Source organism: Sphingobium sp. CECT 9361 (genome assembly GCF_918741285.1).
In the GTDB taxonomy this organism is placed as follows: Bacteria; Pseudomonadota; Alphaproteobacteria; order Sphingomonadales; family Sphingomonadaceae; genus Sphingobium.
Map to the genome: position 1 here is coordinate 1 of NZ_CAKKNC010000011.1, position 54,451 is coordinate 54,451.

Genomic DNA, 54,451 nt, shown 5'->3' on the forward strand with positions numbered 1-54,451 from the left:
ATGATCTCAACTTCACGTAGCTTGCCGATGATCTCTTCCGGCTTGTGCTTCTTGCTTGGCATTCAATGTCCCCTTCGTGGTCCAGACTATCATAGTCTCTGGGCCACTCAGCGGGGGGCAGATCAATATCAGAAAGGCTGTTATATCGATTGCCGCAGCCAGCCTGGCTGTGTCAGTTGTTCCAGCCACGGCTGGCGAAACAGTAGCGCGGGAAACGCCGCCAAAGCTTCTCCCTTTGCAACCGATCATAGTGCCGATCATCAATTCCGATCGTATCGAAGGGGCGTTGCACGTGTCGGTGGTGATGTCGGCAGCCAGCGATGTGGCTCTTGCAGGGCTAACTGAACGAGAGCCCAAGCTGCGCGCCGCACTCGTCGCGGAGCTAATCGAGTTCTCCCGTCTCTATGTTTCGACCCAGATGCCCGTAAATGCCGCCCAGCTCCGAACATTGCTGACAAACGCATCGCGCGCGCAGGATAAAGACGTGGCCGACGTCCTGATAGTCGAGATTTCCGCGATGGCATGAAGGCGGTGCCGGGACGTCCGATACAGGATGGCAATACCGTAAGAGGGCCGTCACCAGCCATTCCCTAAGTGCGTTGCGGTCCTCGGGACATAGTCGGCGTATCAGGCTGCGACTTACGGAGACTCGAAGGGAAGAGAAGGCCGAAAACGTCGCGCACGCCTAAACCTTATCCGCGTACACCATCCGCCCCGGCCCCAGAAGGCCCAGCACCTGCGGCAACATATGCGGAGCCAAGGCAAGGCAGCCCTCGCTGCGCCCGACCTTACCCCATTTGGCGATATGTTCCTCGGTCACGTAATCCGCGCCGTGGATCACAATAGCGCGCATCTCGGCGTTATTGTTAAGCGGATCGAGTCCGATCAACCGCATCGCCTGCCCATGGACCCCGTGATAGATTTCGCCGGTCTTGTATGTCCCAGCCGAGGTGGCGAGAGAGTCGGGGACGTTGGAGAAGCTCTGCAGCCAGCCCGAATGTGCAGGATCGGAGCCACGACCATGCGCCACGAGGTAGGAACTGGTCTGACCGCCGATCAGGTCGACGATATGGAAACGCAAATCCTTGGATGCTTCGCTGAAATCGGCGAGCGCAACGCGGTCGCGCAGTTCGAACGCATCCTTATGCGCATCCAAGGCCGCCTTGGCACGATCCAGCAACTGACGGCTGAAGCGCGTACCCAGCCCCGCCGGAAAAACCTTCGACGGCGGCGGGGTTGGCGGCGGGAGAGCGTTCAACACTTCCGTGATGGCCGCACCGGCCATGGACGGCGACAGCGCGGCAAAGCCGACGCCGGCAAAAGCATATCTGGCGAATTCGCGACGATTCATGACTGCCAATATAGGGCCGATGTCTTAACGGTCCAAGAACCCACTCAATCGGTCTGGCGTGTCTGGTTCGTCGGTACACCGACAGAATCGTCGGGCAGGCGCGCCGTCAGGCCCGTCGCGTCCGCATCGTCGAGCGTCTGCTGATCCTGCGAGACAACCGGCGGCGCAACTGCAGGCGCGCTGTTGTTGGGCACTTCGACCGGCGTTTCGGCTTCGTTGGCCGGGATCTCTTCCTCGGGCACTTCCATCATGTTGTTGGTCGTCTGCGGTTCTTCGGGTGGCTTGCTGTTGCAAGCGCTGAGCGCGAACGCACCGGCAAGAACGATGAGAGCAAGTTTACGCATGGGGTCAGTCCTTCGATGCAATGGCTATGGTCGCCGCGCGGCGGCTGGAGGATTCAATCTTTTCGGCCAGCAACTTGTCCCAGCCATAGGGATCGGCGCGGAAATTCATGGTGCCGTTGCTGCTGGCGAAAGCCGTCCAGTACAGCAGATAGACGGCGACCTGCTTGGGCAATTGCACGCGCTGCGTCTTGCCCTTGTCGATCAGGGTCTGCACCTGTCCAGCCAGCGCGGGATCGCTCTGCACCATCAATTCGGCGAGCGGCACCGGCTTCTCCAGCCGGATGCACCCATGGCTGGCCAATCGGTCATAGCTTGCGAACTTCGCGCGCGCGGGAGTGTCGTGCAAATACACTGCGAACGGATTGTCGAAATCGAATTTCAACCGACCCAGCGCACTGTTGGGCCCAGCAGGCTGCACGATGCGCTCGCCGGTTTCGGGGGTGCCGACGATCTTGTAGCCTTCCCGTGCCAGCGCCGCGCGGCCCTTGGGCCACAATTCGCGCTTGGCGATGGAGCTTGGCACGTTCCAGGGCGGATTGACCACGATGGAATGAATGTTCGATGTCAGCATCGGCGTCTGGTTGGTCGGGCTGCCCGTCACAGCGCGCATGGATGTCACCGGCGCATCGCCTTCGAATACCGTCAGCACCGCAGCGGCGATATTCACTTGCACACGATTGACGGGCAACGACCGCGGCAGCCAGCGCCACCGCTCCATATTCGCCATGATCGATCCGATGCGCTCGCGCACCGGCACGTTGAGTTCGCCCAGCGTCCGCCCGCCGATCCGGCCATCGGGATTGAGGCCATAGCGCCGCTGTGCCCGCTGGATCGCGGCGGTCAGCGGCTCGTCCGGCGTGACCGAAGAGTCTTCGATCGACAAGCGCGCACGGATCGCCTGCGGCGTCGATTCCGCGCTCAACACAGGCCATCCGCCTGCGTCGCGAATATCCTCGTATTTTGCGAGGCCGGATTTCAGCGCTTCATACCCCGCATAACGCGGTGTCAGGCTGGCAGTCCACTGTGCCAGCCGATCGGCCTGAGCAGCCTGGGTCAGCCCGGGCAAGGGATCGTAAGCGGCTGGACGCAATGCCCACACCTCAAGAAAATCGGCAGTGTCGACGCGCCCGCGATACAGCGCGCTCGCGCGGTCCAGCACGGCCCGTACCAGAGCATCGCCCTTCGGCGCGGCAGCCTTCTCCTTCGCTTGGGTCAGCCCCTGATCCGCACCACCCGCCAGCCACTCGGTCAGAAACGCCGTCTGTGCCGAAGAGAGCTTGGGCAAGGGCAGCGGTGCCGTCGGTACGACCGGCGGTGGCACGGTCGTCGACATCTGCGGCGGCAGGATCGAAACAGGGGCCTGCGCCAGCGCCGGAACAGCACCGCCACTCAAAGCAAGTGTCAGGCCCGAAAGGACAAAATGAGATATCGAATTGCGCATGACGTCAGCAGATAGCGTATCTGTCGCCGCGATCAAACCGTGATTTAGCGATGCGACACAGTTATTCGTCTTCGAACGGGATGGCGCAACCTCGACCCAACAAAAAACGGGCGCGCCCTATATGCAAGGGAGCGCCCGTTCCTGAGTACGCGGTAAACCCGAAAGGGATTAGCCGTTCAGCTTGTCCTTGACGGCCTTGGCCGGTGCGAAGGACAGCTTCTTGGAAGCGGCGATCTGGATCGTCGCGCCGGTTGCAGGGTTGCGGCCTTCGCGCGCAGGCGTGTCCTTCACCTTGAACTTGCCAAAGCCGTTCAGCGAGACTTCGTCACCCTTCGCAGCGGCATCGGCGATGGCGGCAAACACGCCGTCGACCAGCTTGCGCGCGTCGGTTTTGCTGAGCGCGTGAGCGGCAGCAATGGTGTCTGCAAGATCGCTATTGTTCATGATGTTTGCTCTTTCCTGTAGTAATGGAACAGGCGGCATAGCGCCATGCAAAGGGCAGGTCCACCTTCAGAACGCCCAAAACGCTACACTTCATGCGATTTATTGCTTCGCCGGTCTGATTTTGCAGTCTTGGTGGCCGTTTTTAACACGACATTGCCCGTACCGCGCGCGCATTTGCTTACAATCCGCTTAACCCATTGCGGCTTTTCCCCTAATGTCGTGCAATGATAACGCCCACCCTGCGCCAGCTCGATATTTTCGCGCAGATGATTGCGTCCGGCAGCGTCGCCGATTGCGCGCGGGATCTCGACCTGCTGCCGTCGGACGTAGAGCGGGAAATCGACGCGCTCGAAACGCGGCTGGGTCATCGACTGTTCGATCGCACGGGGGGTATCGCGACGCTGACGGAGGCGGGGCGCAAGACCGTCGAAGCCATGCAGATGCTGTCGGAAACAGCACCGGAGAATTGGCAGGATACGCGCGCCCCGACCCCAGCCCCGGCGCCTACGCCATCCGCAATCATTGCCAACGTACAATCGAGGGACCGGTCAGACGCACCCGTCGTCGAAACGTCCGCGCGCCAGACTATAACGGTAGCCGCCCACCCCGCCATATTCAGCCATTTTCAGGATGCGCTGACTGCGTTCGAGCAGACAAACGCAGATGTGGTCATTTCGCTGGATTTGGACACCCATAACGCTGCCCAGGCTATTCCCCGTTTGATCGCTGGCAGAATCGATATCGCGTATTTCTATGCCTTGGGTGCGCCGGAAGGCTGGCCATCGCGTTATGCGTGGAGCGAGCAGCTTTCTATCTATATCGGCGACGCCCACCCCCTCTCCGCGCTTGAAAGCGTAATGGCGGAGGATCTCCACGGCATCGCGCCTATCATGCTGGTGCCAGACAATAGCCTGCGCCCGTTGATCGACGAAGCGCTATCACTCGCGCATATAGAGCGTATCGATCCCGTTCTGGAAACCGACAATCTGTTCGACATCATGTTGGCCGTCAGGGAAGGACGGGGCTATTTCGCCGCTTTTGGCCCTCTCGCGCGCGATTTTGCTCGGATGGACGGCATCCGTAGACTGCCCCTAGCCTTCCCGCTGCCCGCCATCGACGTCCGACAGGCAGTCCGTACCGCACCGCAAGACGATCATATCGTCTCCGCGCTTTCTGAATATTTGTTCAGGTAGCGATAGTTAGAGGTTTTTTCGCGACCATCCGTTGAACAAAACGCTGCATCGCACAAATGTTACACAGTATCACTTGATATGTTGTATCATTATGCGTTAGGCAACAGCATTATTCCTCCGATAGTCGAGATTGCCCCCAGATGATGCGTTCGCTTCTGTTTGCCAGCTCCGCCCTTTTCGTAATTCCCGCGGCCTATGCCCAGCAACCCGATCAGGCACCGGTCGATGCAAGCGGCCAGGGCAATTATCATGACGCCCGCCCCTCCGATATCGTCGTCACCGCTCTCATCCCCCGCCGTCAGGGCGACATATTGTCCGGCACTTCCGTAGTTACGGGCGAGGAGTTGACCCGCAGCTTGCGAACCACCATCGGCGAAACATTATCCCGGCAACCCGGCGTCTCGGCGACGTCCTTCGGCCCCAACGCTTCGCGCCCCGTATTGCGCGGCTTTCAGGGAGAGCGCGTTCGCATCCTGACTGACGGCATCGGCAGCTTCGACGTGTCCAACACCTCCGTCGACCACGCCGTCGCGATCAATCCGCTGACCGCCGAACGCATCGAAGTGCTGCGTGGCCCCGCCGCGCTGCTCTACGGATCGTCGGCCATCGGTGGCGTCGTCAACGTCATCGACAGCCGCATTCCCCGCCGTATCCCGGACGAACCGATCCACATCGACGGCATAGCCACCTATGGCACCGCCGCCAATGAGCGCACGGTTTCGGGCAAGGTCGAGGTTCCGCTGGGCGACAAGTTCGTCGTCCACTTCGACGGCACGTATAACAAGACCGGCAATCTCGACACCGGCAGCTACATCCTGTCCTCCGACTTGCGCAAACAGGCCGCTGCCAGCAGCGACCCGGAAATCGCGGACCTCGCCAACCTTCGCGGCAAACTCCCCAACAGCGCCGCGGAAAGCTGGGAAGTGGCGGGCGGCGCTGCGCTGATCACTGAGGGCGGCAATCTGGGCTTTTCAGTCAACCATATCGACAATTTCTACGGCGTCCCGGTCCGCTACCCGCTGGATCCCGATGGCGAAGCCGAACAGGTCCGCCTGCACATGAAGCAAACCCGTGCTGACCTCCGCGGCGAAGTGTCCACCGGCGGCGGTTTTCTCGACAGCATCCGCCTACGCGCAGGATTTGCAGATTATCAGCATCAGGAAATCGAGGATACCGGCGCGGTCGGCACCACATTCTACAACCAGTCGCTCGAATCCCGTCTTGAGTTCGTACAGGCCAAGCGCGGCGGTTGGGACGGTGCATTCGGCGCGCAGATGTTCATCCGTGATTTCAATGTCGTGGGCGAGGAGAAATTCCTGCCCAAGAACGAAACGCAGCAATTCGGGGTCTTCACGCTCCAGTCGCTCGATCTGGGGCATACCCGCATCGAGGCCGGCGCGCGGTTCGAACACACGATATTGCGCGCTGTCGCCGATCCCGATCTCGACAACCCCGCCTACGACCGCAGCTTCAACGCGCTGTCAGGGTCGCTCGGCGCGAGCCATGAAATCATTCCCGGCTGGCGTCTCGGCCTCAATCTCTCCCGCAGCCAGCGCGCGCCATCGGCGGAAGAATTGTTCGCACGCGGAAATCACGCCGGCACGCAGGCTTTCGAACTGGGCAATCCGGGCTTCGGCAAGGAAAGCAGTTGGGGGATCGAAGGCACGCTGCGCGGTCAGGGACCGGGCTACACGGTGTCGCTATCGGGCTATCATAACTGGTTCGATGGCTACATTTACGACAGCATCGTTGACGACAGCGTATGTCAGGCCGTCAACGGCGGCGCACCGCTCGACTTCCCCTGCTTCCAGAACAATCAGGCCAAGGCCCGCTATTACGGACTGGAAGCCGAAGCGACCGTCAAGCTGGCGCAAGTCGGCAATTATGCGCTGAACTTCGATGGCGGCGCGGATTATGTCCATGCCACGGTCGTAGGCTCCGGCCCCGCCCCCCGCATACCCCCGTTCCGCTTGCTGGGCGGTCTGGAAATGGCCAGCGACCGCCTGACGGGACGCGCCGAGATCGAGCACAGCTTTGCGCAGAACCGCACGGCGGCCACCGAAACCGACACCAACGGTTTCACACTGATCAACGCTTCGCTCGCGTTCAAGCCGTTCGCCAGCCAGCCGCAAACAAGCATCGTGTTGTCGGCAAACAACATCTTCGATGTCGAAGCCCGCCGCCACGCGAGCTTCCTGAAGGACTACGCGCCGTTGCCCGGACGCGACATCCGCATCACCGCACGCTTTGGGATTTAGATCAATCCTGCCAACGGACTGGACGGATCGGCATACATGCGGCGCCCCATACGGCCCGCCATGTACGCCATCCGTCCGGCTTCGACCGCCGACTTCATCGCGCCTGCCATCAGTATCGGATCGCGCGCCTCGGCAATAGCTGTATTCATCAGCACGCCGGTGCACCCTAGTTCCATCGCGACCGCTGCGTCCGATGCCGTGCCGACGCCTGCATCGACCAGCACCGGCAACGACGTGCCTTCCACGATCAACCGGATCGTCACGCGATTCTGGATGCCCAGCCCCGACCCGATCGGCGCGCCCAGCGGCATGATTGCCACCGCGCCTGCATTTTCCAGGCGCTTGGCGGCAATTGGATCGTCCACGCAATACACCATCGGCTTGAAGCCTTCCTTGGCCAGCACTTCGGTCGCGCGCAGCGTTTCATACATGTCGGGGTACAGCGTCCGCGCTTCGCCCAGCACTTCCAGCTTCACCAGATCCCAACCGCCCGCTTCGCGCGCCAATCGCAATGTCCGCACTGCGTCGTCGCCAGTAAAGCACCCGGCGGTATTGGGCAGATACGTTACTTTCTTGGGATCGATGAAGTCCGTCAGCATCGGCGCCTTGGGGTCCGACACGTTGACGCGCCGCACCGCGACTGTCACGATCTCCGCGCCCGATGCTTCCAGCGCCGCAGCGTTCTGCGCGAAATCCTTATACTTGCCCGTGCCGACGATCAGCCGCGAACGGAAGGTCCGCCCTGCGACAGTCCAGCTATCGTCCTTGACGGTCGCATGGTCGCCACCGCCCACGAAATGCACGATCTCCAGCTCATCGCCATCCTCGACCAGCACGTCCGCCAGCGTGGAGCGCGGCACGACTTCCAGATTGCGCTCGACCGCGACCTTTTCCGGATTGAGGCCCAGTTCGTTGGCCAGATCGGCCAGCGTCATGCCTTGCCGGATGCGGCGATGCTCGCCGTTTACATGGAGGGAAATGGTGCCGTCGACGCTCAATGGCCTGTCCTTGCATATAGTATGAGGCAAAACGTGTCTCGACTTCCCGCGACACGAGGCGCTACACCGTCCGCGGGGAAAGTGCTTCAGGCGGCATATAGGGATCGCCACATGGTCCCCGCAACCGGTAATAGGCCAAGAATAGGGAAAGCGTGGGCATGACGGACAGCAGGAAGATCTTCGTTCTGAACGGCCCGAACCTCAATTTGCTCGGCACCCGCGAGCCGGAAATCTACGGTTACGATACGCTGGACGATATCGCCGAACGGCTGGAGGACGTCGCCAGCCGCGCCCATGTCGAGATCGAATTTCTGCAATCCAATCATGAAGGCCATCTGATCGACTGGCTGCACGAAGCCAATGCGCAGGGCGCCCATGCCGTGATCCTGAACCCCGGCGGCCTGACCCACACCTCGGTCGCGCTGCACGACGCGATAAAGAGCATAACGGTCCCGGTGATCGAGGTGCACTTGTCCAACCCCCACGCCCGCGAACCTTTCCGCCACAAAAGCTATGTCGGCATGGTCGCAAAGGGCACGATTGCGGGCTTTGGTGCGCTGTCTTACAGTCTCGCACTGGAAGCCGCACTCGAACTCTAAGCGCCCAAAAGGTTGCGCTTCGCGGCGAACCGCAATAGGCGCAGGGCCAACAACTGGCTAAAAATCCCAAAGAGGGTCATTCATGAACGACAAAAGCGAAACGGGTATGCAGGTCGATGTCGCACTGGTGCGCGCGCTGGCTGAAATGCTCGACGATACCAATCTGACCGAAATCGAGGTCGAGGACGGCGATCGCAAGATCCGCGTCGCGCGCAAGGCCGCAGCGATCAACGCCGCGCCGCAATATGTGCAGCAGGCACCCGTCGCCGCTGCACCGACTGCCGCCGCCGCACTTGCAGATGCGCCCGCAGCCACCCTTTCCACGGCCAATGCCAATGCCGTCAAATCGCCGATGGTCGGCACCGCCTATCTGGCGGGCAATCCCGAAGCTGCCAACTTCATCAGCGTGGGCGCACAGGTGAAGGCAGGCGACACGCTGCTGATCGTCGAAGCGATGAAGGTCATGAACCCCATCCTCGCGCCCACGGCCGGTACGGTGAAGGCCGTGCTGGTGGAAAATGGCCAGCCGGTCGAATTCGACCAGCCGCTCGTCATTGTCGAATAATCCGCCAGCCATGAGCATCGAGAAGATCCTGATCGCCAATCGCGGCGAAATCGCGTTGCGTATCCATCGCGCCGCGCATGAAATGGGTATCAAGACAGTCGCCGTGCATTCCACCGCCGATGCGGACGCGATGCACGTGCGCCTTGCCGATGAAGCAATCTGCATCGGCCCGCCCGCCGCGCGCGACAGCTATCTCAATATTCCCAACATCATCTCCGCCGCCGAAATTTCCGGCGCGGACGCCATTCATCCGGGCTACGGCTTCCTTTCGGAAAACGCGCAGTTCGCCGAAATCGTCGAAGCACACGGCATCGCCTTCATCGGTCCCAAGCCCGAACATATCCGCACCATGGGTGACAAGGTCGAGGCCAAGCGCACCGCAGGCGCTCTGGGCCTGCCGCTCGTCCCCGGTTCCGACGGCGCGATCAGCGAGATCGTGGATGCCAAGCGGATCGCCGCAGAAATCGGCTATCCCGTCATCATCAAGGCAGCCTCCGGCGGCGGCGGGCGCGGCATGAAGATCGTGGAAAGCCCCAACGAACTCGAAACCCAGATGCAGCAGGCAGGCTCCGAAGCCAAAGCCGCTTTCGGCGACGCGACCGTCTATCTGGAAAAATATCTCGGCAATCCCCGCCATATCGAATTTCAGATATTCGGCGACGGCAAAGGCAACGCCATCCATCTGGGCGAACGCGACTGCTCGCTGCAACGCCGCCACCAAAAGGTGCTCGAAGAAGCCCCCTCGCCTGTTATTTCACCCGCAGAGCGCGACCGCATGGGCGGCATCGTCAGCAAGGCAATGGCCGACATGGGCTATCGCGGCGCAGGCACTATCGAGTTTCTGTACGAAGACGGCGAATTCTATTTCATCGAAATGAACACCCGCCTTCAGGTCGAGCATCCGGTCACGGAAATGATCACCGGCGTCGATCTCGTCCGCGAACAGATCCGCATTGCCGAAGGTCGCCCGCTGTCGGTGGAACAGAAAGACCTCGTCTTTTCCGGCCACGCCATCGAATGCCGCATCAACGCCGAAGATCCTCAGACCTTCGTCCCCTCACCCGGCACCGTCACCCGCTATCATGTTCCCGGCGGCATGCACGTCCGCGTCGATAGCGGCCTGTATCAAGGCTATAAGGTGCCACCCTACTACGATTCCATGATCGGCAAGCTGATCGTCTACGGCCGCACCCGTGAAGGCGCGATCATGCGTCTTAAACGTGCGCTGGAAGAATATGTGATCGAAGGGATGAAGACCACGATCCCTCTCCACCAGGCGCTGCTGCGCGACCCGGAATTTCAGGACGGCGCATATACGATAAAGTGGCTGGAGGAGTGGCTGGCGCGGGAAGGCGCGGAATGAAAGCCACCATCTACCACAACCCCGCCTGCGGCACCTCGCGCAAGACGCTGGCTATTCTTGAGGAAACACCGGGCGTCGACGTGACCGTCGTCGAATATCTCAAGACCCCGCCGTCGGTCGACACCTTGCGCGCGCTATACCGCGATGCCGGGATGACGCCGCAGCAAGGGCTGCGCCTGCGCGGCACCGATGCGGTCGAGCGTGGCTTGCCCGAAGCCGACGCCGAAACGGTGCTCGCTGCGATGGCTGCAGAACCGATCCTTATCGAACGCCCTCTCGTCCGCACCGACAAGGGCGTTGCGCTCTGCCGCCCGCAGGAAAAGGTCCACGACTTGCTCTGAATTGGGACGAATATGCTGCGGCGCAGCAATTCTGTCGCAAAACCGTCGTAAGTGCATGATCTATGCCTTGCCACGGAAGGGTGTGGGGGTTTAGCCTTGCATCATGGTCAGGAACACCGATTTGGCGACGATCGCAATCTACAGCCTGAAAGGTGGCGTGGGAAAGACGACCTTTGCCATCAATCTGGCATGGGCGTCTGCCGCCATCTCCAAACGGCGCACATTGCTCTGGGATCTGGACCCGCAGGCAGCGGCGACATGGCTGATTTCCGGCGATCAGACCGGACGCGACGAAGCCACCGCGATCTTCAGCAAGGACGTCGATATCGAAACCCTGATCCGGCCGTCGACCGTGCCGGGCATCGACCTGATCGCTGCCGACACCTCGCTACGCGGTCTGGATCGCCTGTTTTTCGAACTGGGCAAGAAAAAACGGCTGGCGCGACTAATCGACGGGCTCGGTAAAGCGTATGACCGGATCATCCTCGATTGTCCGCCGGGCCTTACCGAGACCAGCGAACAGGTGCTGCGCGCCGCCGATCTGGTGATCGTCCCCGTCATCCCTTCCCCGCTGTCGCAACGCGCCTTGGGCGAAGTCGCGCGCTATCTGGTGCAGCGTGGTGGCGGTCATCCGCCTATCCTGCCCGTCTATTCCATGGTGGATCGCCGCCGTGCCCTGCATCGCGCAGCGCTGGAAAGTCAGCCCGACTGGCCCGTCATTCCCATGGCAAGCGCCGTCGAGCAGATGACATCGAAGCGCAAGCCTCTGGGCGCGTTCGCCAGCCGCTCTCCGGCCGCGCATGAATTCGCGCAATTGTGGACCGGCGTAGAGCGCCGTCTGACGCGCTCGTAAGGCAGATCAGGCGACGGCGCTGGTCCGCTTGTTACGGAACAGCAGCAAGGCTTCATGCGCGGGCATCGGACGCCCGAAATAATAGCCCTGAATTTTCGTGCAGCCCAGCGCGTTGACCATTTCCAGCTCGGTCTGAGTCTCCACGCCCTCTGCGGTCGTCGCCATGCCCAGGCTGGTCGCCATCGCCACCACAGCCCGGATGATCGCCAGACTTTCGGGCACATGCTTGGCCGCACTGACCACGAAACTGCGGTCGATCTTGATCGTGTTGAACTTCGTACGGCTGAGATAACCGAGCGACGAATAGCCCGTACCGAAATCGTCCAGCGAAAGGCGTACGCCAAGGGCCAGAAGCTGATCGAGGATCCGCGTCGCCATCGTGCCTTCGCGCATGAATACGCTTTCGGTCACTTCCAGCTCAAGACGGCCCGGTGCCAGTCCGCTTTGGTCCAGCGCAGACATCACGCAGGAAACGAATTGCGGATTGTGAAGCTGCTCTGCGGACACGTTCACGGCAATCTTGATATCGTCCGGCCAGCGCATCGCTTCCTGACAGGCGGTGTGCAGCACCCATTCGCCGATTGGCGCGATCAGCCGCGCGTCTTCGGCCACGGGTATAAACTTGACCGGAGAAATCACGCCCATTTCCGGGTGTGTCCAGCGAACCAGAGACTCGAACCCTTCGATCTTGCCCGTCACGGCGTTGACGACAGGCTGATAAACGACGTGCAGCTCTTCCTTGTCGAGCGCCTCGCGCAGCGCAATTTCCAGCGTTCGGCGTTCCTCGGCATCGACATGCAGGCGTGGCTCATAGGGGCAATGCGTACCGCCGCCTTCGTCCTTCGCGCGATATAGCGCCAGATCGGCACTGCGGATGAGCGTTTCGGTTGTCGTGCCATCGCGCGGCGCCATCGCCGATCCCACTGAAGCCCCGATGTACAGCATGTTCGGCCCGACTTCATAGGGCTGCGACAGCGCGTCGATCAGCGCCAGGGAGAATTGCGCTATGCGGAACGGCTCATCGAATTCGCGCATGACGATGGCGAACTCGTCGCCGCCAATCCGTCCGCATACTTCATAGGGGCCGCACATTTCGCGCAGGCGCTCCGCAACCTGTTCCAGCAGCTTGTCGCCGACCTGATGCCCCAGCGTGTCGTTGACCGATTTGAAGCGGTCAAGATCGATCATGAGAAACGCGCACCGGCCGTTCCACCGCTCCACCGAATGGAGCGCTGCGGATAAGGCTTCGCTCAGTTGCAGGCGATTGGGCAGACCGGTCAGTGGATCGAAGCGCGCCAGTTGTGCGATCTTGTCGGATGTTTCCCGCTGTTCGGTGACATCCGATCCCACGCCCCGGAAACCAAGGAATGCGCCATTGTCATCCAGTCGCGGCGAAGCCGACAAGTCCCACCAGCGCAGGGAACCGTCGATTTCCACGGGCAGCACGACATGGCTAAAACTCTCGTGTCGTTTCAGCCGCTCGGCCACGTCGCGCAGGCCCGCGTTGAACTCCCCGCTTTCCCAGTGACTTCCCGCCAGTATCTGGACGAGGGGCTTGCCTTCCAGCGCTGCGGGCGTCGTCCCCAGCAACTCGGCGAGACGCGGCGACACTGCAGAAATGCGGCGCGCTGTGTCAGTCTGCCACAGCCAGTCTGCCCCTAACTCATCATGTTCGCGCAGCAGCAGGCTGACGACTTCGCGCTTCTCGGTAAGCTCCGCCCCCGTCTGTAACTGCTGACCGAACGCGCGCGCATGTTTGAGGCTGGCGATCAGGAGAGCCAAAGCATAGCTTGCAGCCAAAATCGGCAATTGCGGGCCATAGGCTTCAGGGAACAACAGTACGCCGCCCGCCCCGACAATCAGAAGAAAGCCGATGGATGCCAAGGGCAAAGCCGACAGCGCCACCGCAGCACCAACCATCAAACAACTGTTGAGCGTCCAGATCGCGATGATCTGTTCGGGATGGCCCGCTTGCGAGAAAGACAGCGTCGCAACCGTCCACAACACCCCCTGCAGAGTGACGAGGCCGCCCTGCGCCAGAATATCGTTTCGCGTTACTGAAGCATAGTCCTCGCGGATTCGCTGCCGACTGTGACGCAGCGGCAGAAGCGTGACGATGACCGCAAGGGCTGTCCAGCCGACAAACATGGGGAGATGCGCGCTGGCGCCAAACACGCTCCACACGAAGGCCATCGCCAGAATGTTCAGGATGAACTGCACTATATAAAATCGGTCCGCTGACCACAACTGCGCGCGATATAGCAGGTCGGGCGAAACTGCCCGCGGTGGGGCACACCCCATCAGCATCAGAAGCGACAGCTTATCCCGATCCGTTGCGGGCGAAGTGGTAGAGTCCGGGTTCACTCTATTGGAGTGCCACAACAGAGTTATCAATCGGTTAGCAACGTCACGAAATGATCGACAGGATTTGCACCATTTTCGATCAATTTACGCCGCTTGCGGCGACGAATGCCTCAGGCCGCGATATCGTACGGACGGATTTCCCCGGACAGATACAGGTTGCGCGCCTTTGACCGGCTGAGCTTGCCGGAGCTGGTGCGCGGCAAGGTGCGCGGCGGCACCAGTTCCACAACGCAGTTCATGCCGGTGATCGAGCGCACCCGCTCCCGAATTTCGTCGCGGAGGCGCGATCGCTCCGCATTGTCGGACGTTCGGCAGTGCACCAGCACGGCGGGCGCTTCTTCGCCGCCCGGCGTCGTAATCGCGAAGGCAGCGATGTCGCCCTGCTTGAACCCCGGCAACTGCTCCACGGCCCATTCGATATCCTGCGGCCAGTGGTTCTTGCCGTTGATGATGATCATGTCCTTGGCGCGGCCCACGATATAGAGATAACCGTCGCTCAGATAACCCATGTCGCCAGTATCGAGCCAGCCGTCGATCAGGCAAGCGTCGGTCGCTTCCTGATCGCGGAAATAGCCGACCATCAGCGACGGCCCGGTGGTCCACACCTTGCCGATCTGGCGCTCGTTCAGCGGGCTGCCATCCTCGTCGCGGATCTGTACGATCATGTCCTTGGCGGGCTTGCCGCAATTGACGATGGCACGGAAACGCTGCGGACGGCCTTCGGCGGCCGAACCGCCCGACAGGTCGGTTTCCTCGACCAGTTCGACGACGATGCCTTCGCCCGGCGGCATGATCGTCACCGCCAGCGTTGCTTCGGCAAGGCCATAGCTTGGCAGGAACGCCGTCGGTGCAAAGCCTGCATCCGCGAACGCATCTACAAAGCCTTGCATCACGTCGGGGCGAATCATGTCCGCACCGTTGCCCGCCAGCCGCCAGCGCGACAGATCGAAGCGGTCGGCGGCCTTGGTCTGGCTCGACATGCGGCGCGAACAGATATCGTATCCGAAGGTCGGCGAATAGCTGATCGAGGTGCCTTCGTTGCGGCTGATGAGATCGAGCCACGCCAGCGGACGCCGCGCGAAATCCTCAGTCTTCATGTAATCGGTCGATACCTGATTGGCGACGACCGACAGGAAGCAACCGACCAGCCCCATGTCATGATACCAGGGCAGCCAGCTTATGCAGCGGTCGCTGTCCTGCACCTGCATCCCGTGGCTGTGCGCCGACAGGTTGCTGAGCAGCGCATGGTGCGTAACCGCGACGCCATGCGGAAAGCGGGTCGATCCGCTGGAATATTGCAGATAGGCGATGTCGTTTGTGTCTGCGCTCGGCAGCACGCAGGGCGCAGCGTTTCGCGCGATGAACGCATCGAACGCCAAAGGCTCTACGTTGCGCTGCGCCGCCGCTTCGCCTGCCATCTCGGCCAGTTCGGCAGGGTAGAACAGGATCGTCGGATCGCTGCTCGAAAGCTGGACGACCAACTGGTCGATATAGCTTTCCTTGCCGCCAAAGCTGGTCGGCAGCGGCAGCGGCACCGGCCAAGCGCCTGCATAGACGATGCCGAAGAACATCTGCGCGAATTCCGGGCCGGTCTCCGCGATCAAAGCGATCCGGTCCAGCGGCTTCACGCCATGCGCAATAAGTCGATACGCGCAATCCAACGCATCGCTGCGCAGTTCCGAAAAGGGATAGGCCCGCGCCAGATTACCGCGCGGATCGTGAAAGTTCAGGCCGCGCACGCCCTGCGCCGCATAATCAAGCGCTTCGCCCAAAGTGGCGAAATCCGACAGCCGCCGCGGCAGGCTGTCCTGCGTCGGCGTGGCGGTCAATATGGTCTGCGATCCCGTCATATTGGTTTCAACCAATGCTAATATCCTGAAATTATTGGCAAACCCGTGATTTTTCTTTTGGGCGCGCCTCGAAATTCTGTCCAGCCTGCTCTTTTAGCGCACAAGGCGCGTTCAAATTCCGGCCCGACTGTGGCACAAAAGTGGCGCGTGCCGTCATTTTCACCCTCCAATCGCGCCAAAAAGCCGCCCCCGCCGCTCACCGATGCAAAATTGCGCGATCTTGCGCTGCATTATGTGGGACGCTTCGCCACGACAAGAGCAAAGCTGACTGCCTATCTCTCTCGCAAGATCAGGGAGCGCGGATGGGACGATGCACAGCCGCCCGATCTGCAGGCGCTGGCCGAGCAATTCGCAGAGCTGGGCTATATCGACGACGCCAGCTTCGCCGCCATGAAGGGCGCGGCGCTCACCCGCCGCGGCTTCGGCACCCGCCGCGTCGGCGAAGCGCTGCGCGCCGCGGGCGTGGAAGAGGAAGACAGTGCCCCCGCGCTGGACGACGCCGCCGCCGAACGCTGGGCCTCCGCCGACGCCTTCGCCCGCCGCAAGCGCCTCGGCCCCTATGCCGCCGCGCCGGTCGAGCGCGACAAACGCGACAAGCACATTGCCGCCTTCCTGCGCGCAGGCCATGATTACGCGATGGCCCGCCGATGGATCGACGCCGCCCCAGGGAAGATGCCCGAACGTGAAGAATAGTTTTTACGCCATCGCCTCCACACTGTTCCCCGGCGCACGCCGGGGTCCAGAGCAACAAAGCACAGCGCGTGGGGCTCCTAGACCCCGGCGTGCGCCGGGGAACAGGCTACGTCATATTGCACGCATCGGCTTATTGCCCCTGTGCCTCGCGCTCCCCGCCTGCTCGGACAACACCTCCACAGCCGACAACACTACCGTCGCAACCAAAACGACGGCCAGCACCATCCCCCTGACCATCGTCAGCAAAGGCAAGACGCACCGTTTCGACGTGGAACTCGCCCTGACGCCCGAAGAGCAGGAGCAAGGCCTGATGTTCCGCAAGGAGCTCCCCGCGGACGGCGGCATGGTCTTCCCCATGACCCCGCCCCGCACTGCCAGCTTCTGGATGAAGAACACCGTCATCCCCCTCGACATGCTCTTCATCCGCACCGACGGCACCATCGCCCTCATCGCCGCCAACACCAAACCCTACGCCCGCGAACCGGTCTCCGCAGGCGTTCCCGTAGCCGCCGTCCTCGAACTGCGCGGCGGCAGAGCGGCGGAACTGGGCGTAAAGGAAGGGGACAAAGTAAAATGGGGTGCCTGCGCCGTGCCGGACGTGCGGCCCGATGAAAGCTGGGACCGGGCGAGCTTTTGTCCGTAGGCATACCGGTTACGTCACCCCGGGCTTGACCCGGGGTCCCGCTTCTTCCTCCAGTTTCCAAAGTCAGCCAACAAATTTGACAGCGGGACCCCGGATCAAGTCCGGGGTGACGAGATTGCTAACCAGCCCCCACCAAAACCGCCTTGCCAATCCGCCCTGCCAGCGGCTAAGCGAATCCGCATGGGAATCCTCGGCAAGATCTTCACCTGGTGGGACGGCGCGACCATCGGCACCGCACTCTGGAGCGCGCGTAACGGCACGCGCGTGGGGGAGGACCATCAGGGCAATGTCTATTTTCAGGGCGGCAAGGACGTCCACGGCAATCCCCGCCGCTGGGTGATGTATGCTGGCGCCAACGATGCGAGCCGCGTGCCGCCCGAATGGCATGGATGGCTGCACAACACGTTCGAAGACGCGCCGGAAAGCTTCCTGCCCCCCGCTCGCATCTGGGAACGCGATTATACGCCCAACCAGACTGGCACCGTGAACGCTTATCGCCCGAGCGGCGCCATCGAAAAAGGCGGCGTGCGCCAGTCGGCCACCGGTGACTATGAGGCCTGGTCGCCCGACGCGGGCTAATCTGCCTGGGCATTACGGCGCATTATTTAGGATGCGCCCCGCAATAGCCCCAGCACATCCTCTCCCGTCATCCGCACATCCGCGCCGCTAATCGGATCGAACGTCGCGCGCGTCACATCCCCTGCCCCAGCGTCGACCAGCAACCGCCCGCGCCCCAAAGGCGCATCGGCCACCGCTTGCGCCAACAGCTTGAGATAGGCGCTCTGCCGCATCTCCACCGCGCCCAGCGACCGCAGATGGTCGGTCATGAACTGGCAATCGAGCAGCGTGAATCCGCCCGCCTTCAACCGCGCCACCAGCCACGCCAGCGCGACCTTCGACGCATCGGTGCGGCGCGAAAACATGCTCTCGCCAAAGAACGCCCGCCCCAGCGACACGCCATAAAGCCCGCCGACCAGATCCTCGCCGTCCCAGCACTCCACGCAATGCGCAAAGCCCAGCCGGTGGAGTTCGAGATACGCCGCCTCGATACTGCGATTGATCCAGGTCGAGGGCCGGTCCGGCGCCGCCTCCGCGCACATCTGCACAACCCGTGCGAAATCGCCGTTGGCGCGCACCGTGAACCGGTCCCGCCGAATTGTCCGCGCCAGAGATCGCGATACGACGAAGCCTTCCAGCGGCATGACCGCCCGCTTTTTCGGCTCCACCCAATAGATGTCCTGCGCCTCGCGGTCGTCGGACATCGGGAACACACCGATGGCATAGGCCTGAAGCAACAAAACCGGGTCTATCGTCATTCCACCGGACGCTACCCGCCTTTGCGCCTCGCGCCAACCGGCGACCTCGCGAAAACCGCTCTTGCCCTCCCGCGCCACCCAAGCTAAAGCGCGCCTCTTCGCTGCCATAAGTGGTGATACAGGAGCGTAGCTCAGTTGGTAGAGCGTCGGTCTCCAAAACCGAATGCCGTGGGTTCGAGTCCCTCCGCTCCTGCCATTGGCTTGCGCCCAGCTTGAAAAGGCTTGGGCATAAGTCTATGGAACGTGAAGAAAATTGGTCGCGGAGCAGTGGCCGCATCCGGGAAGCCCGATCTGGGCAAGGCCCGGAGGGCGGCGTATTGCTTCGCGGTTTGTGTTGTTTTTGAATGGGTTGATCGACTCTCATGGCCAAGACGTCCCCAGCGGAATTCGTCAATCAGGTACGCGCAGAAGCGAACAAGATTGTGTGGCCGACGAGTCGGGAAACGATGATGACCACGGTTATGGTCGTCATCATGACATCGATCCTGGGCCTGTTTTTCTTCGGCATCGACACCGTATTCGGTGCGCTGGTGAAGTGGTTGCTGGCGCTGGCCGCCGGTTGAGGCGGATCAGGAACGACGCGAACGGTATAGAATTGGAGTTTTGACGGTCAACATGGCGCGCTGGTACATCATCCATGCCTATTCAGGCTTCGAGAATAAGGTCCGCGACTCGATCGTGGCCGATGCCGAACGCCTGGGCCTGACCCAGTTGGTCGAATCCGTCGAGGTGCCGGTGGAAACCGTCACTGAAGTACGCCGCGGCAAGAAGGTGCAGTCGGAACGGAAATTCTTCCCCGGCTACGTCCTTGCCAAGCTGGCGATGAACGACGACGTGTATCACTTGGTGAAGAACACGCCGAAGGTCACAGGCTTCCTGGGATCGATGGGCAAGCCGCAGGCGATCACCGAAGCGGAAGCCGCGCGCATTCTCAACACCAAGGAGGAAGCCGCCGCCAATCCCAAGACGAAGATCACGGTCAATTACGAGATCGGCGACAGCGTCAAGGTTCTGGACGGTCCCTTCGCCAGCTTCAACGGCGTGGTCGAGGAATTGGACTTCGAAAAGAGCCGCGTGAAGGTGTCCGTGTCGATCTTCGGCCGCGCGACCCCCGTGGAACTGGACTTCGAACAGGTAGAACTCGCCAAATAATGGCGCGTTCGTGCCCCGGCGAAAGCCGGGGTCCAGGGTTTCCAGGCGCAGCGCAAGCCGCCCTGGGTTCCTGCTTTCGCAGGAACACACAGCATTTCCGGGCGACCGGGAATACCCGCGGGAGGCGCATCTTCGGATTCGCTGCTTGACCGCTAAACTTGAACGGGGAGGTCGGTCCGCCGCCCTTCCAGCAACAGAGTGAGTAAACATGGCTAAAAAGATTACGGGCTATATCAAGCTCCAGGTGCCTGCTGGCGCCGCCAATCCGTCCCCGCCGATCGGCCCTGCACTGGGTCAGCGCGGCGTGAACATCATGGAATTCTGCAAGGGCTTCAACGCGGCGACCGGCGACGTGGAAAAGGGCACCCCCCTCCCCACCGTCATCACCGTCTATGCCGACCGCAGCTTCTCCTTTGTCACCAAGACGCCCCCTGCCACCTTCCTCATCAAGAAGGCAGCCGGTCTCAAGTCGGGTTCCAAGGAACCGGGCAAGGTCGTCGCTGGTAAGATCAAGCGTTCGCAGCTTTCGGAAATCGCACAGGTCAAGATGAAGGATCTGAACGCGAACGACATCGACGCCGCAACGAAGATCATCGAAGGCAGCGCCCGCGCAATGGGCCTCGAAGTGGTGGAGGGCTAAGACATGGCTAAGCTGACAAAGAAGGCGAAGACCCTCGCTACCGCAATCGACAAGGAAAAGCTGCACAGCGTCGATGACGCACTGGCGCTGATCAAGACCCACGCGACTGCCAAGTTCGACGAATCCGTCGAAGTGGCGATCAACCTGGGCGTCGATCCCCGTCACGCTGACCAGATGGTCCGCGGCGTCGTCACCCTGCCCGCTGGCACCGGCAAGACCGTTCGCGTCGCTGTGTTCGCGCGCGGCGACAAGGCCGAAGCAGCGACTGCCGCTGGCGCCGACATCGTGGGTGCCGAAGACCTGCTCGACAGCATCCAGGCTGGCAACATCGACTTCCAGCGCGTCATCGCAACGCCGGACATGATGGGCCTCGTCGGTCGTCTCGGTAAGGTTCTGGGTCCCAAGGGCCTGATGCCTAACCCGAAGCTCGGCACCGTGACCCCGAACGTCGCAGAAGCCGTGAAGGCAGCCAAGGGCGGCCAGATCGAATTCCGCGTCGAAAAGGCCGGCATCATCCACGCTGGTCTGGGCAAGGCCAGCTTCAGCCAGGACGATCTGCGCAAGAACTTCGACGCATTCGTCGACGCGATCGTAAAGGCCAAGCCGACCGGTTCGAAGGGCAAGTACGTCCGCAAGATCGCTCTGTCGTCCTCGATGGGCCCAGGCGTGAAGGTCGACGTATCGGAAGTCGCTTCGGCCTGATCCGACCTACGGTAAGCTAACAAAAAAGGCCCCGTCCTCAATCAGAGGACGGGGCCTTTTTTGTTACTACTGCCTCAACCCCCACCACCCGTTCGGGCTGAGCCTGTCGAAGCCTTCTACTAATACCACTGTGCATTGATAGGAACCTACAGTCTGGTGTTCCCCGGCGAAGGCCGGGGTCCAGTTCTGAGCGTGGGACTGGACCCCGGCCTTCGCCGGGGAACACCAATACCGTCCCTATAAGTCGCAATCATCGCAATTTTGTATAAGTGACGCGAAGTGCCTTCGCCAGCAGACGATCCCTCAAACCCCCATCATACCCGCCGTCGACGCCCCGTCGATCAGATATTCCGTCCCCGAAATAAACGCTGCCTCGTCCGAAGCCAGAAACGCCACCAGCGCCGCGACTTCCTCCACCTTCGCCATCCGCTTCATCGGCGCCATGCCTTCGTACATGCTGCGTGCCAGCGCCGGATCGGGCGAACGGTCGATGATGTTGCGGATCATGCTGGTTTCAACGACGCCCGGAAGCACGCTGTTACAGCGCACCTGCAACCCTTCGTTGGCGCAGTGCATGGCGATCGACTTGCCCAGCGCAATCACCGCCGATTTGGTGGTGGAATAAGCGACGAAATTGCCCATCGCCTTGTGTGCCGACATCGACGAATTGATGATGATCGACCCGGTCGGCCCGCCCGGATTGTCACGCATGATCTTCACCGCCGTCTGCGCGGTCAGCATCACGCCGGTCAGGTTCACCGCAATGATCCGGTCCCACCCCTCGATGGTGATCGACTCGACACTGCTGTCGCCTGCTTCGATCCCGGCATTGGCGAACACGATGTCCAGCCGCCCATATTCCGACCGGAGGTGCTGCTCGACCCGCTGCCAGTCCTCCGGGCTCTCCACCCGGCTCTTGATGAACGCTGCGCCGGTCGCGTCAGTCACGGCTTTCGCCGCTTCCTCATTGGAGCCGGTAAACAGCACCTTCGCGCCATCCTGCGCCAGCCGCTCGACTGCGCCGCGCCCGATGCCTGACGTTCCGCCCGTTACCAGAGCCACCTTGCCGCTTAAATCTGCCATAGTCTCATGCTCTCCTGCGCGTCGTTCCGCGGTCACGCAGACACACATGCCAAATATCGCGCCACGATGCGCCCTGCAAAAAGTGGCAGGACGAAAACCTCAATCCAGAGACAATGTCCCGGCAGCCTTGGCGATAGCGGCAGTGTCGAAATAATAGGGCGTGATACCGCTGAACTTGTCGCCCCGCACCTGCAGCCTTTCGCACAGCGGCATGGCCAGCCGCTCTCCATTGTGGCGGGATGTCGCATGGAGCGTCAGGATGACGACGGCGTTCGTATCCGAAATCGTGACATCCTCAACTGCAAGCGAAGCATCGTCCCAAAAGGCGAAAACCTTGGTGTACAATTCTTCGAGCGCTGACTTTCCCAGATACTCCCCTCCGAAGGGCAAGTTATCCGCTTCCAAGATCCGGAAATCGTCAGTCACCATTTTGTCGACCGCGGCCCAGTCGCCCGTGGCGCAGATCCCATAGATATCGTCGACCATCTTCCTGATCTGTTCGTAGCGGGCACTATCCATGGCATCCTCCATCAAAATGGGCAGGACCGCCGATCGGTGGCCCTGCCCTGTTATCCGTGTCAGAACTTCGTGCTGACCTGAATCTGTACGGTGCGCGGCATCGTTCCGAATCCGAGCTGATCGGCATGGGCAGCCAATGTGCCACCCGAAGCACCGCCAGTTGACGGACCGTCAACGGCACCCGTCACGTAAAAGCGATTGGTCAGGTTCTTGCCGATCACCGCGACTTGCCAGCGCTCATCCGCGCTGCTCAGACGAATACCGGCGTCGAGCGTGACGTAGCTGCTCTGCCGCGAGTCCGCATTGCCGAAGCCCGATGCAAGGTAGGAATCGCTGTATCGCGCATCGGCATTCAGCCCCAGCAACAGGTTCGATCCCACCGAAACGTCGTAGGAAGCACCGATGGTGCCGGTCCATTCGGGCGCAACCGACAATGGCTGTCCTTTCAGATTCTGGCGGAAAGCGGCGCCCACTGCGACATTGCAGCCTTCCGCCTGGCTCTGCCCGGCATAGCAAGGGGCATCGGGGAAGCTGGTGTAACGTGCCCGGCTGTAGTTGATCGAGCCATGCACGTTCAGTCCCTGAACGTCGCGCGGCGCATATTCGAATTCCAGTTCGACACCCTTGGTCCGCGCATCGGCGGTCAGCGTCTGAAACGCGAAGATCGGCGAGTTGAAGAAGTCGACCTGCAAATTGTTGTACGCATAGCTGTACAGACCTAGATTCAACCGAAGCTGATTATCGGCCAGCGTCGACTTGATCCCTGCTTCGAACCCACGCGCCTTTTCCGGATCGAACGTCAAATCGTCGAAAGGTATGTTCGACAGCTTCGAGTTGATGCCGCCGTTGGAAAAGCCACCCGACTTATAGGCCGTTTTATAGGCACCATAGACCAGCAGGTCAGCGGTCGGTTTCCAGGTGATCGTTGCTTCTGGCGACCAGTCGTTGAATGTCTGATCCGCCGTCACGACGCCCAGGCCATCGGGGTCGTTCTGGGGACGGAAGATGGAGGTCAGCCCCGGATTGTTATAAGGCTGGGTGAAGAAGCTGTCCTTCGTTTCATGCGTGTAGCGGACACCGCCGGCGATTTCGACCGTAGGAACGACTTTCCACGTCACCTGACCGAATGCGGCAATAGTTTCTCCGTCGGTGAAGCTGGTCTTGCGCGTCGCAAGATACTGGTCTTCCCGCGACGCCGCGCTGTTGGTCAGGCCTGCCAGAACGATATACTGGTCAAAGTCCCGGCGGGTCTTCTGATACAACGCACCCACCATCAAATTGACGGGAGAGTCGAACGTCGTAAGCGCACGAAACTCCGATGAGAAAGCGTGATAGGTCGAATTTTCCGTGGCCCAGTTGGCCGCCGGGCTGGATTGGAAATCGCAGGCGCAGGCCCAGCGATTGTTGTTCCAGTTATAATTGGTGACAGAGGTCAGCGTCACATCGTCAAGATCATAGGCAACCGTGCCCGTGACGGCCCAGCTCTTGTACCGGTTATACAGGCTGCCGTCTTCCTTGGCATAGGGGATCTGCGCCGCGAACACGGCAGGCAGTTTGTTCTGATGCGTCACGAAATCGCGGGCGCAGGCATATCCGTTAAGCTGGCTGACGCCGCCATTGGGGCAGTTGAACGCGACATAGTTCCAACTGTTGTTGTTGGTTTCATTGAAGGCGCCCGATGCCTTGACCGTTGCGGTCAACCGATCGGTCGGTTCCCACTTCAGCGTTACCCGGCCCAACAGTTCCTTTTCACCCGGCGCATCTTCCGGCGAAGGATTGGATACCACGGTGCCCGCTACCCCCGTCGCAACGTCCAGCGTCGCATAATTGAACGGCGCAGAGACATTCTTGTAATAGCCGCCCCACATCTTGGATGCGCGCAAAGCGACGCGGATACCCCGCGTATCGGTCAGTGGACCTGACCCGATCACTTCCACCTGCGCTTGCTGCGATTCAACCTCATAGCCTGCACGGGCTTTGAATTCCGGCGTAGCGGTCGGATCTGCGGTGGTCAGGGAAATGACGCCAGCGGTCGCATTCTTGCCGAAGAACAGCGCTTGCGGACCTTTCAGGATTTCGACCCGGCCCAGATCGAAGAAGCCTTCGTTGATGATGCGGCCCTGCCCGTAATAGACCCCGTCGACCACCACCGCGACGGACTGCTCGATGCCGATCGATGTAGACGACGATCCGATGCCACGCAACGTCAACTGCGCGCCCGATCCGTTGGACGCGCGCCCGACATTCAGATTTGGGGTGCGCGCCGCGATTTTTTCGATGGATGTCAGATCCTGCCGCGCGACCATTTCGGCGGAAATGGCCGTAACCGCAACGGGGATGTCCTGAACGCTTTCTTCGCGCTTGCGGGCCGTAACCACGATGTCGGTAAGACCGCCAGTCTGCTCTGCGGCCGCGGGCGTTGCCGCGTCCTGCGCGAGCGCCGGGTTAGCCATCGCGTATGACAGCGCGCTTACGCTGGCTGCGATTTTCCATATCGAACGGCGATGGGTAACGGTCATAAGAAAAACTCTCCCGGTTGCTGATGGTGGCCGGTCTGATGCCGGTTAATCGAATAGCCCGATGCTTAAGGCTGTCCGGATTGCACGGCAGGGGATTGCGCGCGTCTTCCGTCCAAGTCACCCTGTCAAATTCGGGAGGTTCCCGTAACGTCCCCATCATGAGCAAAGTCGGCATCGAAATGCAGACTGCCGTCATGGCGGGGCATTTTGCGTGACGGGAAGAGGATAGGGTGCGATGACGAAACGACTGGACGGAAGAATAGCGTTAGTTTCCGGTGCGTTGCGCGGAATAGGCCTTGCCATCGCGCAGTGTCTGGACGCCGACGGCGCAACCACGATAGTCACCGATCTCGATCAGCCCGACAGCGAAGCGGTCGCCACCGCGATCGGCACTATGACAAATGCCAGCTATATCCGTCTCGACGCGACGGACGAGGACGCATGGATCGCCGCGCGCGCGCAGGTCGCGGAAACATACGGCCATCTCGACATATTGGTGAACAATGTCGGTGCGGACCTGACCGGCAAGGTGCAGGATATAAAGCTCGCCGACTGGCGCCGACTGATGACGCTCAACGTCGATACGGTATTCCTGGGCACCAAGACATTTCAGCCGCTGCTGGCCAAGGGCGGGGCCAGCACGCCCTACGGCTCCAGCATCGTCAACATCAGCTCGATCATGGGCCTCGTCGGCATGGGCGAGGTGTCGGCTTATAATGCGTCGAAAGGCGCAGTCCGGCTGTTTACCAAGTCCAACGCGCTGGAATTTGCCGACAATGGCGTGCCGATCCGCGTCAACAGCGTCCATCCCGGCTTCGTCGAAACACCCTTGCTGCACAAGGGGATGAAAAGCTGGGCGGAACGCGACGGCACGCTCACCGCGCAACAACTGATCGACGCGATGGCGCAAACGACGCCGATCAAACGCCTCGCCCAGCCCATCGAGATCGGCAAGGTCGTCGCGTTCCTCGCCAGCGACGACGCCAGCTACATGACCGGCAGCGAAGTCGTTGTCGATGGCGGCTGGACCGCACGCTGACCTTCATCGCCCCCAAAACGGAAAGCCCGAACCTATGAACGCATTCTCTCTCTCAGGCAGCGTCGCTGTCGTCACTGGCGCAACTGGCGGCATCGGTCGCGCATCGTGCAAGGCTCTCGCCGAAGCCGGTGCCACGGTCATTGCGACCGATCTTGCCGCCTCCGCAGATGTCGAGGGCGCATCGGCCTATCATCCGCTCGAAGTAACGAGCGAAGAAGCATGGCGCACGCTCATCGGCTTAGTGGAACGCGATCACGGCCGCCTCGACATTTTAGTCAACAATGCGGGCATCTCCGTCACCAATTCCATTGCCGACACCAGCCTTGCAGAATTTCGCAAATGCATGGCGATCAACGTCGAGGGTGTGTTCCTTGGCACCCAGGCGGCCCAGAACCTGCTCGCCAAAAGCGGAGCAGATCGCAAGGGCGGCGCCTCGGTCATCAACCTGTCCTCGGTCGGCGGCCTGAAGGGCGCAGCCTATATGGCGGCCTATTGCACCAGCAAAGGCGGCGTGAAGCTGTTCACCAAGAGCGCAGCGGCGGAATTCGCGCTGCTTGGCCTGCCGATCCGCGTCAACAGCGTCCACCCCGGCGGCATCGACACCAACATGATGGACACCATCTACAACCGCTATGTCGAGGCGGGCCTGTTCCCCGACGCCGCCACGGCCCGCAGCGTCGTGTCGGCGGGCCACGCCATGGGCCGCATGGGCGATGCGGAGGAAATCGCGACTGGCATCGTCTACCTCGCCTCTCCCGCTGCCAGTTTCATGACGGGATCGGAACTCGTCATCGACGGCGGCATGACCGCGCGCTGAGCGACCGGGCCGCAAAGCGCTGAAGCAAGTTGTGCAGGTCAGGAACCTGCCAACTTTCTTCTGAACAGCCTTTTGATCAGCCAGTCTTCCAGTATCCGGCCGACGATATAGAGCGTCGCGAAGATTGCCGCGAAAACATAAGCCGGCGTTGGTGAAGGCTTATCGTCTTTTTCGTCGTCCTTATCTTTATCCTTGTCCTTGCCTTTCTTTTTGTCATCTTTCTTCGGCTTCTCAGGCTCCGGCGCACCCAGGAACTTGTCGATCGGATTGAGCTTCAGCTCGGGCTCTTTCTTCTCTTCCTTTTTTGCCTTGTCGGAGGCTTCGGTCGACGATTTCTGGTTACCCATGACTATCGTCAACTGCGCGAAGCCAAGAAACAGGAGCGGCGCAAGAAAGCACAGCAGCAACGCCCGACTGGTGAGGTTATAGCGCAGCACAGAGCCGCCCTCACCCTTTTCGATCCGCAGGACACCATCGTCGAAAATGGACATCTTGTCCTGCGGCGCCTGCGCTTTCTTGCGAAATGTCAGCGTATCATATGTGCGTTCGTGGCTGGTGCCGCGCTGACGAAACAGCGGGTCGAGCCGATCGAAGGCTTCCTCACTCGATTGCTCTGGAACGAGCGTCAGGCTGCCCCTGATATGCCAGATCCAGTCAATGAAACGCAGGTTCACGCAACCTCCTTTGGAGAGAGCTTTCAATGGCATAAGGACAGCAAGGCGCGCACCGGCCGACCCTGTGTCGGCTTCGACTCCGCTCAGCGATCTCTAAGAGGATTAAGCGGTTGCCTGGGCCGTTCGACTTACTCGGCCGGAACCGATATCGGTTCCGATGCCGAGGATGATCCCGAACGCCCGAAACGTTCCTTGATCGTCTTCCAGCCTTCGGTGAAGGGATAGGTCATCGTCTCGCCAACCGACATGCGGCGCCCGCCTTCCATGCCCAGCAGTTCGGCTTCGCCATCGACACATGTGCCAAACATGCGGTCGATGATGATCCATGTACCGGCATAATTGCTGCGCGTGGCCTCGTAATCCTGCGAATGGTGCACGCTGTGATGCTCGGTAGTGTTGAACAGGAACCGCCACCAGCGCGGCGTATTGAAGCGCACATTGATATGCTGGTAAATCGAAACGGTCAGGCCGAGCGTTCCTGCAAGCAAGGCTGCGCGGGGCAGAAAATCGAAAAATCCGCCGATGCCCAGCCCGATCAGGAACAGTTCGATGGGGTTGCCCACCGCGCCCTTGTTGATGTTCAACTGGGTGATGTAGTGGTGGGGCGCATGGGTCAGCCACAGCGGATACCAGTTGTGCATCCCGCGATGCATCCAATATTGCCCGAAATCGAACATGAAGGAAATCAGGAACGCCTGCACCAGCAACGGCAGCGCCATAAACCAGGCCAGCTTGTCCCAGTTGAACGACTGCTGCATCGCTTCGATCATGGCACCATCGCCGATATAGGTGTCGACCATGCGGAGCAGCGTATAACCCAACCCGACGTAGAACAGGTCGGTGATCAACTCCTTCCATGTCAGCCGCCAGCTATCGTAACGTGGATTGACCCATTCCAGCGCCAGCAGCAACAGCTTGAAACCGATGCCGATGGCAATGCCGGTCGACGCCTTCGCGATGGAATTGGGCGCATAGTACCAGAAGGCCAGCAGAGCGAACAACGCAGCGGGCTGGAACCAGGTAAAGACGAACTGCTTGACCGGGCCGCCTTCCACCTTCGGGATATTTTCCCAACCGATCGTGACCGGCGACTGACTGCCGATGACCCTTTTACCTACGCGAATCCCGTCCATACCGTTGGCCCCCGCACTATGTGATCGACTCTCCCGGTAGTACTAATTTTCGATATCGTAATACCAATATGCGTTCTCTGTCTACAGCATAGTCAATATCGCATCATGTTCTCTGAAAACGGTGAGATCGTCCGTCCATCCGTCATTCGCGAAGGACGCAGCCCAAGATAGTATCGCAACTCTTTGAGCGGCATATTTCCCTGTCCTACACGCACCCCGATCCGTTACCCCTGCGCGCGTGCTCAGCCCGACGCCCTGCACGGAATCCTTGTCGCGTTCCCCTCTCGCTCATGCGCTCATGACGCACAGGTGAGACAGCCAGGCGGCAATTTGATTTCACCATGTGCATTCTGGCGTCATTTCGTGCGGCACGAACGGGACCGCAGCGCCTGAAGCTGCACCATATCCAAGTCTCTCAGGCGGGGGCCTGTGGCTGGCCTGAGCTTATGCAGCGAAGGAGAAATGGCATGATGCAATTGGCGGATGCTTACCAAACAACCCGTCCCGTGTTCCTGCGCAGGCAGGAACCCAGTAATACAGCAACGTCAGCCCATGAAGCGTTTACTGGGTTCCTGCCTACGCAGGAACACCCAAGCGCGCGTATCGGGCGTCGGGAAGCTCCACCTCAGCACCACCCCGGAACAGCCCCAATGGGTAGTGACGTAGTGAGGCCTTTGAGGCTTTCCGCGCATTTTACCCCCAACAAAAAGGTCCGGTCCGCTGCAGCGGACCGGACCTTCTCATCCGCCCATTTATGGAGAGAGGGCGGAAAGGTGAAAGGCGAGTTTCAGAACTTCTGCGTGGAAGACACCTCATGGACCAAAACGTCGTTCGTGAACTTGCCGGCAAAATCGGCCAGCAGCTTTTCGATGGCGGGCAACGCGAGATGCGCCTGCAGCGCTTCCATATCGCGCCAGCCTTCCATCGCCATGATAATGCCCTTTTCCGCGTCCTCGATGCCCATGTGGTAGAATGCGCAACCGTCCTCCGCGCGGGAGGGTTCGCACAACTCTTGCAACCGCGCGAACAGGTCAGGCAGGGTGGCAGGGTCGGTTAGAATCTGGCCGGTGATGACGATCATGCGGAATACTCTCTGCTAAGGGAAAAGGGAGAACGGAGACCATCGCTCACGTCTGGTGAATGATCGTGAAGGCGCGGCTCTTGAGGAACCACTGCCCGTCCCGCTTGACGAGCGTGTCGTTGTAACAGGCGCGCGCGCGCTTATCCTTCAACGTGTCGGGCTCCTCATAGACTTCGGAGAAATAGGCGCGGGCGACGGCAGTGTCTCCATCGACCTGAATCATGCCGGGGGTCATGATGAAGCTGAGCTTGGGATAAAGCGGCATCGCTCCGCGCCACAGATCGACGACTGCTGTCTTGCCAGAGACGACCCCCAGTTCAGGGTAATGCGACAAGTCCCAATGGCAATCCTCTACCCAAAGCGACGCCCACAGCGCCTCGTCCACGCGGTTGACGGCATCGGCATAGGTTTCGAGGACTTCGCGAATGGCGATCCGGTCCTCCAGCGGGCCGGTGTAATTGGCGGTCATGCCACTCTCCAGATTGTCTTATGGGCTTGGGGGCAGGCTAAGCGATTGGCGCGCACCGCAAACCTGCCACAAGCACGAGGTCAGCGATATTCGTCCCGCAATAGCCGCCGCAGGATCTTGCCCGAAGGATTGCGCGGCAGGGTCTCGCGAAAGGCAATCGTCTTGGGTGCCTTGTACGCCGCAATCCGCTCCCGCGCCCACGCAACCAGCGCGGCGGGATCGGGCGTGCGCCCCTCGACCGGGACGACAATGGCCTTCACCGCTTCGCCCCATTTCGGGTCGGACACGCCGATCACTGCGACGTCAGCGACATCGGGATGACTGTAAAGCGCGTTCTCGACTTCGGCGGGATAGACATTTTCGCCACCGGTGATGATCATGTCCTTGATCCGGTCGGCCAGATACAGATAGCCGTCCTCGTCCATATATCCCGCGTCGCCGGTCCGCAGCCAGCCGTCGGAATCGACCGTTTCAGCGGTGGCATCGGGCCGATTGTAATAGGCGATCATATTGGCCGTGGACCGCGTCGCAATCTCCCCCACCGCCCCACGCGGCAGTTCTATCCCGTCCTCACCGACGATCCGCACTTCGACGCCGGGCAGCGGCACGCCGATCCCGCGCATCCGCGCATTGCCGTCAGGATCATGATCCTCCGGCGGCAGGCCGACGATGGTCCCCGCCGTCTCCGTCATCCCGTACATCTGGGCAAAGCCGCAACCGAACACTGCAATCGCCTGCCGCATCAGGTCGAGCGGGATGGCCGACCCGCCATAGCAAATGGTCTGGAGGAAACTGAAATCGGTCCCCCCCGCATCGGGATGATCGCACACGATCTTCATTGCAGTCGGCACCATCATGATTTTCGTGATGCGATAGCGAGTCAGCAGATCCAGCACCTGATGCGGATCAAACTCCCGCACCACAATCCCCTTGCCGCCATGCTGCAGCGACCACATACCCCAGCCCGATCCGCTGATATGGAATATCGGCATCGCGATCAGCGCGACATCTTTGGCGGTCCACCGGTTCCACGCCGGCATCCGATCAACGGGCGTATCCTGCCGCAGTGCCAGCAAGCTGCGATTGCTCAGCAACGCTCCCTTGGGATTGCCCATGGTCCCGGACGTATAGAGTTGCAGCACAGCGTCGTCATAGCCCGCCTCCCGCGCCGGATCGGTCGCATCTTGCGCATCGCGCCACGTCGCAAAGTCGGATGTGCTCATCGGCTTATACGCCGCGTCGGTATCCAGCCGGTCGAGAAATTCGGGGTCCGCCAGCACCATGTGCGGCTCACAATCGCCCAGGATATAGGCAACCTCCGGCGGTGCCAATCGCCAGTTGATCGGCACCAGCACCATTCCGGCCTTCGCCGCGCCCAACCAATATTCGAAATAGAGATCGCTGTTCTTGCCAAGATAGGCGACGCGGTCGCCCGGATGCAGACCCGCGGCGATCAGACCGTTGGCCACCTGACTGGCATGGCGATCCAGCGCGGCGAAACTCGTTTCGCGCTCTTCGAACACCAGTGCAATGGCATCGGGCGTTTTTGCCGCATGGTGACGAACAATGTCGGTGAGAACGCTTCTCTGCATCGAAATTCCGGCCTCTCCCTGCCTTATGCGGCCTGCCCGCCTATCAGCGGTCGCCTGCCTTGCCCGCAAAAGCCACTGACGGATTCGCCAGTGCAGTTCGCGCCAGCCTTCTTTAAGGTCTCCTCATCATCTGCGCGGCACCGACCGCGTGCAACTGGCATTTTAGGGAGAGCGACAATGGATTTAGGCCTTGCGGGCAAGAAAGCCATATTGGTGGGCGCCAGTCATGGCATCGGCCTCGCTACCGCACATGCGCTGGCGGCCGAAGGCGTTTGCATCGCGTTGTGTTCGCGGTCTCAAGGCAGTGTCGACACGGCAGTCGATGCCCTAAAGGCGCATGGCGGCACGGTCATCGGCGGCGCAGTCGACGTTACCGATGCCGAAGCACACAGTGCCTGGATCGCCAAAGCAGCCGAAGAACTGGGCGGCTGCGACATCTTCATTCCCTTCACTTCGGCAAACACCGGTGTCGATGACGAAGCAGGCTGGCGCGCAGTGTTCGATGCCGACATTCTGCCGCTGGTGCGTGGCGTTCAAGCGGCGTTGCCCTTCCTGCAAAAGTCGGATGCCGCCTCTATCGTCACCATTTCCTCAACCGCAGCGTTCGAGGATTTTATGGGACCGGGCGCATACAATGCGCTGAAGGCGGCGGTGATAAACTACACCTCGGCGCTCTCACAAAAGCTGGCTGGCGAAGGCGTCCGAGTCAATTGCGTCTCACCCGGCCCGGTTGAAATGGAAGGGCGCGCATGGGACCAGATCAAGCAGGCCATGCCTGACTTCTACACGGGCATTCTCAAGCAGATCCCTATGGGCCGCATGGGCAGTGGCGAAGAAATCGCGAAGGCCATCGCATTCGTCGCTTCGCCAGTCTGCGGCTACATGACCGGCGCCAACCTCGTGATCGATGGCGGCTTTACCAAGCGCGTGCAGTTTTAGGCGGAGCCTGGGCAATGGCGAACAACGAGGCAAAGCGGATCGACTGCGTATTGATCGCAGGCGGATTGTATCACGACATCGATTTCGCACGGCTGGAATTACTGAAGCTTCTAGGGGAGGACGAGCGCGTGCGTACGCGCGTGTTCGAGGATTACAGCAACATCGAAGCGATCACGTCCGCCGACTTTATCATAACCTACACCTGCGATGTTGTCCCCTCACTGGAAGCACAGGAAGCGCTGCGCAATTATGTGCAGGGTGGCGGGCGCTGGTACGCGCTCCACGGCACAAATTCGGTCCTGCGCCTGTTCGAAAGTGGCCTTTACGGCAGTCCGCGATGGGCGCCGCTTTTCATGGAAACGCTGGGCAGTCAGTTCGTCGCCCATCCCCCCATTGCGCCGTACACCGTCACGGTTGCCGATCCCGACCATAAATTGACGCAAGGAATCCAACCTTTTGAGACGACGGACGAGCTGTATCTCATGGAGCTGCACGGCGACTTGCATGTCCTGCTGGAAACCGAATTTTCTGGTGAAGCGACGGGGTTCGACGAGCATGAATGGGCGCACGGCACCCACCCCGTGCTCTACATCAAACCGCAAGGCGAGGGCGCCGTCCTCTACAACACTCTTGGTCACTGCCGGGGGCATTACGACATGCAACCGCATCTCGATTACTGGCCCACGGTCGACCGATGTGCATGGGACTTGCCGGTATTTTACGATCTGCTGCGCCGGGGCATTGCCTGGGCAAAGGGCGATTAACGACTACGCCAGCGGCTTGACGGGAAGATGCTCCATGCCAGGTGCTTCATCGGGCACCGCAACTTCAATCCAGCCGTCGGCGTCTTCACGCCAGGGATACAGCTTAAGCGGTTTATACCCTGCTCCGCCCAGACATTCGCCGGTGTCGAGCTTGAAACGGGCGCCATGTAGCGGACACATCACCGCACCGCGCCGCACGCGCCCATCGGGCGCGAGGGGCGCGGCGGCATGGGTGCAGCGGTTGATCAGCGCGTGGATGGCGCCTTCCTCGCGGCAGACAAGCACCGGCCAGCCATTGACGACGAAGGGCAGCACCGCGCGCTCCTCGACATCGTGCGCCAATACAACCCGATGAAACGTCTCAGCCATTCTGCATCCCTTATCTTCTCTGCCGCGCTCTGCCGCGCGGACTCTTATGCAGCAATTGATGCTTTTCATAGCTGCGCGCGCTGGCTTGGCAACGCACATTCGCTGGCACAGACATTTGAGAGGATTGCAAAGTCATGGTCGAAATAAACCGCTACTGGCGGCTGGACAGCTATCCTGAAGGGCAGGATTTTGCTAGCGCGATGGATCTGTATGACGCTCCGATGCCTGACATTGCGGATCGCGAAGTGCTGGTTAAAAACCTCTGGTTCTCGCTCGATGCCGGTACGCGCATGTGGTTCACATCGCGCACCGACAGCTATATGCCACCGCTTCCTCTGGGCAGTCCGGTCATGGGCTTCGTGCTTGGCCGCATTGTTCAGTCGCGGCATCCCGACTTTGCGGAAGGCGCAATCGTGCGAGCATATGGCCAATGGGCGGACTATTCTCGCCTTGCCCCTGACATCGGCAATTTCTGGCAAGTTCCCGACATTTCCGACATGCGGCAGCATTTCGCAGTGCTTGGCCCGAACGGCTGGACCGCATATGTCGGCCTCAACGAATACGCAAAGGTGCGCCCCGGTGAAACAGTGCTGGTTTCCGCAGCGGCGGGCGCAACGGGACTACTCGCAGCGCAATTTGCATTGGCGACGGGATGCCGGGTGATCGGGATCGCGGGCGGCGCCGAAAAGTGCCGACGGTTGCGCGAAGAATTCGGTCTTACGGCCACCATCGATTACAAGAATGACGACGTGAGCGCACGCCTTGCGGAGATCGCGCCTGACGGAGTCGACGCCTATTTCGATTGCGTCGGCGGTCCTCTACTGGATGCCATTCTGCCGTGCATGGCTATGAACGGGCGGATCGCGATCTGCGGTCTTATTTCCACCTATGACCAGATCGAACGAAAAGGTCCGGTCAATTTCGACCTGATCCTTATGAAGCGTCTGACCGTTGCGGGCTTCTTTTCACCTGACTTCTATTTTCGCGGTGAAGAGATCAACCGCCTGACGCAGCCATGGCTGGACAATGGGACCGTATCAATGGCGTTCGACGTCACCGAGGGACTGGAAAACACACTGATCGCCTATGCGAAAATGTTCACCGGCGGTAACTTTGGCAAGACGATGGTCAGGCTTGCCGAATAAGCCCCCGGACTTATGCTGCCGCAGTCAACGCCACATAGCGGCGCAGTTCCCAATCGTTGTCGCCGAACAGCGAGGCCAGCACCAATACGCGCTTGAATGCCTGACCGATCATCAATTCTTCGGTTGTTCCGATACCGCCGTGAAGCTGCACAGCATCTTCGGCCAGCGTTATTGCGCTGGTTGAAATGAATGCCTTGGCCCCTGTTACTGCCTGATCGCGCCCCTCATCCGATTGTGCTGCGGCCCGGTACATCTGACCGCGGCTCAGTTCCAGCAGTCCGTAATTGTCTGCCATGCGATGCTGGATCGCCTGGAAATCGCCGATAGCCTGCCCGAACTGGTTGCGCGTTTTGAGGTAGTCCAGGGTGGAATCGAACATCATCGCCATCAGGCCGACCAATTCGCCGCAGATGGCGAGCCGCGCATCGGCCAGCGCAGCATCCAGGGCAGAGCGACCGCCCGCCATCGGTGCAGCAAGCACGTGCGTGAGTCGAACATCGCTCGCCACCGACCCATCAGCAAGGCGATAGTTACGCCGGGAAACCCCTTCGGCATCTGACGCAACCAGATACAGCCCTATGGCCCCGCTGTCGTCCTTCGCAGCTACGATCAGATCATCGGCGAAAGGACCGCCAACGACCATCTGCTTCGTACCGTTTAGCCGATAGTTTGCCCCATCGACGACGGCGTTCGTCACGATCGCGTCGACGTTGAAACGGGAATTATGTTCCGCGCAAGCCAGCGCCGCAAAACGTTCGCCGGACGTGAGGCCAGGAAGCAGCGCAGCTTTCTGCTCCTGCGTCCCTGCGCGTTCTATAACGCCGCCAGCGAGCACGATGACCGGTAGCACAGGCTCGACCGCCACCGATCGCCCAAGCGCCTCCATCACAGTAATCAGCTCGACGGCACCGCCTCCAAAGCCACCAGACTCCTCGCCAAAAGGGAAACCCAGCGCTCCGGTTTCCGCCAGCAGCGACCAACCTTGCGCACTGAACCCGAAAGGCTCCCGCACATAAGCGAGGCGTTTGACCGAGTCGTAGCGATCCGTTGCAAACCGCACGATCAGATCGCGCAGCATGCTTTGCTCTTCGCTGAGATCGAAATTCAAAACTGCCATCCCCTATTGCCGTTCGCCTTGCCGATATGATCCCGACGGGCTTTGCGTCGGTAGTTCGACGTCGATGCACTAAGCACCCAAGGCTGCATCGTATCGCCTGCGTTTTCCAATAGTTCGATGCAGGCCGGCTAGAGAAACCTATACAGAGTCATAGGTTTTTGCCGCCTTGCCGGAGGGACAGCACCGGTATAGTCTGTGTGCATGGAGAGACCAGGTGACAGCTTTGCCACCTGCACGGATGATGCCGGACAGACCCTAATAGGCGCCGACATCCGTTCGAGCAGGTATGTGCCAACCGCGATAGCCAAGGCGGCGGACATTCGCCCCGCGGCGGAGGCATTACGTGACATCGCGCTGGAAATCGGAAATTTCCGCGTTGCCGCCTGCGCCAATATCGCTTCCAAATTGTCGATGTGCGACGAATCCGGTGAGGTGCTGGCTTCCACCGTGTTCGGCTGGCCCGCATCGAAGGAACAGTGGTGGAAGAAACCGCTTCTCGCGCTCAGTTCGCCCCTTCCGTTCGCCTGCCGGTATGAAAGCGAGCCTTTCTGGGTAAATGCCAAGGGTATTCATACTCGTGCACCCAATAGCCTGCTCGATCAGATCGACCTTTCTCACTTCAATGACGACGTGAATGCACGCGCTGCCATCGTCGTCCCGATCCACCTTCCATTCGGCCAGATCGGAGCCGTGAGCTTTACGCCCATGGACAACAGCCGCGATGATTTGTCGCGCGAGTTCGATCTCTACGCCGATCAGCTTGAATATCATTCCCGCAGGTTCATCAGCGGCTATTCGCGTGTGACCATGCAGCGTCCGTGGATTCCAAAGAACTGCCGCCTGTCGAAGCGGGAAGTCGAGTGTCTGCGCTGGGCGGCTGTCGGCAAGACCGATGTGGAAATTGCAATGATCCTCAGCAGGAGTTGCGCCACCGTTCGCTTCCACATCCACAATGCCGCAACCAAACTGGAAGCAGTCAATCGCAGCCAGACAGTCTTCAAGGCCACGCAGTTGGGCTTCTTGGGCAATGTAGCGGCCGTTTCGCCGCGCTCTGTCAATCCCGAGAATCTCGCCCATAATTGATGACAAGCGCCTGTAATTGCTTCCCCTCCTGAAGGCTCGTCGATAACGGCGGGCCTTTGTTTTAACACTGCCGAAAAGGGTGTGCCGCTTGGGGGTAGCGACGAGGCATAGGGGAATGCTATCGCGCGCCAATGTCCAGTCCCCTTCTTCTCCCCCAGATTGCGCCACAGATCGGCCCGGTGCTCGAAGCCCTCAGTATCATCGGCACCGCACTGTTCGCAGCATCGGGGGCGCTGGCGGCGGCACGGTTGCAGCAGACACTGGTGACGTTTGCGTTCTTTGCGCTGGTGACGGGTGTGGGCGGCGGCACATTGCGCGACCTGCTGATCGGTGCGCCGGTGTTCTGGGTGGAAGACCCGATTCCCGCCATTGCGTGCGTTGTGGCGGCGCTGCTGGTGTGGCTTACTCCGCGCGACTGGTGGAGCGACCGGGCCCTGGACTGGCTGGATGCCGTGGGCCTTGCTGCCTTTGCGGTGTTCGGCGCGGCCAAGGCACTGTCCTTCGGCATTTCACCGTTCGTCGCAGCGATCATGGGTGTCGTCACGGGTTGCATGGGGGGAATAATCCGCGACTTGCTGGCGGGCGAACCGTCGATCCTGTTGCGGCCTGAGATCTATGTGACGGCTGCGGCACTCGCTTCTGGCCTTTTCGTGACGCTCGCGGCGATGGGCGTTCCGGTGCCGTTGGCCAGCGTTGTCGCTGCGTTGGCCGGGTTTGCGTTGCGTGCCATAGCGATTGCCAGGGGGCTGGCTTTGCCAAGCTATCGCGGCGTATAAATTGCGCGGAAAGTCACTAAGATGGCGCTACATTACTACTATTGAGATGGTCGTAGGGGGGACCCTGATCGCGGGATATCATCTGCTCCGCGGTTCGTTTCGCGCCGTCGGATCGACTTTTGGAAGAAACGTGGTCAGCGCACCGCAAATTCCGCGATCAACCGCAGTCCGATCACAAATGTCGACTTAGGTCTACCGCCCGCAAAAGCCCTGCGGAAATATTGCAGATCAGGTTGGACCGAGAGGAAGGGGGTCACACGGTCTTGGTAGGTTAGTTCAACGCCCGTCTCCGCCGCATCGGCTTGGTCGCCAGAATCCCTGACCGTCCGGCGCATAGCGCGCGATAACCGACCCTGCGCGACACCCATCGAGAATAGCCCGTCGGGTCGCCCCACAATCATTCCGTGTGCAAGCAGGCCGACTTGAAACCCGCCCAGAAAAGGCGTTGTCTTGCCGTCCGAAACGCCAGCGCGAAAAAACACATCCACACCGCGGCTATCGTCTCCTGACACCCGCTGATCCACCAGAACATAGGCGCCGATTGCCGTCCGCCTGACGGGATTGCCGATCGGGTCACGGTCTCGCAAGTCATCCTGCTGCCGAGTATACCCCCAGGCCCCGACAGCCAGTTTTCCGTTTACGTGCGTGCCCGCCTCCGCGATCAAAAGCGCGCCATCGCGCATTCCGAAATCGATCCCTTCCCTATCGCCGAGGACGCCCGCCCGCGCATTTACGACGGCTGCGCGGACATAGCCGGATTTGGCGACCGATACATTCAGTCGCATCGTCAGCGCGGTCGATGGGAAGATCGAAGGCCCGTTTGGACCTGTAGACGAAAGTTCCGAGCCGATCCCGAAAGCGGGTGCGATCAGCAATCCGGCCGAGTCATTCTGGTAGAAATCGACGTTAAGATCGGACAGCCCGACCAGCAGCGCGGCACGACCGCCCACGAGGTCCTGCTCTATCCATGCATCATAGAGCTTGGCACGACGCGAGGAGACTTCAATATTGTCGACACCCTGCAACGTCCCTGCAAGGGCATTGATGGATTGTCCGTGGTTGCTCAGCAGATGGAGATGCGCCCGCGCGCCGCGCCAGCCGACTAGCCGCTCCAGGTCGCCATCGGCCGCCAGTTCTACATTGTCGAGCACGCGCGCGCCCCGCGCATCTCCCCCAGCAACGTTTCCCATGAGATCGAGGACGTAGCGACCCTCGATAGTAATCGCGCGTGGCGGAGGTTCGGGTACAACGGACTGAGCGATCGCAGGTAACGCGCAGGCTGCGGACAGTATAACTGCGCCGGCGGCAAATCGAGATAAGGTTAAAAAAAAGAACATACGGCACCTCCGGCCAATTCAGTTCCTCCTATTATAGGATCACACTGATGTCCCAGTACCGTAAGGTTCTCAAAACATGCCCCAGTCGAAGTCCAATCCCCGCGATGCGATGTCGCTGACCCGTGCCATTCGTATAGCGGGCGGGGTTCTGTTCGGACTTATGCTTCTGTGCGGCGTGACCGGCATCGGCGCTGCCTGGATGCAGACCGCTGCGCTGCATCGCCAGAACGAAGCAACGGCAATGTTCGCCAACCACGAAGGCGCGGACATGATGCACGACGCCATACGCAGCGACGTGCTGGCCGCGTTTCAGGCGATAGAACCCGGCAGTACGATCAAGACCGACGATATTCGAAACGACTTTCGAACGCATCTCGCCGCACTACGTGAGGGGATCGCCGCCGACTCTGCCTATACCGGCGATGCCGACGTCGCCGCGGTAACGTCCAAGCTGGCAGCGCCGATGGAGGACTATGTCCGGTCCGCCATGCAGCTTATGGATCGGATCGGCAGCAATCCGACCGCCGCGCGTGCGATGCTGCCGGGGTTCTTCGATCAGTTCCGCGCGCTCGAAATATCGATGGGCGCAGCATCCGACGCGATCGGGGAGAATTCCAAAAAGTCCGCCGAAAGTGCGGAGCGGGTCGGTACGATTGCGATGATTCTGCTGGTCTTAACGCTGGCGATCGGCATCGCAGGGACACTGGCCTTCGTAGTGCTCGCGTTGCGCCGGGTCGTGCAGCCTATCGTTGTACTCGCAGGGACGATGCGCGCACTCGGCGAGGGTAATCTCGCAGCTGAGGTGACAGGTGCGGACCGCGGGGATGAACTCGGCGACATGGCCAAGGCCATGCTGGCATTTCGCAACCAGCTCCAGGCAGCAGAAGCGTCGAAACAGGCTCAGGCGGCACTGATCGTGGACAGCCTGGGTACTGGCCTCACCGCGCTGGCAGAGGGCGATCTGACAGCAGAGGTGGTCGCCGATCTCCACGCGCCTTTTACGGGGCTCAAGGACAATTTCAACAGCGCGGTCGGCAGCCTTCGCGGGTTGATCGGATCCGTCGCCCAAGGAACGATGATGATCCGCACGGGATCGCAAGAAATAGCGCGAGCAAGCGAGGACCTTGCACGACGGACCGAAGGGAATGCCGCCAGCCTGGAAGAAACGGCAGCTGCCATCGCACAGATGGATCAGCGCCTGAAGGCGACGGCTGTCGCCGCAGGACGGACCGTCGAGCGCGCAGACGGCGCGATTACCACGGTGGCCGACGGGCGCGAAATTACGGCCGAGGCAGTCAAAGCGATGAACCGGGTCAGCGAAAGCGCCAAGGGTATCGACAGCGTGATCGAGGGACTCGACAAGATCGCTTTCCAGACACGTGTTCTCGCGATGAACGCCGCAGTCGAGGCAGGGCGGGCCGGTGAGGCGGGGCGTGGGTTCGCTGTGGTCGCCGACCTTGTATCTGCGCTGGCCATGCGCGCCGAGGAAGAGGCTGGACGCGCGCGCGACCAGCTAACCGCGACGCAGGCCGATATCGGCACTGCGGTAGAAAGTGTGCAACGGGTCGATGGAGCCTTGTCCGCCATCTCAACGGATGTCCGGGGGGTGCACACGCTACTCGCGGAGATCGCCGACGACAATCGCACGCAGTCGCGCGCAATCACCGAGGTCAGTGCGGCGGTCGGCACCATGGATCAAGCGACCCAGCAGAACGCGGCGATGGTCGAGCAGACTTCTGCTGCGGTGCGTAACTTGACCTCGGAGGTGACCGCGCTGTCGGAACAGGCGGCGAAATTCCGCATCGCCGGTACGCTACGCCAGGGTGCGGCTTCCAGACAGGCAGACGCAGACCACCAAACTTCCTCCCGATTTCTGACGGCCAAAGCCACCGCGATGACGGATGTCAGCATGGACAGTGCCGAGTTCGCTTCCTTCTAAGGCGCGCAGAGACAGTGCCGATCTTCGCTGGCGAACCTTGGTAGAGATTGCCGACGGCACGTTTCTGGACCGCTGACCTTATGACTTATGCCGCAGCACCCAATTGCGTGTCTGCAGCCAGCGATCATGACTCCGTCGCCGAGACGCCAGGCTTGGAGGATGTGAATGCCGTCTGGGCGATGATCGCACGGCGGAGAGGGGGTACGCGAACAAGGATGTCATGCACGGCATCTGGCTGAGCAAATGCGCAGGTTTAGCGATAGGGGTGCATGCAGGACGGAACACTATGCGTGGTGCCTTCCGCCTATGCGCCAACCGTCTCGGCCCGCCTTGGATGGGTTCTCCCCTTCCACCACCGCTCCAGCGCACGTTGCGCGGGGCGCTCAACAAGGTGGTTGAGGGTGGCGCCCAGCATAATGGCAGTGAGTATCGCGGCGGCAAAGCCCGTCCAGGGATCTATCCCCAGTTCCGCAGTCTTCATCATGATGACGAAGCCGATATGCTGATGGACGAGATAGAGCGAATAGCTGATCCCTCCTAGCCATAGCAGGGGTCGCACGCACAGAAAACGCAAGTAGCTGCGCAGCATTGCGGAGAAGATGGCGATCAGTATTACGGCAGCGAACAGCAGATCGGGCTTTTCGAGCATCGCGACGGTTGCCAGGATCGCTGCAAAATAGGGCAACTGGGCCCGGACTGTGCGCTGACCCGACCAGATACGGTAGAACAGCATTCCGATTGCGAAAAACGGAACATAGCGTAGCACCAGCAGCATCGCGATCCGTTCCGGCATATCAGGCCAGGCGGCCATCAGCCATTTCACCGCAAGCCAGAAGATCAGAACCTGTTCGATGCGGCGTTGCCCCGGCCCTGCCCATATGGCGAGCATCGTGGCGTAGAAGCCGATTTCGACGGTCAATGTCCAATAGGCACCATCGACGGCCGGCAGGAACAGGAACCCTTCGAGCATCGAGAAATTGGCAATGATGGCCATCGGCGGAATCTGTAGCGTGGTCGCATGCCCGAGATATTCGACACCCAGCGTCAGCAGCATGGCAACCCAATAAGCGGGCAACAGGCGCGAGGCGCGGTTCATGATGAAGTCCGGCGCGCTCTTCAGCTTGTCCAGCGTGAAGAAAATCGCAAAGCCGGAAATCGCGAAGAACAGGAGTACGCGATAGTCCCCGCCCATAAAGCTGAACGGTACATGCGATACCGTGGGGAACATCTCGTGAAAACGCGTGCTGTAGTGGAACAGCATGACGGTGAACGCACCGATACCACGCAAGGCATCCAGCTCCGCGAGCCGGGGTCGCTTTTTCACTACGGGCGTCATGCCGACAGAATAGAGCCAGAAGGTTAACAAGAGAAACATCATGCGTCCTTGGGAAAACCACCTACGACGGTAGGCCAAGGTGACGCGAAACCGTCATCGCACAGTCACGGACAGGTCACGCATTGTGCCTATCAGAGCGGATCGTTCAGCCGAACCGGGAACCTGACCACATGGCCCTTTCGCCCTTACCCGCCCTGCCCCACTCCACCGGCCAAGCCGTCGGCAATGCGGTTGTCCAGCATAAACAACTGACGCCCAAGGGCATGCTGGAGCGGGCCTTTGCCTTTGCGTTTCGCGGGCTAGTCTATGCGCAGATCTGGGAAGACCCGCTGGTCGACATGGAGGCGCTGGAGATCGGGCCGGACAGCGACATCATCACCATCGCCAGTGGCGGGTGCAACATGCTGTCCTATCTGACCGCCAAACCGCATTCGATCACGGCGGTCGACCTCAACACTGCGCATGTCGCCCTGGGACGGTTAAAGCTGGCAGCAGCGCGACATTTGCCCGATCATGCCGCATTCCATCGGTTCTTCGCGCAGGCGGGGCAAAAGGACAATGTGGCGGCGTATCGCACCCATGTAGCGCCGCACCTGGACGATGTAACGCGGCGCTATTGGGAAGCACGCGACCTGAGCGGGCGGCGGCGGATTACTGCCTTTACGCGCAACTTCTATACCAGCGGACTGTTGGGCCAGTTCATCGGCGGGGCGCATCTGATCGCCAAACTCTATCGCATCAATCCGCGCGAAATTCTGGGCGCCAGTTCGCTGGAGGAGCAGCGCGAAATATTCGAGACGCGGATGGCGCCGATATTCGACAAGAAATTCATCCGCTGGCTGACCCAACAGCCTGCCTCGTTATTCGGCCTTGGCATTCCGCCCGCCCAATATGACGCGCTGTGCGATGGCGACGCGCAGAGCATGAACGCCGTGCTACGCCAGCGGCTGGAAAAGCTCGCCTGCGATTTCGATATTCGGCAGAATTATTTCGCATGGCAGGCCTTCGGACGCGGCTATGCGCAGCATGACAATGGCGACGCATCGCGGGCTTCGCTGCCGCCCTATCTGGAAGCGATACATCATGAGACGGTGCGCGAAGGCGTGGCGCGGGCGCAGATCCTGCATTGCAATTTCACCGAACATTTGCGGTCATTGCCGGAGGGGGCACTGGATCGCTATGTGTTGCTGGATGCGCAAGACTGGATGACGGATGCGCAACTGACCGACCTGTGGACGCAGATCACGCGGACGGCCCGCCCCGGTGCGCGCGTGATCTTCCGTACGGCGGCGCGGCCAACGCTGTTGCCGGGACGACTGCCCGACACGCTGCTGGATCAGTGGTATTACGACGTTGCGCGATCCGATGAGGGAACGCGGCTGGACCGTTCCGCGATTTACGGCGGCTTTCATCTGTATGTGCTGAAGGCTGGATGATGCTGGATCGGGCCGTGACAATCGTGCCGGATCATGCCGATCATATGGATGCGATCTATCGCTATCAGCGGCATATCTACGACGCGTCGCGCAAATATTATCTGCTTGGCAGGGATCGGCTTATTCAGGACCTGAATGCGGGGCCGGGAACGCATGTGCTGGAAGTTGGCTGTGGCACCGGGCGCAACCTGATCGAAGCAGCGCGCATGTGGCCAAGGGCGCGCTTCTACGGGTTCGATATCAGTCAGGCGATGCTGGATACCGCCACTGCATCGGTGGCCCGCAATGGACTTGCGGGGCAGATCGCGCTGACGCAGGGCGATGCGACCGATTTCGAAGCGCGCAAATTATGGGGCCGCGACGGGTTCGACCGGATTTTCCTGTCCTATACGCTTTCGATGATCCCCGGCTGGGAACTGGCACTGGACGAAGCCGCACGGGCGCTCGCTCCCGACGGGTCGTTGCATATCGTCGATTTCGGGCAGCAGGAGCGATTGCCGGGCATGTTCCGCGACATACTGTTCGGATGGCTGCGGCGCTTCGACGTGTCGCCGCGCGGCGACATGCTGCCCGTGTTGGAGGACGTTGCGGCGCGGAATCGGCTTACTCTCGACTTCGCGCCGCTCTATCGCGGTTATGCGTGGAGTGCGGTGCTGAGGCGCTGATTACTCGTGCGGTCGTAGTCCCCTGTTGAGGGTTTCCACAACTTCAGCGATCGGCTCGGTGACGGTTACACTACGCCCCTCACCAAAACGGATGCGGGTGCCGTCGGTCACGGAAGACACGAACGTCACCTGATTGGCATTCACTGCTGTTTCCGAACGATCCGTCCCGATAAACGTCACGATCATGGCATCCTCCTTATGGTTGTGAGGCCCAGAATAGCGTGGAAAATCGATTAGGCCAGCGCTGGTTCACGGCTCATCGAACCACCATGCGAAGAGTGCCGCAAGAAATGCCGCGCCCGCCGCGATCCACAATGTTGCCAGACCTATCGCGGCATAAGCGAAGGCACCGATCACTGCGCCTCCGGCAAGCCCCGCCCATAGCAAAGCATAGGGCCACCAGTCCCAGGCCGGATCGCCCAGCAGAGCGCCCGCGAGCCGCTGACCCATTTTTACCAAGGTGCCGGTCATGTAGGTGAGACCAATCTGCACATCGCCATCGCGGGCGAAGACGGCGTTCTCCGCGCCCATGGCGAGCGCCATGCCCGCAGCAGCGATAAGGGGATGGCCCAGCGCGCCGGCACAGGCTCCAGCCCCCAAAAGCCCGCTGACGGTCAGCAACACCCCAACCTTCGGTCGTCGCGCGGTGCGGCCCACCAGCGAGCCAAGCACCACGCCCGCCACGAACAGGGCGATAAGCCCCCCTGCGCGCGATGCCGCTGCGGCATGGTCCACGAGCCCGACGGCCATGCGCGTCGTGTTCCCGCTCATGAACGACACGAAGAAGCCGCCAAGAGCCATGAAGCCCACGGCATCGACGTAGCCCGCCAATGCCGAAAGCCCCATCGCGAAGAGGCGGACGCGCCGGTTCTGCCGTATCACGTCCGCCTCATTCGATCAGACGACGCCATAGGCCAGCATGGCATCGGCGACTTTCTTGAAACCGGCGATGTTCGCGCCCTTCACATAGTCGATGTAGGCGCCGCCCTGATCGCCATAGGCAACGCAACTGCTGTGGATGCCTTCCATGATGTCGAGCAGAAGCTGTTGCAGTTCCGATTCCTTCCACGACCGGCGTTCGCTGTTCTGGCTCATTTCGAGGCCGGAGACGGCGACGCCGCCTGCATTGGCGGCCTTGCCCGGTGCGAACAGGATTTTCGCGTCCTTGAACACATGCACACCGGCCAGATTGGTCGGCATGTTCGCGCCTTCGGCAACGGCCATGCAGCCATTGTCGACCAGCATCTTGGCGTCCTCACCCAGCAATTCGTTCTGGGTCGCGCAGGGAAGTGCGACATCGCAGGGGACGCCCCAAGGCGTCTTGCCCTCGACGAACGTCGCGCCAGGATATTCGGTTACGTAATCCGCGATGCGTCCGCGACGCTTGGTCTTGTGGGCCTTGACCCAGTTGATCTTTTCCTGCGTGATGCCATCGGGATCGTGGATGAAGCCTTGGCTATCCGACAAGGTCAGCACCTTGCCGCCCAGTTGCACGACCTTTTCGGCGGCATGGGTCGCGACGTTGCCGGAGCCGGAGATGACCGCCGTCTTGCCGCTCAGATCCTGCCCCTTGGTTTTGAGCATGTTGGCGAGGAAATAGACCGCGCCATAGCCGGTTGCCTCGGTGCGGATCAGCGAGCCACCATATTCGAGACCTTTGCCGGTCAACACGCCGGTAAACTGATTGGTGATCCGCTTATACTGCCCGAACATATAGCCGATTTCGCGCGCGCCCACGCCGATGTCGCCTGCAGGCACGTCGATGTCGGCGCCGACATGACGATAAAGTTCGGTCATGAAGCTCTGACAGAAGCGCATGACTTCATGGTCGCTCTTGCCCTTCGGGTTGAAATTCGCGCCGCCCTTGCCGCCACCCATGGGGAGGCCGGTGAGTGCATTTTTGAACGTCTGTTCGAAGGCGAGGAATTTGAGGACGCTTTCGGTGACCGAAGGGTGAAAGCGGATGCCGCCCTTGTACGGGCCGATGCTGTTATTGTTCTGAACGCGCCAGCCCCGGTTGACGCGGATATTGTGGTTGTCGTCTTCCCAGCAGACGCGGAAGGACACGATCCGGTCCGGCTCCGCAATGCGGCGGAGGATCTGATAGTGATGATATTGTTCTTTGTCGGCGATGAAGTCGTAAATATCCTCGGCGACTTCCTGCACGGCCTGAACGAACTCGTCCTGCCCAGGGTTACGCTTCCTTACGCCTTCGATAAATGTTGGCAGGTCGACATGATCTGAAACGGCCATCTTGCTCTCCCCATATGGTGATACCAGTGCCGACCCGTAAAGCCCAATTCGATTCGGGCCATATTTCGTTGCGCGACTGTATCAGTAAATGTGCGGGAGGCACGTGGTTTCGGCGGGGTTCAGGGTGCCGGAGCAGAGATATTGCGCAATGCGGTGGGCCGTACAGCCCCTCTCCCCTCAGGGGAAGAGGGGGAACCACTATTTGCCGTCCAGCACCGCTGCAATTGCTGTGGAGACGTCCGCCATGTCGGCCATGCCATCAACGCGGCTCACGATGCCGCGCGCTTCGTAGATTGGGAGGATCGGCGCGGTTTTGGCGCGATACTCGGTCATGCGGGTGCGGACGGTTTCCTCGTTATCGTCGGGACGACGTTTGAAGTCCGTGCTGCCGCACTTGTCGCACACGCCCTCAGCCTTGGGCTGCTTGAACGTGTCGTGATAGCCTTCACCACAATTGGCGCAGGTGAAGCGGCCGGTGATGCGTTCGACGAGCGCATCCTCATCGACTTCCAGTTCAATGACATGGTGGAGCGTGCGGCCGCGCGTCGAAAGGATTTCGTCCAGCGATTCCGCCTGTGCGGCGGTGCGGGGGTAACCGTCGAAGATGACGCCGGTTTCGGGTGCCAGTCCATCAAGCGCTTCGCCAATAATGCCGGACACGATCTCATCGGATACAAGCTGGCCAGCGTCCATCACGGCCTTCGCTTTCACGCCTGTCGGTGAGCCAGCCTTGACGGCGGCGCGCAGCATGTCGCCCGTGGAGAGCTGCACCATACCCCGGCTGTCGACCAGCAGGGTTGCTTGAGTGCCTTTGCCGGCGCCCGGTGGGCCAAGCAGAATGATGTTCATGCGCGCACGTCTCCCCTGTTATTTGGCGATTGCTCCGCTGGTTGTTTAGCGGATGCGGCCCTTGAGCTTCGCCTTCTTGATCAGATCGCCATATTGATGGGCGAGCAGGTGGCTTTGAATCTGGGTCACGGTGTCTACCGTTACGTTGACCACGATCAACAGGCTAGTCCCACCAAGGTAGAAGGGAATGCCCGCGCGCGCGATCAGGAATTCGGGGATGAGGCAAATGATCGCCAGATAAGCTGCACCGATGACAGTGATACGTGTGAGAACGTAATCAAGGTATATTTCGGTATTCTTGCCCGGACGGATGCCGGGAATGAAGCCGCCGTTGCGCTTCAGATTGTCCGCCGTTTCTTCCGGATTGAAGACAATCGCGGTGTAGAAGAAGCAGAAGAACACGATGCCCAGACCGTACAGGCCCATATAGAGCGGGCTGCCATGCGACAGATACTGGTTCAGCGTCAGGACGAAGTCGCCCATCTTGCTTTCGCCGGCAACGGTCTGCCCAGCGAATTGCGAGATGGTCAGCGGCATGAGCAGCAGCGATGAGGCGAAGATCGGCGGGATGACGCCTGCGGTGTTGACCTTGAGCGGCAGATGGCTGCGATCCGCCTGCATGATGCCCTGACGGGTTTGCCGCTTGGGATACTGGATCAGAACGCGGCGCTGGGCGCGCTCCATGAAACAGATGAAGGCTATAAGACCAAGGCACAATATGATCACGCCCATGATGAGCAGACCGGAGATAGACCCTTCGCGGCCCGACGCGAACAGATTGCCGAGCGTTACGGGAAGCTGAGCGACGATGCCCGCCATGATGATGAGCGAGGTGCCGTTGCCGATGCCGCGGCTCGTGATCTGTTCACCCAGCCACATCAGGAACATAGTGCCGCCGATCAGCGAGATGACAGCCGCAACGCGGAACAACATGCCCGGATCGACGACTGCCTGCTGACCAGCCTGCGCGCCGAAGCTTTCGAGGCCGACGGCGATGAAATAGCCCTGTACTGCGGTCAGGCCAACGGTGCCGTAGCGCGTATATTGGTTGAGCTTCTTGCGGCCGCTTTCGCCTTCCTTCTTGATCGCCGCCAGTTGGGGCGAGAGGGAGGCGGACAACTGCACTACGATGGAGGCGGTGATGTAGGGCATGACGCCGAGCGCGATGAGGCTCATGCGCTGGAGCGAACCACCCGAAAAGGTGTTGAAGATATCGAGAATGCCGCCCTGCGTCTGCTTGTAGAGCTGCGCCAGCACGGTCGGGTCGACACCCGGCAGCGGCACGAAGCTCAGGAAGCGGAACACGATCAGAGCGCCTACGGTAAACCACAGGCGCTTCTTGAGATCAGTCGCCTGGCTGAACTTGGCGAAGCTGATATTCGATGCAAGCTGGTCGGCTCTCGATGCCATGCGCTTTTCAAACCTTCAAATCTTGTGCGGCGGTCCTGTTATGGGGACCGGACTCGCAAATCCCTTAGCGGGGGAGACTATGCCTGTCATCCTTCATCCGACACAGCCAGCATGTGCAGCCGATACGCATGGAGGGACAAAGGCTAGAAATGGATAACCCCGCCAACCCATTATCGGGCAGCGGGGTCATGCATTCAACCCTTGCGGGCGATCACTTCTTGCCTGCAGCCTTGGCGGCGGCGAGCGTCGTGCCCTTCTTGGCCTTCGCCTTTTCAGCAGCCGAGACGGTTTCGAGCACTTCAACCTTACCACCAGCCTGTTCGACAGCGGCAACAGCCGAGGCAGATGCACCAGCAACCGAGAAGCTCAATCCCTTGGTTGTCAGTTCGCCCTTGGCGAGCAGGCGAACGCCATGCTTGCCACCGCGCGAGATGTTGGCAGCGCGCAGAGCGGCCTGATCGACGACAGCCTTCGCATCGAGCTTGCCTGCGTCGATTGCCTTCTGAACGGCGCCCAGGTTCACGGTCGCGAAATCCTTGGCGAAGATGTTGTTGAAGCCGCGCTTAGGAATACGCATGTGGAGCGGCATCTGGCCACCCTCGAAGCCGTTGATCGCAACGCCCGAGCGTGCCTTGGCACCCTTTTGACCGCGACCGGCGGTCTTGCCCTTGCCCGAACCGATGCCGCGTCCGACGCGCATACGGCCCTTGCGAGCGCCTTCGTTGTCCTTGATGTCGTTCAGCTTAAAAGTCATGTCGTGCACTCGCTTTCGCTTTTGTCGCGCTGTTCCAAAATCGGAACGGGATAGAGGAGCGGTCCGCTACGCTATCCAATTGTAAAACGCCAGTAGTGAAAAACACGAAAGAGGGGTTTCCCCCTCTCCCGCTTGATTTTCACTGAACCGGGAGGGCTTTTAGCCTTCCAGGATTTCCACCATGTGCGGCAGCTTCGCGATCATGCCACGGATTTCCGCGCTGTCGTTCAGTTCCACCACACGGTGCATCTTGTTCAGGCCGAGGCCGATCAGGATCTGCCGCTGTGCCGCGGGGCGGCGGATCGGCGAACCGATCTGCTTGATCTTGATGGTCGACTTCTTTTCGGACTTTGCCATATCGCTTACTCCGCAATCGCTTCGGCGTCAGCCTGCGCCACTTCGGCACTGGCTCCGCCACGACGCAGAAGGTCGGCGACCTTCTTACCGCGACGCTGCGCCACCGACTTGGGGCTGGTCTGTTCGCCCAGCGCCTCGAACGTGGCGCGGATCATGTTGTACGGGTTCGACGTGCCGTTGGACTTCGTCACCACGTCGGCAACGCCCAGGCTTTCGAACACGGCGCGCATCGGGCCACCGGCGATGATACCCGTACCGGCAGGTGCCGAACGGACAGTCACGTTGCCGGCACCGAAATGGCCGAGACCATCGTGATGCAGCGTGCGGCCTTCCTTCAGGGGAACGCGGACCATTGCCTTCTTGGCAGCGGCGGTCGCCTTGCTGATCGCTTCAGGCACTTCGCGTGCCTTGCCATGACCGAAGCCTGCACGGCCCTTGCCATCGCCGACCACGACGAGTGCAGCAAAGCCGAAGCGCTTGCCGCCCTTCACGGTCTTCGAAACGCGGTTGATGTGCACCAGCTTCTCGATCAGTTCTTCGCCCTGATCTTCGTCGCGGTTGCCGCCACGGCGATCGTCACGACGACCGCCACGGTTGCGGTCGTTGCCGCCACGATTGTTGCCGCCACCGGGGCCGCTGCGACCACGGCGCGGGCCGCGATTTTCGGTCGGTGCCGCTTCAGGCGCATCCACAGCCGGAGCGGCTGCTGCAATGTTGTTTTCGTCTGCCATCATCAGAACTCCAGACCGCCTTCACGAGCGGCATCGGCCAGCGCCTTGACGCGGCCATGAAACAGGAAGCCTCCACGGTCGAACACGACCTTGGTCACGCCTGCCTTGGTTGCGGCAGCCGCCACGCGCTTGCCGACTTCGGCAGCCGCTTCGGCAGTTGCGCCAGTCTTGCCCAGCGCCTTGGCGCCGACGTCCTTGTCCAGAGTCGAAGCCGAAGCGAGGGTCTTGCCCTGTGCGTCGTCGATGATCTGGGCATAGATATGCCGACCCGAACGGTGGATGGACAGGCGCGGACGCGGGTTTTGACCCGAGCGTGCCTTGAGAGCGGTACGGACGCGCTGACGGCGCCGATCGAAGAGAGAGAGTTTCGCCATGGCTTACTTCTTCTTGCCTTCTTTGCGGAAGATGAACTCGCCCGCATATTTGATGCCCTTGCCCTTGTAAGGCTCCGGCTTGCGCCAGCGGCGGATTTCAGCGGCGACCTGGCCGACCTGCTGCTTGTCGTTGCCACTGATGTTGATCGTGGTGTTGTCCGGCGTCGCAATCGTGATGCCCTCAGGGATCGCGAAATCGACGTCATGGCTGTAGCCGAGCTGCAACTTCAGGTTCTTACCCTGCGAGTTGGCGCGGTAGCCGACACCGGTGATCAGCAACTGCTTGGTGAAGCCCTCGGTGACGCCTGTCACCAGGTTCTGCACCAGCGTACGCTGCATACCCCAGAATGCGCGAGCAGCCTTGGTCTTGTTGGCCGGCTGCACCGAAATGCCGTCGGCTTCGACCGTGTAGCTGATTTCGTCGCGCAGCGGCATGGCGAGGGTACCCTTGGGGCCCTTCACCGAGAGCTGCTTGCCCTCGATCGTCGCAGTCACCCCCGAAGGGATCGCGACCGGTTTTTTACCGATGCGGCTCATCAGAATACCTCCGCCAGCACTTCGCCACCGACATTCTGTTCGCGCGCTTCAGCGTCCGACAGAACGCCACGCGGCGTAGAAACGATGGTGATGCCCAGGCCGTTACGAACGACCGGAAGGTCCTTCGAGCCGGAATAGACCCGGCGGCCAGGCTTCGAGACGCGGGCAACATGCTTGATCGCGGGCTGGCCTTCGAAATATTTCAGTTCGATGCGCAGGCCGGGGTGCTTGCCCAGGTCTTCTTCGGAATAACCGCGGATATAGCCTTCACGCTGCAGCACGTCGAGAACGCGCGCACGCAGCTTCGACGCCGGGGACATAACGCTGTCCTTCTTCGCCTGCTGGCCGTTGCGGATGCGGGTGAGCATATCACCCAGTGGATCGGTCAATGCCATGAGTTGATATCCTTACCAGCTCGACTTGGTGACGCCGGGGATCAGGCCCTTGTTGGCCAGATCGCGCAGCTGAATACGGCAGAGCCGGAACTTGCGATAATATGCACGGGGACGGCCGGTCACTTCGCAACGGTTACGAATCCGCGTGGGATTCCCGTTACGGGGGATTTCAGCCATCTTCAAACGCGCGATAAGACGCTCGCCGTCATCAGCGTTGGTGTCGGCGGCAATCGCCTTCAGCCGGGCATATTTGCCAGCATACTTCTTCACCAGCTTCTTGCGCCGTTCGTTCTTATTGATGGAACTCAGTTTCGCCATGACTTAAGTTCTCTTCCTTTCTCTGGCAGGTCCGCTCACGCGGCCTGCTTTGCCTCTTCAACCGGGAACGGGAAACCGAACAAGCGCAGCAGCTCGCGCGCTTCGTCGTCCGTCTTCGCGGTCGTGGTGACGATGATGTCCATGCCGCGCACCTTATCGATGCGGTCATAGTTGATTTCCGGGAAAATGATCTGTTCCTTGATCCCGAAGGCGTAGTTGCCACGGCCATCGAAAGACTTCGGATTCAGACCACGGAAATCGCGAATGCGGGGCATGGCGACGGTGATCACGCGATCAAGAAATTCGTACATGCGTTCGCGACGAAGCGTTACCTTCGCACCGATCGGCATGCCTTCGCGCAGCTTGAACTGAGCGATCGACTTCTTGGCCTTCGTGATGACCGGCTTCTGGCCAGCAATCAGTTCCATTTCCTCAGCAGCCGCAGTGACCTTCTTCTTGTCCTGCGTCGCTTCGCCCACACCCATGTTCAGAACGATCTTTTCGATCTTCGGAACTTCCATGTGGTTCTTGTAGCCGAACTTCTCGGTCATCGCCTTGACGATCGTCTCGTCATATTGCGACTTCATCCGAGGAATGTACTTTTCATCAGCCATCGATCGTCTCCCCGGACTTCACGGCCACGCGGACCTTCTTGCCGTCCTTGGTTTCGAAGCGAATACGGGTCGGCTTGTTATCCGGACCGGCAATCGCGACGTTGGAAATGTGCAGCGGAGCCGGCTTGCGGTCGATGCCGCCTTGCGGGTTCGCCTGGTCAGGCTTGCGGTGACGTGCGTGCACGTTGATGCCTTCCACCAGGACCTTGTCGTCCTTCGGGAACATCTGCAGGACAGTACCGGTACGGCCCTTGTCCTTGCCTGCGAGCACGACGACCTTGTCGCCCTTCTTGATGCGTGCGGCGCTCATTACAGCACCTCCGGAGCCAGCGAGATGATCTTCATGTGCTTGCGCGCACGCAGCTCACGGACCACCGGGCCAAAGATACGGGTGCCGATGGGCTCCTCGTTCTTGTTCACCAGAACGGCGGCGTTACCGTCGAAACGGATCACCGAACCGTCTGCACGGCGGATGTCCTTGGCGGTACGCACGATGACGGCACGGTGCACGTCACCTTTCTTAACGCGACCCTTGGGCTGCGCTTCCTTCACGGAGACGACGATGATGTCGCCTACGCTCGCAAAGCGCCGCTTCGAGCCGCCAAGCACCTTGATGCACTGGACGCGCTTGGCGCCCGAGTTATCGGCCACCTCAAGATTTGACTGCATCTGGATCATGGATCCGGTTCCTTCTTACTTGGCTTTCCGGGGCTTGGCCTAAGCCTTACCTCGGGAGTTCCGTGTTTGTGTCAGCTCAGGACGCGGCTTCGGGCGACTTGTGCGTATCCACCCGCTCGATGACCTTCCAGGTCTTGAGCTTCGAGATCGGCGCTGTCTCCTCGATGCGAACCGTTTCACCTTCGTGATAGGCGTTCACTTCGTCGTGAGCGTGATACTTCTTCGAGCGGCGGATGATC

The 54,451-nt window shown here is 60.6% G+C and carries 61 protein-coding genes and 1 tRNA gene (1 of these 62 cut by a window edge); 26 read left to right on the forward strand and 36 right to left on the reverse strand.

The window, feature by feature from the left end:
• Window positions 1-235: 235 nt before the first annotated feature.
• Window positions 236-526: a hypothetical protein gene (locus LQ220_RS15230; protein ID WP_230189040.1), complete on the forward strand. Its 291-nt coding sequence runs from the start codon at window positions 236-238 to the stop codon at window positions 524-526.
• Between the two features lie 159 nt (window positions 527-685).
• Here LQ220_RS15230 and LQ220_RS15235 read toward each other — a convergent pair whose 3' ends face one another.
• The 4 genes from LQ220_RS15235 to LQ220_RS15250 all read right to left on the reverse strand — a co-directional run bounded on the left by LQ220_RS15235 (window position 686) and on the right by LQ220_RS15250 (window position 3,580).
• Window positions 686-1,351 (reverse strand): murein L,D-transpeptidase catalytic domain family protein, encoded by a 666-nt coding sequence (locus LQ220_RS15235; protein WP_230189041.1) that lies wholly within the window; start codon window positions 1,349-1,351, stop codon window positions 686-688.
• A 44-nt stretch (window positions 1,352-1,395) separates the two neighbouring features.
• Entirely contained in the window at window positions 1,396-1,695 is a 300-nt protein-coding gene (locus LQ220_RS15240; RefSeq protein WP_230189042.1) for a hypothetical protein, read from the reverse strand.
• Window positions 1,696-1,699: 4 nt separating this feature from the next.
• Window positions 1,700-3,028: a L,D-transpeptidase family protein gene (locus LQ220_RS15245; protein WP_230189155.1), complete on the reverse strand. Its 1,329-nt coding sequence runs from the start codon at window positions 3,026-3,028 to the stop codon at window positions 1,700-1,702.
• A 276-nt stretch (window positions 3,029-3,304) separates the two neighbouring features.
• Window positions 3,305-3,580, reverse strand: a complete 276-nt coding sequence (locus LQ220_RS15250) for an HU family DNA-binding protein (RefSeq protein WP_230189043.1) — start codon at window positions 3,578-3,580, stop codon at window positions 3,305-3,307.
• Between the two features lie 224 nt (window positions 3,581-3,804).
• On the opposite strand from LQ220_RS15250, the gene LQ220_RS15255 reads away from it, so the two are divergent.
• Together LQ220_RS15255 and LQ220_RS15260 are read left to right on the forward strand one after the other, a co-directional pair.
• Window positions 3,805-4,773, forward strand: a complete 969-nt coding sequence (locus LQ220_RS15255; RefSeq protein ID WP_230189044.1) for a LysR family transcriptional regulator — start codon at window positions 3,805-3,807, stop codon at window positions 4,771-4,773.
• Window positions 4,774-4,913: 140 nt separating this feature from the next.
• Window positions 4,914-7,031, forward strand: a complete 2,118-nt coding sequence (locus LQ220_RS15260) for a TonB-dependent receptor (protein WP_230189045.1) — start codon at window positions 4,914-4,916, stop codon at window positions 7,029-7,031.
• Here LQ220_RS15260 and thiS read toward each other — a convergent pair.
• Window positions 7,028-8,029 (reverse strand): sulfur carrier protein ThiS, encoded by a 1,002-nt coding sequence (thiS, locus tag LQ220_RS15265; RefSeq protein ID WP_290369053.1) that lies wholly within the window; start codon window positions 8,027-8,029, stop codon window positions 7,028-7,030. The genes LQ220_RS15260 and thiS overlap by 4 nt on opposite strands.
• 158 nt (window positions 8,030-8,187) lie before the next feature.
• Here thiS and aroQ point away from each other — a divergent pair, with 158 nt between their 5' ends.
• The 5 genes from aroQ (at window position 8,188) to LQ220_RS15295 (ending at window position 11,750) form a co-directional block, all read left to right on the forward strand.
• Window positions 8,188-8,628, forward strand: a complete 441-nt coding sequence (gene aroQ / locus LQ220_RS15275) for a type II 3-dehydroquinate dehydratase (protein ID WP_230189046.1) — start codon at window positions 8,188-8,190, stop codon at window positions 8,626-8,628.
• 82 nt (window positions 8,629-8,710) lie between these two features.
• Entirely contained in the window at window positions 8,711-9,193 is a 483-nt protein-coding gene (gene accB, locus LQ220_RS15280; protein ID WP_230189047.1) for an acetyl-CoA carboxylase biotin carboxyl carrier protein, read from the forward strand.
• Between the two features lie 10 nt (window positions 9,194-9,203).
• On the forward strand, window positions 9,204-10,556 hold the full coding sequence (gene accC, locus LQ220_RS15285) for an acetyl-CoA carboxylase biotin carboxylase subunit (RefSeq protein ID WP_230189048.1): 1,353 nt from the start codon (window positions 9,204-9,206) through the stop codon (window positions 10,554-10,556).
• Entirely contained in the window at window positions 10,553-10,897 is a 345-nt protein-coding gene (locus tag LQ220_RS15290) for an arsenate reductase family protein (protein WP_230189049.1), read from the forward strand. The genes accC and LQ220_RS15290 overlap by 4 nt, the downstream gene beginning before the upstream one ends.
• A gap of 103 nt (window positions 10,898-11,000) precedes the next feature.
• Window positions 11,001-11,750, forward strand: a complete 750-nt coding sequence (locus tag LQ220_RS15295; RefSeq protein ID WP_230189050.1) for a ParA family protein — start codon at window positions 11,001-11,003, stop codon at window positions 11,748-11,750.
• A gap of 6 nt (window positions 11,751-11,756) precedes the next feature.
• On the opposite strand, the gene LQ220_RS15300 is transcribed toward LQ220_RS15295, so the two are convergent.
• Together LQ220_RS15300 and LQ220_RS15305 are read right to left on the reverse strand one after the other, a co-directional pair.
• Entirely contained in the window at window positions 11,757-14,051 is a 2,295-nt protein-coding gene (locus LQ220_RS15300; protein WP_230189157.1) for a GGDEF and EAL domain-containing protein, read from the reverse strand.
• A gap of 173 nt (window positions 14,052-14,224) precedes the next feature.
• Window positions 14,225-15,964, reverse strand: coding sequence for a fatty acyl-AMP ligase (locus tag LQ220_RS15305; RefSeq protein WP_230189158.1), 1,740 nt, complete (start codon window positions 15,962-15,964; stop codon window positions 14,225-14,227).
• A 129-nt stretch (window positions 15,965-16,093) separates the two neighbouring features.
• Here LQ220_RS15305 and LQ220_RS15310 point away from each other — a divergent pair, with 129 nt between their 5' ends.
• The 3 genes from LQ220_RS15310 to LQ220_RS15320 all read left to right on the forward strand — a co-directional run bounded on the left by LQ220_RS15310 (window position 16,094) and on the right by LQ220_RS15320 (window position 17,879).
• On the forward strand, window positions 16,094-16,657 hold the full coding sequence (locus tag LQ220_RS15310) for a RecX family transcriptional regulator (protein ID WP_230189051.1): 564 nt from the start codon (window positions 16,094-16,096) through the stop codon (window positions 16,655-16,657).
• Between the two features lie 124 nt (window positions 16,658-16,781).
• Window positions 16,782-17,300, forward strand: a complete 519-nt coding sequence (locus tag LQ220_RS15315) for a DUF192 domain-containing protein (protein ID WP_230189159.1) — start codon at window positions 16,782-16,784, stop codon at window positions 17,298-17,300.
• A gap of 180 nt (window positions 17,301-17,480) precedes the next feature.
• Window positions 17,481-17,879: an NADH:ubiquinone oxidoreductase subunit NDUFA12 gene (locus LQ220_RS15320; RefSeq protein ID WP_230189052.1), complete on the forward strand. Its 399-nt coding sequence runs from the start codon at window positions 17,481-17,483 to the stop codon at window positions 17,877-17,879.
• A gap of 26 nt (window positions 17,880-17,905) precedes the next feature.
• Here the strand turns inward: LQ220_RS15320 and aat are convergent, their stop codons facing one another.
• Window positions 17,906-18,724: a leucyl/phenylalanyl-tRNA--protein transferase gene (aat, locus tag LQ220_RS15325; RefSeq protein WP_230189053.1), complete on the reverse strand. Its 819-nt coding sequence runs from the start codon at window positions 18,722-18,724 to the stop codon at window positions 17,906-17,908.
• A gap of 12 nt (window positions 18,725-18,736) precedes the next feature.
• Between aat and LQ220_RS15330 the strand changes: the two genes are divergently transcribed.
• The 5 genes from LQ220_RS15330 to rplA all read left to right on the forward strand — a co-directional run bounded on the left by LQ220_RS15330 (window position 18,737) and on the right by rplA (window position 21,110).
• Window positions 18,737-18,812 (forward strand) — tRNA-Trp (locus LQ220_RS15330).
• 166 nt (window positions 18,813-18,978) lie between these two features.
• On the forward strand, window positions 18,979-19,179 hold the full coding sequence (gene secE / locus LQ220_RS15335) for a preprotein translocase subunit SecE (protein WP_230189054.1): 201 nt from the start codon (window positions 18,979-18,981) through the stop codon (window positions 19,177-19,179).
• 52 nt (window positions 19,180-19,231) lie between these two features.
• Window positions 19,232-19,768, forward strand: a complete 537-nt coding sequence (nusG, locus tag LQ220_RS15340) for a transcription termination/antitermination protein NusG (protein ID WP_230189160.1) — start codon at window positions 19,232-19,234, stop codon at window positions 19,766-19,768.
• 208 nt (window positions 19,769-19,976) lie between these two features.
• Window positions 19,977-20,408, forward strand: coding sequence for a 50S ribosomal protein L11 (gene rplK, locus LQ220_RS15345; RefSeq protein WP_230189055.1), 432 nt, complete (start codon window positions 19,977-19,979; stop codon window positions 20,406-20,408).
• A gap of 3 nt (window positions 20,409-20,411) precedes the next feature.
• Window positions 20,412-21,110: a 50S ribosomal protein L1 gene (gene rplA / locus LQ220_RS15350; RefSeq protein WP_230189056.1), complete on the forward strand. Its 699-nt coding sequence runs from the start codon at window positions 20,412-20,414 to the stop codon at window positions 21,108-21,110.
• A gap of 303 nt (window positions 21,111-21,413) precedes the next feature.
• On the opposite strand, the gene LQ220_RS15355 is transcribed toward rplA, so the two are convergent.
• From LQ220_RS15355 to LQ220_RS15365, 3 genes are all read right to left on the reverse strand, one after another.
• Entirely contained in the window at window positions 21,414-22,193 is a 780-nt protein-coding gene (locus LQ220_RS15355; RefSeq protein ID WP_230189057.1) for an SDR family NAD(P)-dependent oxidoreductase, read from the reverse strand.
• Between the two features lie 99 nt (window positions 22,194-22,292).
• Window positions 22,293-22,712 carry a nuclear transport factor 2 family protein gene (locus LQ220_RS15360; protein ID WP_230189058.1) on the reverse strand — a complete coding sequence of 140 codons (420 nt, stop codon included), beginning with the start codon at window positions 22,710-22,712 and terminating at the stop codon, window positions 22,293-22,295.
• Between the two features lie 59 nt (window positions 22,713-22,771).
• Complete coding sequence (locus LQ220_RS15365) at window positions 22,772-25,231, reverse strand: TonB-dependent receptor (protein ID WP_230189059.1); 2,460 nt, start codon at window positions 25,229-25,231, stop codon at window positions 22,772-22,774.
• A 235-nt stretch (window positions 25,232-25,466) separates the two neighbouring features.
• Here LQ220_RS15365 and LQ220_RS15370 point away from each other — a divergent pair, with 235 nt between their 5' ends.
• A complete protein-coding gene (locus tag LQ220_RS15370; protein ID WP_230189060.1) occupies window positions 25,467-26,270 on the forward strand; it encodes an SDR family oxidoreductase in 804 nt (267 codons plus the stop codon).
• Window positions 26,271-26,304: 34 nt separating this feature from the next.
• Window positions 26,305-27,087: an SDR family oxidoreductase gene (locus LQ220_RS15375; protein WP_230189061.1), complete on the forward strand. Its 783-nt coding sequence runs from the start codon at window positions 26,305-26,307 to the stop codon at window positions 27,085-27,087.
• A gap of 38 nt (window positions 27,088-27,125) precedes the next feature.
• Here LQ220_RS15375 and LQ220_RS15380 read toward each other — a convergent pair whose 3' ends face one another.
• The 5 genes from LQ220_RS15380 to LQ220_RS15400 all read right to left on the reverse strand — a co-directional run bounded on the left by LQ220_RS15380 (window position 27,126) and on the right by LQ220_RS15400 (window position 32,036).
• Window positions 27,126-27,761, reverse strand: coding sequence for a hypothetical protein (locus LQ220_RS15380; RefSeq protein ID WP_230189062.1), 636 nt, complete (start codon window positions 27,759-27,761; stop codon window positions 27,126-27,128).
• 128 nt (window positions 27,762-27,889) lie between these two features.
• Entirely contained in the window at window positions 27,890-28,894 is a 1,005-nt protein-coding gene (locus LQ220_RS15385) for a sterol desaturase family protein (protein ID WP_230189063.1), read from the reverse strand.
• A gap of 787 nt (window positions 28,895-29,681) precedes the next feature.
• Window positions 29,682-29,975, reverse strand: coding sequence for an antibiotic biosynthesis monooxygenase (locus LQ220_RS15390; protein WP_230189064.1), 294 nt, complete (start codon window positions 29,973-29,975; stop codon window positions 29,682-29,684).
• Window positions 29,976-30,021: 46 nt separating this feature from the next.
• On the reverse strand, window positions 30,022-30,444 hold the full coding sequence (locus LQ220_RS15395) for a nuclear transport factor 2 family protein (RefSeq protein ID WP_230189065.1): 423 nt from the start codon (window positions 30,442-30,444) through the stop codon (window positions 30,022-30,024).
• A gap of 80 nt (window positions 30,445-30,524) precedes the next feature.
• On the reverse strand, window positions 30,525-32,036 hold the full coding sequence (locus tag LQ220_RS15400; protein ID WP_230189066.1) for a fatty acid--CoA ligase: 1,512 nt from the start codon (window positions 32,034-32,036) through the stop codon (window positions 30,525-30,527).
• Between the two features lie 177 nt (window positions 32,037-32,213).
• Between LQ220_RS15400 and LQ220_RS15405 the strand changes: the two genes are divergently transcribed.
• Together LQ220_RS15405 and LQ220_RS15410 are read left to right on the forward strand one after the other, a co-directional pair.
• A complete protein-coding gene (locus LQ220_RS15405; protein WP_230189067.1) occupies window positions 32,214-32,975 on the forward strand; it encodes an SDR family oxidoreductase in 762 nt (253 codons plus the stop codon).
• A gap of 14 nt (window positions 32,976-32,989) precedes the next feature.
• Window positions 32,990-33,739, forward strand: a complete 750-nt coding sequence (locus LQ220_RS15410; RefSeq protein WP_230189068.1) for a ThuA domain-containing protein — start codon at window positions 32,990-32,992, stop codon at window positions 33,737-33,739.
• A gap of 3 nt (window positions 33,740-33,742) precedes the next feature.
• On the opposite strand, the gene LQ220_RS15415 is transcribed toward LQ220_RS15410, so the two are convergent.
• Complete coding sequence (locus LQ220_RS15415; RefSeq protein WP_230189069.1) at window positions 33,743-34,108, reverse strand: Rieske (2Fe-2S) protein; 366 nt, start codon at window positions 34,106-34,108, stop codon at window positions 33,743-33,745.
• Between the two features lie 134 nt (window positions 34,109-34,242).
• On the opposite strand from LQ220_RS15415, the gene LQ220_RS15420 reads away from it, so the two are divergent.
• On the forward strand, window positions 34,243-35,253 hold the full coding sequence (locus tag LQ220_RS15420; protein ID WP_230189070.1) for an NADP-dependent oxidoreductase: 1,011 nt from the start codon (window positions 34,243-34,245) through the stop codon (window positions 35,251-35,253).
• A gap of 10 nt (window positions 35,254-35,263) precedes the next feature.
• Here the strand turns inward: LQ220_RS15420 and LQ220_RS15425 are convergent, their stop codons facing one another.
• The gene (locus tag LQ220_RS15425) at window positions 35,264-36,370 is read right to left on the reverse strand and encodes an acyl-CoA dehydrogenase (RefSeq protein ID WP_230189071.1); all 1,107 of its coding nucleotides are present in this window, start codon (window positions 36,368-36,370) and stop codon (window positions 35,264-35,266) included.
• 288 nt (window positions 36,371-36,658) lie between these two features.
• Here LQ220_RS15425 and LQ220_RS15430 point away from each other — a divergent pair, with 288 nt between their 5' ends.
• Both LQ220_RS15430 and LQ220_RS15435 read left to right on the forward strand, forming a co-directional pair.
• Window positions 36,659-37,453, forward strand: a complete 795-nt coding sequence (locus LQ220_RS15430; RefSeq protein WP_230189072.1) for a LuxR C-terminal-related transcriptional regulator — start codon at window positions 36,659-36,661, stop codon at window positions 37,451-37,453.
• Window positions 37,454-37,584: 131 nt separating this feature from the next.
• Window positions 37,585-38,229 carry a trimeric intracellular cation channel family protein gene (locus tag LQ220_RS15435; RefSeq protein ID WP_230189073.1) on the forward strand — a complete coding sequence of 215 codons (645 nt, stop codon included), beginning with the start codon at window positions 37,585-37,587 and terminating at the stop codon, window positions 38,227-38,229.
• Window positions 38,230-38,363: 134 nt separating this feature from the next.
• On the opposite strand, the gene LQ220_RS15440 is transcribed toward LQ220_RS15435, so the two are convergent.
• Window positions 38,364-39,566, reverse strand: coding sequence for a carbohydrate porin (locus LQ220_RS15440; protein WP_230189074.1), 1,203 nt, complete (start codon window positions 39,564-39,566; stop codon window positions 38,364-38,366).
• 76 nt (window positions 39,567-39,642) lie between these two features.
• Between LQ220_RS15440 and LQ220_RS15445 the strand changes: the two genes are divergently transcribed.
• Entirely contained in the window at window positions 39,643-41,505 is a 1,863-nt protein-coding gene (locus LQ220_RS15445) for a methyl-accepting chemotaxis protein (protein WP_230189075.1), read from the forward strand.
• 304 nt (window positions 41,506-41,809) lie between these two features.
• Here LQ220_RS15445 and LQ220_RS15450 read toward each other — a convergent pair whose 3' ends face one another.
• Window positions 41,810-42,841, reverse strand: a complete 1,032-nt coding sequence (locus LQ220_RS15450) for an acyltransferase (RefSeq protein ID WP_230189161.1) — start codon at window positions 42,839-42,841, stop codon at window positions 41,810-41,812.
• Between the two features lie 170 nt (window positions 42,842-43,011).
• Between LQ220_RS15450 and LQ220_RS15455 the strand changes: the two genes are divergently transcribed.
• Window positions 43,012-44,277, forward strand: coding sequence for a DUF3419 family protein (locus LQ220_RS15455; RefSeq protein WP_230189076.1), 1,266 nt, complete (start codon window positions 43,012-43,014; stop codon window positions 44,275-44,277).
• Window positions 44,274-44,942 (forward strand): class I SAM-dependent methyltransferase, encoded by a 669-nt coding sequence (locus LQ220_RS15460; protein ID WP_230189077.1) that lies wholly within the window; start codon window positions 44,274-44,276, stop codon window positions 44,940-44,942. Before LQ220_RS15455 ends, LQ220_RS15460 begins: the two co-directional genes overlap by 4 nt.
• On the opposite strand, the gene LQ220_RS15465 is transcribed toward LQ220_RS15460, so the two are convergent.
• From LQ220_RS15465 to rpsQ, 16 genes are all read right to left on the reverse strand, one after another.
• Window positions 44,943-45,128, reverse strand: a complete 186-nt coding sequence (locus LQ220_RS15465) for a hypothetical protein (protein ID WP_230189078.1) — start codon at window positions 45,126-45,128, stop codon at window positions 44,943-44,945.
• 63 nt (window positions 45,129-45,191) lie between these two features.
• A complete protein-coding gene (locus LQ220_RS15470) occupies window positions 45,192-45,824 on the reverse strand; it encodes a YoaK family protein (RefSeq protein ID WP_230189079.1) in 633 nt (210 codons plus the stop codon).
• A gap of 15 nt (window positions 45,825-45,839) precedes the next feature.
• Window positions 45,840-47,195 (reverse strand): NADP-specific glutamate dehydrogenase, encoded by a 1,356-nt coding sequence (gene gdhA, locus LQ220_RS15475; protein WP_230189080.1) that lies wholly within the window; start codon window positions 47,193-47,195, stop codon window positions 45,840-45,842.
• A 198-nt stretch (window positions 47,196-47,393) separates the two neighbouring features.
• Window positions 47,394-48,044: an adenylate kinase gene (locus LQ220_RS15480; protein WP_230189081.1), complete on the reverse strand. Its 651-nt coding sequence runs from the start codon at window positions 48,042-48,044 to the stop codon at window positions 47,394-47,396.
• A gap of 45 nt (window positions 48,045-48,089) precedes the next feature.
• The gene (gene secY / locus LQ220_RS15485; RefSeq protein ID WP_230189082.1) at window positions 48,090-49,454 is read right to left on the reverse strand and encodes a preprotein translocase subunit SecY; all 1,365 of its coding nucleotides are present in this window, start codon (window positions 49,452-49,454) and stop codon (window positions 48,090-48,092) included.
• Window positions 49,455-49,665: 211 nt separating this feature from the next.
• On the reverse strand, window positions 49,666-50,208 hold the full coding sequence (gene rplO / locus LQ220_RS15490) for a 50S ribosomal protein L15 (protein WP_230189083.1): 543 nt from the start codon (window positions 50,206-50,208) through the stop codon (window positions 49,666-49,668).
• Window positions 50,209-50,367: 159 nt separating this feature from the next.
• Complete coding sequence (gene rpmD / locus LQ220_RS15495) at window positions 50,368-50,565, reverse strand: 50S ribosomal protein L30 (protein WP_230189084.1); 198 nt, start codon at window positions 50,563-50,565, stop codon at window positions 50,368-50,370.
• 5 nt (window positions 50,566-50,570) lie between these two features.
• On the reverse strand, window positions 50,571-51,296 hold the full coding sequence (rpsE, locus tag LQ220_RS15500) for a 30S ribosomal protein S5 (RefSeq protein WP_230189162.1): 726 nt from the start codon (window positions 51,294-51,296) through the stop codon (window positions 50,571-50,573).
• Window positions 51,297-51,298: 2 nt separating this feature from the next.
• Window positions 51,299-51,670, reverse strand: a complete 372-nt coding sequence (gene rplR, locus LQ220_RS15505) for a 50S ribosomal protein L18 (protein WP_230189085.1) — start codon at window positions 51,668-51,670, stop codon at window positions 51,299-51,301.
• 3 nt (window positions 51,671-51,673) lie between these two features.
• Window positions 51,674-52,207 carry a 50S ribosomal protein L6 gene (gene rplF, locus LQ220_RS15510; RefSeq protein ID WP_230189086.1) on the reverse strand — a complete coding sequence of 178 codons (534 nt, stop codon included), beginning with the start codon at window positions 52,205-52,207 and terminating at the stop codon, window positions 51,674-51,676.
• A complete protein-coding gene (gene rpsH / locus LQ220_RS15515; RefSeq protein ID WP_230189087.1) occupies window positions 52,207-52,602 on the reverse strand; it encodes a 30S ribosomal protein S8 in 396 nt (131 codons plus the stop codon). The genes rplF and rpsH overlap by 1 nt, the downstream gene beginning before the upstream one ends.
• 12 nt (window positions 52,603-52,614) lie before the next feature.
• Window positions 52,615-52,920: a 30S ribosomal protein S14 gene (gene rpsN / locus LQ220_RS15520; protein ID WP_230189088.1), complete on the reverse strand. Its 306-nt coding sequence runs from the start codon at window positions 52,918-52,920 to the stop codon at window positions 52,615-52,617.
• Between the two features lie 35 nt (window positions 52,921-52,955).
• The gene (rplE, locus tag LQ220_RS15525) at window positions 52,956-53,534 is read right to left on the reverse strand and encodes a 50S ribosomal protein L5 (RefSeq protein ID WP_230189089.1); all 579 of its coding nucleotides are present in this window, start codon (window positions 53,532-53,534) and stop codon (window positions 52,956-52,958) included.
• Complete coding sequence (rplX, locus tag LQ220_RS15530; protein ID WP_230189090.1) at window positions 53,527-53,844, reverse strand: 50S ribosomal protein L24; 318 nt, start codon at window positions 53,842-53,844, stop codon at window positions 53,527-53,529. The genes rplE and rplX overlap by 8 nt, the downstream gene beginning before the upstream one ends.
• On the reverse strand, window positions 53,844-54,212 hold the full coding sequence (gene rplN / locus LQ220_RS15535; protein ID WP_230189091.1) for a 50S ribosomal protein L14: 369 nt from the start codon (window positions 54,210-54,212) through the stop codon (window positions 53,844-53,846). Before rplN ends, rplX begins: the two co-directional genes overlap by 1 nt.
• Before the next feature lie 76 nt (window positions 54,213-54,288).
• A protein-coding gene (rpsQ, locus tag LQ220_RS15540; RefSeq protein ID WP_230189092.1) for a 30S ribosomal protein S17 crosses the window boundary here: on the reverse strand, window positions 54,289-54,451 show its 3' portion. The gene runs 101 nt beyond the window's last position; the window shows 163 of its 264 coding nt (coding positions 102-264); the start codon falls outside the window, past its right edge — the gene reads right to left on this strand; it ends in the stop codon at window positions 54,289-54,291.

Bases quoted from the DNA above. Each gene is read 5' to 3' on its own strand.
- LQ220_RS15235 (WP_230189041.1), bottom strand. From the start codon at position 1,351: ATGAATCGTCGCGAATTCGCCAGATATGCTTTTGCCGGCGTCGGCTTT.
- LQ220_RS15240 (WP_230189042.1), bottom strand. From the start codon at position 1,695: ATGCGTAAACTTGCTCTCATCGTTCTTGCCGGTGCGTTCGCGCTCAGC.
- LQ220_RS15245 (WP_230189155.1), bottom strand. From the start codon at position 3,028: ATGTCGACGACCGTGCCACCGCCGGTCGTACCGACGGCACCGCTGCCC.
- LQ220_RS15250 (WP_230189043.1), bottom strand. From the start codon at position 3,580: ATGAACAATAGCGATCTTGCAGACACCATTGCTGCCGCTCACGCGCTC.
- LQ220_RS15255 (WP_230189044.1), top strand. From the start codon at position 3,805: ATGATAACGCCCACCCTGCGCCAGCTCGATATTTTCGCGCAGATGATT.
- LQ220_RS15260 (WP_230189045.1), top strand. From the start codon at position 4,914: ATGATGCGTTCGCTTCTGTTTGCCAGCTCCGCCCTTTTCGTAATTCCC.
- aroQ (WP_230189046.1), top strand. From the start codon at position 8,188: ATGACGGACAGCAGGAAGATCTTCGTTCTGAACGGCCCGAACCTCAAT.
- accB (WP_230189047.1), top strand. From the start codon at position 8,711: ATGAACGACAAAAGCGAAACGGGTATGCAGGTCGATGTCGCACTGGTG.
- accC (WP_230189048.1), top strand. From the start codon at position 9,204: ATGAGCATCGAGAAGATCCTGATCGCCAATCGCGGCGAAATCGCGTTG.
- LQ220_RS15290 (WP_230189049.1), top strand. From the start codon at position 10,553: ATGAAAGCCACCATCTACCACAACCCCGCCTGCGGCACCTCGCGCAAG.
- LQ220_RS15295 (WP_230189050.1), top strand. From the start codon at position 11,001: ATGGTCAGGAACACCGATTTGGCGACGATCGCAATCTACAGCCTGAAA.
- LQ220_RS15300 (WP_230189157.1), bottom strand. From the start codon at position 14,051: ATGGGGTGTGCCCCACCGCGGGCAGTTTCGCCCGACCTGCTATATCGC.
- LQ220_RS15305 (WP_230189158.1), bottom strand. From the start codon at position 15,964: ATGACGGGATCGCAGACCATATTGACCGCCACGCCGACGCAGGACAGC.
- LQ220_RS15320 (WP_230189052.1), top strand. From the start codon at position 17,481: ATGGGAATCCTCGGCAAGATCTTCACCTGGTGGGACGGCGCGACCATC.
- aat (WP_230189053.1), bottom strand. From the start codon at position 18,724: ATGGCAGCGAAGAGGCGCGCTTTAGCTTGGGTGGCGCGGGAGGGCAAG.
- secE (WP_230189054.1), top strand. From the start codon at position 18,979: ATGGCCAAGACGTCCCCAGCGGAATTCGTCAATCAGGTACGCGCAGAA.
- nusG (WP_230189160.1), top strand. From the start codon at position 19,232: ATGGCGCGCTGGTACATCATCCATGCCTATTCAGGCTTCGAGAATAAG.
- rplK (WP_230189055.1), top strand. From the start codon at position 19,977: ATGGCTAAAAAGATTACGGGCTATATCAAGCTCCAGGTGCCTGCTGGC.
- rplA (WP_230189056.1), top strand. From the start codon at position 20,412: ATGGCTAAGCTGACAAAGAAGGCGAAGACCCTCGCTACCGCAATCGAC.
- LQ220_RS15355 (WP_230189057.1), bottom strand. From the start codon at position 22,193: ATGGCAGATTTAAGCGGCAAGGTGGCTCTGGTAACGGGCGGAACGTCA.
- LQ220_RS15360 (WP_230189058.1), bottom strand. From the start codon at position 22,712: ATGGATAGTGCCCGCTACGAACAGATCAGGAAGATGGTCGACGATATC.
- LQ220_RS15365 (WP_230189059.1), bottom strand. From the start codon at position 25,231: ATGACCGTTACCCATCGCCGTTCGATATGGAAAATCGCAGCCAGCGTA.
- LQ220_RS15370 (WP_230189060.1), top strand. From the start codon at position 25,467: ATGACGAAACGACTGGACGGAAGAATAGCGTTAGTTTCCGGTGCGTTG.
- LQ220_RS15375 (WP_230189061.1), top strand. From the start codon at position 26,305: ATGAACGCATTCTCTCTCTCAGGCAGCGTCGCTGTCGTCACTGGCGCA.
- LQ220_RS15385 (WP_230189063.1), bottom strand. From the start codon at position 28,894: ATGGACGGGATTCGCGTAGGTAAAAGGGTCATCGGCAGTCAGTCGCCG.
- LQ220_RS15390 (WP_230189064.1), bottom strand. From the start codon at position 29,975: ATGATCGTCATCACCGGCCAGATTCTAACCGACCCTGCCACCCTGCCT.
- LQ220_RS15395 (WP_230189065.1), bottom strand. From the start codon at position 30,444: ATGACCGCCAATTACACCGGCCCGCTGGAGGACCGGATCGCCATTCGC.
- LQ220_RS15400 (WP_230189066.1), bottom strand. From the start codon at position 32,036: ATGCAGAGAAGCGTTCTCACCGACATTGTTCGTCACCATGCGGCAAAA.
- LQ220_RS15405 (WP_230189067.1), top strand. From the start codon at position 32,214: ATGGATTTAGGCCTTGCGGGCAAGAAAGCCATATTGGTGGGCGCCAGT.
- LQ220_RS15410 (WP_230189068.1), top strand. From the start codon at position 32,990: ATGGCGAACAACGAGGCAAAGCGGATCGACTGCGTATTGATCGCAGGC.
- LQ220_RS15415 (WP_230189069.1), bottom strand. From the start codon at position 34,108: ATGGCTGAGACGTTTCATCGGGTTGTATTGGCGCACGATGTCGAGGAG.
- LQ220_RS15420 (WP_230189070.1), top strand. From the start codon at position 34,243: ATGGTCGAAATAAACCGCTACTGGCGGCTGGACAGCTATCCTGAAGGG.
- LQ220_RS15425 (WP_230189071.1), bottom strand. From the start codon at position 36,370: ATGGCAGTTTTGAATTTCGATCTCAGCGAAGAGCAAAGCATGCTGCGC.
- LQ220_RS15435 (WP_230189073.1), top strand. From the start codon at position 37,585: ATGTCCAGTCCCCTTCTTCTCCCCCAGATTGCGCCACAGATCGGCCCG.
- LQ220_RS15440 (WP_230189074.1), bottom strand. From the start codon at position 39,566: ATGTTCTTTTTTTTAACCTTATCTCGATTTGCCGCCGGCGCAGTTATA.
- LQ220_RS15445 (WP_230189075.1), top strand. From the start codon at position 39,643: ATGCCCCAGTCGAAGTCCAATCCCCGCGATGCGATGTCGCTGACCCGT.
- LQ220_RS15450 (WP_230189161.1), bottom strand. From the start codon at position 42,841: ATGACGCCCGTAGTGAAAAAGCGACCCCGGCTCGCGGAGCTGGATGCC.
- LQ220_RS15455 (WP_230189076.1), top strand. From the start codon at position 43,012: ATGGCCCTTTCGCCCTTACCCGCCCTGCCCCACTCCACCGGCCAAGCC.
- LQ220_RS15460 (WP_230189077.1), top strand. From the start codon at position 44,274: ATGATGCTGGATCGGGCCGTGACAATCGTGCCGGATCATGCCGATCAT.
- LQ220_RS15465 (WP_230189078.1), bottom strand. From the start codon at position 45,128: ATGATCGTGACGTTTATCGGGACGGATCGTTCGGAAACAGCAGTGAAT.
- gdhA (WP_230189080.1), bottom strand. From the start codon at position 47,195: ATGGCCGTTTCAGATCATGTCGACCTGCCAACATTTATCGAAGGCGTA.
- LQ220_RS15480 (WP_230189081.1), bottom strand. From the start codon at position 48,044: ATGAACATCATTCTGCTTGGCCCACCGGGCGCCGGCAAAGGCACTCAA.
- secY (WP_230189082.1), bottom strand. From the start codon at position 49,454: ATGGCATCGAGAGCCGACCAGCTTGCATCGAATATCAGCTTCGCCAAG.
- rplO (WP_230189083.1), bottom strand. From the start codon at position 50,208: ATGACTTTTAAGCTGAACGACATCAAGGACAACGAAGGCGCTCGCAAG.
- rpmD (WP_230189084.1), bottom strand. From the start codon at position 50,565: ATGGCAAAGTCCGAAAAGAAGTCGACCATCAAGATCAAGCAGATCGGT.
- rpsE (WP_230189162.1), bottom strand. From the start codon at position 51,296: ATGGCAGACGAAAACAACATTGCAGCAGCCGCTCCGGCTGTGGATGCG.
- rplR (WP_230189085.1), bottom strand. From the start codon at position 51,670: ATGGCGAAACTCTCTCTCTTCGATCGGCGCCGTCAGCGCGTCCGTACC.
- rplF (WP_230189086.1), bottom strand. From the start codon at position 52,207: ATGAGCCGCATCGGTAAAAAACCGGTCGCGATCCCTTCGGGGGTGACT.
- rpsH (WP_230189087.1), bottom strand. From the start codon at position 52,602: ATGGCATTGACCGATCCACTGGGTGATATGCTCACCCGCATCCGCAAC.
- rpsN (WP_230189088.1), bottom strand. From the start codon at position 52,920: ATGGCGAAACTGAGTTCCATCAATAAGAACGAACGGCGCAAGAAGCTG.
- rplE (WP_230189089.1), bottom strand. From the start codon at position 53,534: ATGGCTGATGAAAAGTACATTCCTCGGATGAAGTCGCAATATGACGAG.
- rplX (WP_230189090.1), bottom strand. From the start codon at position 53,844: ATGAGCGCCGCACGCATCAAGAAGGGCGACAAGGTCGTCGTGCTCGCA.
- rplN (WP_230189091.1), bottom strand. From the start codon at position 54,212: ATGATCCAGATGCAGTCAAATCTTGAGGTGGCCGATAACTCGGGCGCC.